General features: G+C 71.3%; 40 protein-coding genes and 2 pseudogenes (1 of these 42 running past the window's edge). 21 read left to right on the top strand and 21 right to left on the bottom strand.

What is annotated here, in order from left to right; translation table 11 throughout:
• From rph to ABZ564_RS07405, 10 genes are all read right to left on the bottom strand, one after another.
• Positions 1-1,418, bottom strand: the 5' portion of a protein-coding gene (gene rph / locus ABZ564_RS07450; RefSeq protein WP_360850999.1) for a rifamycin-inactivating phosphotransferase. It extends 1,189 nt beyond the left edge of the window; only the first 1,418 of its 2,607 coding nucleotides appear in the window; it begins with the start codon at positions 1,416-1,418; its stop codon lies beyond the left edge, outside the window.
• A 192-nt stretch (positions 1,419-1,610) separates the two neighbouring features.
• Positions 1,611-2,627: an adenylate cyclase regulatory domain-containing protein gene (locus tag ABZ564_RS07445; RefSeq protein WP_360850996.1), complete on the bottom strand. Its 1,017-nt coding sequence runs from the start codon at positions 2,625-2,627 to the stop codon at positions 1,611-1,613.
• Positions 2,624-3,073, bottom strand: a complete 450-nt coding sequence (locus ABZ564_RS07440) for a universal stress protein (RefSeq protein ID WP_360850993.1) — start codon at positions 3,071-3,073, stop codon at positions 2,624-2,626. The genes ABZ564_RS07445 and ABZ564_RS07440 overlap by 4 nt, the downstream gene beginning before the upstream one ends.
• A 134-nt stretch (positions 3,074-3,207) precedes the next feature.
• Positions 3,208-6,798: a S8 family serine peptidase gene (locus ABZ564_RS07435; protein ID WP_360850990.1), complete on the bottom strand. Its 3,591-nt coding sequence runs from the start codon at positions 6,796-6,798 to the stop codon at positions 3,208-3,210.
• A gap of 19 nt (positions 6,799-6,817) precedes the next feature.
• Positions 6,818-10,408 (bottom strand): S8 family serine peptidase, encoded by a 3,591-nt coding sequence (locus ABZ564_RS07430; protein WP_360850987.1) that lies wholly within the window; start codon positions 10,406-10,408, stop codon positions 6,818-6,820.
• Positions 10,409-10,496: 88 nt separating this feature from the next.
• Complete coding sequence (locus ABZ564_RS07425; protein WP_360850984.1) at positions 10,497-14,066, bottom strand: S8 family serine peptidase; 3,570 nt, start codon at positions 14,064-14,066, stop codon at positions 10,497-10,499.
• Positions 14,067-14,289: 223 nt separating this feature from the next.
• Positions 14,290-18,027, bottom strand: a complete 3,738-nt coding sequence (locus tag ABZ564_RS07420; RefSeq protein ID WP_360850981.1) for a S8 family peptidase — start codon at positions 18,025-18,027, stop codon at positions 14,290-14,292.
• A 148-nt stretch (positions 18,028-18,175) separates the two neighbouring features.
• Positions 18,176-19,024, bottom strand: a complete 849-nt coding sequence (locus tag ABZ564_RS07415) for a helix-turn-helix transcriptional regulator (RefSeq protein ID WP_360850977.1) — start codon at positions 19,022-19,024, stop codon at positions 18,176-18,178.
• Between the two features lie 237 nt (positions 19,025-19,261).
• On the bottom strand, positions 19,262-22,546 hold the full coding sequence (locus tag ABZ564_RS07410; RefSeq protein ID WP_360850974.1) for a S8 family serine peptidase: 3,285 nt from the start codon (positions 22,544-22,546) through the stop codon (positions 19,262-19,264).
• Positions 22,547-22,666: 120 nt separating this feature from the next.
• Positions 22,667-22,951 carry a hypothetical protein gene (locus tag ABZ564_RS07405; RefSeq protein ID WP_360850971.1) on the bottom strand — a complete coding sequence of 95 codons (285 nt, stop codon included), beginning with the start codon at positions 22,949-22,951 and terminating at the stop codon, positions 22,667-22,669.
• A 150-nt stretch (positions 22,952-23,101) separates the two neighbouring features.
• Here ABZ564_RS07405 and ABZ564_RS07400 point away from each other — a divergent pair, with 150 nt between their 5' ends.
• Positions 23,102-23,641 (top strand): GNAT family N-acetyltransferase, encoded by a 540-nt coding sequence (locus tag ABZ564_RS07400; protein ID WP_360850968.1) that lies wholly within the window; start codon positions 23,102-23,104, stop codon positions 23,639-23,641.
• 38 nt (positions 23,642-23,679) lie between these two features.
• Here the strand turns inward: ABZ564_RS07400 and ABZ564_RS07395 are convergent, their stop codons facing one another.
• Positions 23,680-24,387: a phenylalanine--tRNA ligase beta subunit-related protein gene (locus ABZ564_RS07395; RefSeq protein ID WP_360850963.1), complete on the bottom strand. Its 708-nt coding sequence runs from the start codon at positions 24,385-24,387 to the stop codon at positions 23,680-23,682.
• A 114-nt stretch (positions 24,388-24,501) separates the two neighbouring features.
• Here ABZ564_RS07395 and ABZ564_RS07390 point away from each other — a divergent pair, with 114 nt between their 5' ends.
• The 3 genes and pseudogenes from ABZ564_RS07390 to ABZ564_RS07380 all read left to right on the top strand — a co-directional run bounded on the left by ABZ564_RS07390 (position 24,502) and on the right by ABZ564_RS07380 (position 25,789).
• Positions 24,502-25,074, top strand: a complete 573-nt coding sequence (locus tag ABZ564_RS07390; protein ID WP_360850960.1) for an XRE family transcriptional regulator — start codon at positions 24,502-24,504, stop codon at positions 25,072-25,074.
• A 102-nt stretch (positions 25,075-25,176) separates the two neighbouring features.
• Positions 25,177-25,428 (top strand): annotated as a pseudogene (locus tag ABZ564_RS07385) (GDP-mannose pyrophosphatase); the annotation flags it as partial.
• Positions 25,429-25,564: 136 nt separating this feature from the next.
• Positions 25,565-25,789: a hypothetical protein gene (locus tag ABZ564_RS07380; RefSeq protein ID WP_360850957.1), complete on the top strand. Its 225-nt coding sequence runs from the start codon at positions 25,565-25,567 to the stop codon at positions 25,787-25,789.
• 121 nt (positions 25,790-25,910) lie between these two features.
• On the opposite strand, the gene ABZ564_RS07375 is transcribed toward ABZ564_RS07380, so the two are convergent.
• A complete protein-coding gene (locus ABZ564_RS07375) occupies positions 25,911-26,519 on the bottom strand; it encodes a TetR/AcrR family transcriptional regulator (RefSeq protein WP_360850954.1) in 609 nt (202 codons plus the stop codon).
• A 154-nt stretch (positions 26,520-26,673) separates the two neighbouring features.
• Between ABZ564_RS07375 and ABZ564_RS07370 the strand changes: the two genes are divergently transcribed.
• The 4 genes from ABZ564_RS07370 to ABZ564_RS07355 all read left to right on the top strand — a co-directional run bounded on the left by ABZ564_RS07370 (position 26,674) and on the right by ABZ564_RS07355 (position 31,014).
• The gene (locus tag ABZ564_RS07370) at positions 26,674-27,492 is read left to right on the top strand and encodes an alpha/beta hydrolase (RefSeq protein WP_360850951.1); all 819 of its coding nucleotides are present in this window, start codon (positions 26,674-26,676) and stop codon (positions 27,490-27,492) included.
• A 47-nt stretch (positions 27,493-27,539) separates the two neighbouring features.
• Positions 27,540-27,749 carry a DUF4287 domain-containing protein gene (locus tag ABZ564_RS07365; RefSeq protein WP_360850948.1) on the top strand — a complete coding sequence of 70 codons (210 nt, stop codon included), beginning with the start codon at positions 27,540-27,542 and terminating at the stop codon, positions 27,747-27,749.
• 394 nt (positions 27,750-28,143) lie between these two features.
• Entirely contained in the window at positions 28,144-30,807 is a 2,664-nt protein-coding gene (gene lanL, locus ABZ564_RS07360) for a class IV lanthionine synthetase LanL (RefSeq protein ID WP_360850945.1), read from the top strand.
• A gap of 45 nt (positions 30,808-30,852) precedes the next feature.
• Positions 30,853-31,014: a VenA family class IV lanthipeptide gene (locus tag ABZ564_RS07355; protein ID WP_360850942.1), complete on the top strand. Its 162-nt coding sequence runs from the start codon at positions 30,853-30,855 to the stop codon at positions 31,012-31,014.
• A 113-nt stretch (positions 31,015-31,127) separates the two neighbouring features.
• On the opposite strand, the gene ABZ564_RS07350 is transcribed toward ABZ564_RS07355, so the two are convergent.
• The 4 genes from ABZ564_RS07350 to ABZ564_RS07335 form a co-directional block, all read right to left on the bottom strand.
• Positions 31,128-34,430 carry a TIGR02680 family protein gene (locus tag ABZ564_RS07350; protein WP_360850939.1) on the bottom strand — a complete coding sequence of 1,101 codons (3,303 nt, stop codon included), beginning with the start codon at positions 34,428-34,430 and terminating at the stop codon, positions 31,128-31,130.
• A gap of 2 nt (positions 34,431-34,432) precedes the next feature.
• Positions 34,433-35,746, bottom strand: coding sequence for a TIGR02678 family protein (locus tag ABZ564_RS07345; protein WP_360850935.1), 1,314 nt, complete (start codon positions 35,744-35,746; stop codon positions 34,433-34,435).
• Positions 35,743-37,299, bottom strand: a complete 1,557-nt coding sequence (locus tag ABZ564_RS07340) for a TIGR02677 family protein (protein ID WP_360850931.1) — start codon at positions 37,297-37,299, stop codon at positions 35,743-35,745. Before ABZ564_RS07340 ends, ABZ564_RS07345 begins: the two co-directional genes overlap by 4 nt.
• Before the next feature lie 239 nt (positions 37,300-37,538).
• Complete coding sequence (locus ABZ564_RS07335; protein WP_360850928.1) at positions 37,539-38,027, bottom strand: N-acetyltransferase; 489 nt, start codon at positions 38,025-38,027, stop codon at positions 37,539-37,541.
• 231 nt (positions 38,028-38,258) lie between these two features.
• Between ABZ564_RS07335 and ABZ564_RS07330 the strand changes: the two genes are divergently transcribed.
• Entirely contained in the window at positions 38,259-39,191 is a 933-nt protein-coding gene (locus ABZ564_RS07330; RefSeq protein WP_360850925.1) for a zinc-binding dehydrogenase, read from the top strand.
• Positions 39,192-39,425: 234 nt separating this feature from the next.
• Here ABZ564_RS07330 and ABZ564_RS07325 read toward each other — a convergent pair whose 3' ends face one another.
• Entirely contained in the window at positions 39,426-40,217 is a 792-nt protein-coding gene (locus ABZ564_RS07325) for an amidohydrolase family protein (protein WP_360850922.1), read from the bottom strand.
• Positions 40,218-40,287: 70 nt separating this feature from the next.
• Here ABZ564_RS07325 and ABZ564_RS07320 point away from each other — a divergent pair, with 70 nt between their 5' ends.
• Positions 40,288-41,055, top strand: coding sequence for a GntR family transcriptional regulator (locus tag ABZ564_RS07320; protein ID WP_360850919.1), 768 nt, complete (start codon positions 40,288-40,290; stop codon positions 41,053-41,055).
• Between the two features lie 117 nt (positions 41,056-41,172).
• Positions 41,173-42,516 carry an SLC13 family permease gene (locus ABZ564_RS07315; RefSeq protein WP_360850916.1) on the top strand — a complete coding sequence of 448 codons (1,344 nt, stop codon included), beginning with the start codon at positions 41,173-41,175 and terminating at the stop codon, positions 42,514-42,516.
• Between the two features lie 57 nt (positions 42,517-42,573).
• Here ABZ564_RS07315 and ABZ564_RS07310 read toward each other — a convergent pair whose 3' ends face one another.
• From ABZ564_RS07310 to eda, 4 genes are all read right to left on the bottom strand, one after another.
• Positions 42,574-43,059 carry an SRPBCC family protein gene (locus ABZ564_RS07310; RefSeq protein ID WP_360850913.1) on the bottom strand — a complete coding sequence of 162 codons (486 nt, stop codon included), beginning with the start codon at positions 43,057-43,059 and terminating at the stop codon, positions 42,574-42,576.
• Between the two features lie 891 nt (positions 43,060-43,950).
• Complete coding sequence (locus ABZ564_RS07305) at positions 43,951-44,538, bottom strand: ATP-binding protein (RefSeq protein WP_360850910.1); 588 nt, start codon at positions 44,536-44,538, stop codon at positions 43,951-43,953.
• Between the two features lie 45 nt (positions 44,539-44,583).
• Positions 44,584-45,909 carry an MFS transporter gene (locus ABZ564_RS07300; protein WP_360850907.1) on the bottom strand — a complete coding sequence of 442 codons (1,326 nt, stop codon included), beginning with the start codon at positions 45,907-45,909 and terminating at the stop codon, positions 44,584-44,586.
• An 88-nt stretch (positions 45,910-45,997) separates the two neighbouring features.
• On the bottom strand, positions 45,998-46,645 hold the full coding sequence (eda, locus tag ABZ564_RS07295) for a bifunctional 4-hydroxy-2-oxoglutarate aldolase/2-dehydro-3-deoxy-phosphogluconate aldolase (protein ID WP_360850904.1): 648 nt from the start codon (positions 46,643-46,645) through the stop codon (positions 45,998-46,000).
• Between the two features lie 177 nt (positions 46,646-46,822).
• Between eda and ABZ564_RS07290 the strand changes: the two genes are divergently transcribed.
• The 10 genes and pseudogenes from ABZ564_RS07290 to ABZ564_RS07245 all read left to right on the top strand — a co-directional run.
• Complete coding sequence (locus ABZ564_RS07290) at positions 46,823-47,617, top strand: DeoR/GlpR family DNA-binding transcription regulator (RefSeq protein ID WP_360850901.1); 795 nt, start codon at positions 46,823-46,825, stop codon at positions 47,615-47,617.
• A 327-nt stretch (positions 47,618-47,944) separates the two neighbouring features.
• Positions 47,945-49,081, top strand: a complete 1,137-nt coding sequence (locus ABZ564_RS07285) for a hypothetical protein (protein WP_360850898.1) — start codon at positions 47,945-47,947, stop codon at positions 49,079-49,081.
• A 640-nt stretch (positions 49,082-49,721) separates the two neighbouring features.
• Complete coding sequence (locus tag ABZ564_RS07280; protein WP_360850895.1) at positions 49,722-50,210, top strand: Rrf2 family transcriptional regulator; 489 nt, start codon at positions 49,722-49,724, stop codon at positions 50,208-50,210.
• 53 nt (positions 50,211-50,263) lie between these two features.
• A complete protein-coding gene (locus ABZ564_RS07275; RefSeq protein WP_360850891.1) occupies positions 50,264-51,487 on the top strand; it encodes an FAD-dependent oxidoreductase in 1,224 nt (407 codons plus the stop codon).
• A gap of 903 nt (positions 51,488-52,390) precedes the next feature.
• Positions 52,391-52,729, top strand: a complete 339-nt coding sequence (locus tag ABZ564_RS07270; protein WP_360850887.1) for a helix-turn-helix domain-containing protein — start codon at positions 52,391-52,393, stop codon at positions 52,727-52,729.
• A gap of 298 nt (positions 52,730-53,027) precedes the next feature.
• Positions 53,028-53,435: a transposase gene (locus ABZ564_RS07265; RefSeq protein ID WP_360851302.1), complete on the top strand. Its 408-nt coding sequence runs from the start codon at positions 53,028-53,030 to the stop codon at positions 53,433-53,435.
• 641 nt (positions 53,436-54,076) lie between these two features.
• A complete protein-coding gene (locus ABZ564_RS07260) occupies positions 54,077-56,029 on the top strand; it encodes a hypothetical protein (RefSeq protein WP_360850884.1) in 1,953 nt (650 codons plus the stop codon).
• A gap of 85 nt (positions 56,030-56,114) precedes the next feature.
• Entirely contained in the window at positions 56,115-56,759 is a 645-nt protein-coding gene (locus ABZ564_RS07255) for a DUF6461 domain-containing protein (protein ID WP_360850880.1), read from the top strand.
• Between the two features lie 313 nt (positions 56,760-57,072).
• Entirely contained in the window at positions 57,073-57,345 is a 273-nt protein-coding gene (locus tag ABZ564_RS07250) for a hypothetical protein (RefSeq protein WP_360850877.1), read from the top strand.
• Between the two features lie 180 nt (positions 57,346-57,525).
• Positions 57,526-57,671, top strand: a pseudogene (locus ABZ564_RS07245) (IS630 family transposase); the annotation flags it as partial.

Raw genomic sequence — 57,671 nt, 5'->3', positions numbered from 1 at the left:
TCGTCGAAGGCGGCTGCCAGGAAGTCGAACAGCGCCGGCCCGGACCGCGTCCGGATATCGCGCTCCAGCGCGGCGACGGATGCCTCGCTGCGCGCGATCAGCCCGCGGACGACGGCCGGATCGGTCTTGACCGGGGCGGGTCCACCGGTGACCGGCGGCGCGGCGGGCGCCGGGTCCGGCTCGGGGAGCGAGGGCACGAAGCCGGGACGGTCGAGGACGGTCTCCAGGGCGTCCCTGACCAGCGGGTCGCCCTTGCCCATCAGGTCCAGGAGGCCGGCCCGGACCGAGGGCGAGGCCAGGCGCCGGGTGACGTCGACGAACAGCCTCCCGCCGGCCTCCAGCATCGGAGCCATGGCCGTGAGCCGCCACATCGACAGCCCCAGGGCCTTCATCGCGTCGGTCATCATCTGCTGATGCCCGACGGAGACGTAGACGTGGTTCTCGTCGTCCTTTGCCTCGGGGACGGGGAACAGCGTCGTGATCGGCCTGCTCTGGACGATCCGGAACCCGTCGTCGACGAGGCACCACTCGATGTCCTGCGGGCGGCCGAAGCGCTCCTCGATCCGCCGCCCGATCCGCACGAGCCGCAGGACCTGCTCGTCCGTCAGCGCGGGCCGCTCCTGCCGCCGCGCGTCGACCGGCACTGTCCGCGTGCCACCGCCTTCCAGCGCCTCGATCGCTCGCTGCTTGGCGGCGATCGCCCTGCCGACGACCTCGCCGTCGCGCACCGTGAAGACATCCGGGTTCACCAGACCGGACACCAGGGCCTCGCCGAGCCCGAAACCGGCGTCCACCGTGGCGTTCTTCCGGTCGCCCGTCACGGGATCGGCCGTGAAGAGGATGCCCGACGCCTGCGGGAAGACCATCCGCTGCACGACCACGGCCATGTGGACCGCACGGTCGTCGATGCCGCCGCGCCGGCGGTACGTCACGGCCCGCTCGGTGAACAACGAGGCCCAGCACCGGCTGATGTGGCGGAGAACCGCGTCCGGACCCACGACGTTCAGATACGAGTCCTGCTGGCCGGCGAAGGAGGCCGTCGGCAGATCCTCCGCCGTCGCGCTGGACCGCACGGCGTACGCCGCCTCCCCGCCGTGCCGCGCCAGCGCCCCGGCGACCGCCGCCACCAGCTCGTCCGGCAGGGGCAGGCCCTCGATGATCCGGCGGATCCCGGCGCTCAGGGCGCGAACCGCCTCCCGGTCGTCAGGATCCACCCGCGCCAGCCGGCCGAGGCTCTCCTCGACCGCCGGCGCCGCGGTCACGACGCGCCGGAAGGCGTCCGTCGTGACGCAGAAGCCGTCCGGCACCCGGACGCCCCCGATCCGTGACAGCGCGCCCAGGTGCGCGCCCTTGCCCCCGACGACCGCGAGCTGCGACTCGTCGGCCTCGTCCAGATCCCACACGTACCGCTCACGCACGCAGCGTCCTCATTTCCGCAGGTCGGGGTGGTCAGGCCGATGATTGTGCGGCACCCCCCGGCCCTTGCCGCAAGCCCCCCGGTGGGCTATAGGTTGGGTACGGCGGGGAGAGAGTTCTCCCCGCTTCTGCTTTTGTACGCCGCGCCGGGCGGGCCGTACGCGAGCGGCACGCGTACCCGGTCACCCCGTCGGCTACGAAACCGGCCCGGCCCTCCGCAGGAGCACCGGCCGCAGTCGGCTGTATCCGCGTACCGACACCGGACGCAGCGGCCTCAGCGCGTACGCCGCCGTCCCCGCCAGCTCGCCGGCGAGCGCGGTGTTCACCAGCACGGACGCGGGGCGGGCCACCGCCGTGAGCCGGGCCGCGAGGTTGACCGCCGCGCCGTAGACGTCACCGAAGCGGCCGATGACAGGGCCGTGGGCCAGCCCGGTGCGCACCTGCGGCAGTCTCGGGTCCGCAGTGGCACGGTCCGTCAGCTCCAGACCGATCTCGGCGGCCCCGGCCGCGGACTCGCAGACGAAGAGCACCTCGTCCCCGATGGTCTTCACCACCTGCCCCCGGCCCTCGGCCACCACATCGCCGGTCATGGTCTCGAACCGGTCGAGCACGCACACCAGTTCGGCGCCGTCCAGGCCCCGGGTCATCCGGGTGTAGCCCACCATGTCGGTGAACCCGACCGCCCTGTCCCGGACATGCGTACCGTCGCCGGCCGCACCCGGCGCCGCACCGTCCTCCCGGCCCTCGGCCCGCGCCTGTCCGGCGTACGCCACCAGGTGCCGGCGCCAGACGTGGCGCTGGACACGTTCGATCTCCGGCAGCAGCGCCGCCATGTGGTCCAGCAGGGCGTCCCGGCCGGGCGAAGGGCCCTCGTCGCGGCCCGTCCAGTCCCGCAGGGTGTGCACCTGCCAGTCCGCGAGCCGGGAGAGGTGGTGGCCGAGGGCGCGGGCCATCATCGTCTCCCCGTGCTCGGTGACGAGCCCGGCCGCGATGAGGCGTTCCCCCGCGCGCAGGGCCTCCACGTCGGCCTCGGTGAACACCCTGGCGTCGTCGTCGACCGCCGGGAACCCGAGTGCGCGCCACACCCGTACGGCGCGCTCGAACTCCACCCCGGCCCGCTCGGCGACCTCGCGCCTCGTCCAGATCCGGTCCCCGCCCAGCAGCGCCTCCTCGACGGACCCGGGCCCCGCGCCGTCCGGCCCGGCGCTCACGTGGTGTGCACGATCAGCACGTCGAGGCCGGCCTTCCTGGCGACGTCGGCGGGCACGGAGCCGAGGAGACGTCCCGCCAGCGAACGCAGCCCGCGGTTCCCGACCACCAGGAGGTCGGCCGAGCACTTCCGGGCGGTCCGTACGAGTACGGGAACCGGCTCACCCTCCACGGCGACCGAACGCACCTCGGCCGCCCCCTGCAGACGGGCCCGGTCCTTGGCGGTCCGCAAGGTCTCCTCGGCCGGCGCCGAGCCCACCACCTGGTACGCCTCCGGGCCCAACTGATCCTTCGCGAGCGCGAGTTCGGGGCCCCGCAGGGGTGCGTAAGCGCAGGTGATCACGAGCTCGGCCCCGCACACCGCGGCGAGCCGCGCGGCGGCCTCGACCGCCGCGAACGACGATTCCGACCCGTCCGTGCCGACCAGCAGAGTCCGATAGGCGGTCAAGGCAAACTCCTTACTCCGAAGTAAGCTTACTAGAGGGTAAGGTAAGGGTCCGCGCGAACCCGGGCAAGAGCGGGGCGGGCCCGCCCCGGAGTGATTTCCGGAGCGGGCCCGCCCGTGTGCGAGAACCCGGCGACTCAGCTCGTGAGGTCGGGGCGCTGGGTCACCCTGATCGAGTTGACCAACGTCTTGCCGGTGACCGCCTTGAACCCGAGGTTCAACTGGCCGTCCGTCACCTTGACCGTGAACTTCTTGAACAGAGCGGTGCGGGCGGCGCCCGACTCCAGGCGCACGTCCACGTTCGGCACCTTCTCCACCCCTTCGCCGAGCACGTCGAACACGCGCGCGCCCGGCTTCGTCCCGGCCACCTCGGCGAAGCCCAGCTCCACCTGGTAGACCCCGGAGGGGACGTTGTCGAACCGGTACTCGGTGATACCTTCGCGGCCCGAACGCAGCAGCTGCTGCGCCTGGGAGCTGCCGGCACCCGCGATGTCCTTACCGGTGTAGATCAGCGCGCTGTTGTCGCCCGTGAAGCCGAACTCGCCCGTGGCGTACGAGCGGTCGGAGCCCCACGTGTCGCCGAGCGCGTCCACCGAGGCGACGTCCGCACCGGTGTCGACCCCCTGCTGATAGGCCGGGACCACCAGCTTCAGCGGGAGCGAGAGCGTCGGGGCGCGGGCGCTCTGCGAGGTGAGCACCAGCGTGCCGTTGTACACGGTCCCCGGCTTCGCCGCCGACGTGTCGAACGTCAGCGTCACCCCCCGCTGCGCGCCGGCCGCGAGGGTGCCGGAGGCGGAGGAGATCTTCAGCCAGGAGGCCCCGGACTTCTCCGCGACGGTGTACTGGGCGGACGAGCCGTCGTTGGTGAGCGTCAGCGTGCGCTCGCGCTGCTGACCGACGGGGACGGTGAGCTGCCAGCCCTCCTTGTTGTCCGCCCGCACCGCACCGGTGGTCAGCGCCGACTCGGTGCGCAGCGCGGACAGGCTCCCCAGTTCGGCGGTACGGCTCGCGGTCGCGTAGTTCGGTGCCGTGACCGTGACCTTGTGATCAGCGGTGGACCCCACCGGAACCTGCGTCAGGTAGGCGCCGTCGGCCCGGGTGGTGGCGGTCCCGACGGTGGCGCCGTCACGGGTGACCGTGACGGCGGCGCCGACGACCGGCTTGCCGTCGTTCGCGTCGGTCACCGTGCCGGAGACCACCGCGTGGCCCTCCGGCCGGAACCGGATCGCCATGCCGTCGCGTACCGACAGCTCGTTGTACGAGTACTGCAGCGCGTCGGTGCCGTCGTGGTTCTCGGCGCCGATGGTCGCGTCGGTGGCCTGCTCGAGTCCCTTCTCGCTGGGCTCGATGCCCTTGTAGTGGAAGGTGTACGTGCCGTCCTCACTCAGCACGGCGGCGAAGCCGATGCGCTTCGAGGTGTCCCGGGCGATCATCATGTCCCGCCACTCGACGACGTACTCCCGGTGCGGGGCGGTGCCGCGGACCGCCGTGTAGATGCCCGAGGAGGCGTCCATGGCGAGATAGTCCCAGAACGGCGAGAGCGCACCGTTGGCAGGCGCCTTGGTCGGCAACGGGCCGTTGTCGAACATCGAGAGGTAGCCGAAGATCAGCTGACCGTCACGGGTGATCCAGCCCTTGTCGTAGGTGTGCCCGTACAGGGCCACCGGGAAGGGCGGGGTGACGGCCGAATAGGACTTCTCCGACGGCCCGATGGCGAGCTTGCTCTCACCGGTCGGGAACTCCTCGGCCACCTGCCGGCAGGTGGTACCGAAGGCGTCGCCGCGCGAGGCGAGCGCGATGTCCTTGGTGGTCGAGCCCGTGGACACGTCGGCGACGATGCCGATGGCGGCCGCACAGTGGTTGAGCGGTGTCAGCCGGATCCGGTAATTGCCCACGGGCAGCGTCAGCTTGTAGGTGCCGTCGGCCGCGGTCCTGGCCCGCACCGGGGTGCCCTGCACCTTGAACGCGACATCCGCCTCGGTGCCGGAGTCGCTGCGCACGGTGCCGGTCAGGGTGCCGGTGGGGGCGTCGGCGAGCGCCGCGTCGTGCACGCCGGACACACCGTCCGCGACGGTGAACGGGGCCGACTCGGTGACGTAGCCGAACTTGGTCACGGTCACCGTGTAGTCGCCCGACACCAGCCGAGGGAAGGCGTAGGTGCCGTCCTTCTTCGTGGTCAGCATCGCCCGGGTTGGACCGGTCAGCGAGACCTCGGCGTCGGCGACCGGGTCACCGGCGGCCGTCACCGTGCCGGTGAGGGCACCGACGTGATCGCGCGGCGCCGCCTCGACGGCCTTGTACGCGTCGAGCCGGCCCTCGCCGTAGACGTTGTTGAAGGCCGCGGTGCCGCCGCAGGTGGTGTCGTCGACATCGATCGCGGACTTGTTCAGCACCGCCTCGGTCGCGGTGACGTCACCGCGCAGTGCCGGGGCGGCCGACCAGAGGAGGGCGACCGTGGCGGCGGTGTGCGGCGAGGCCATCGACGTACCCGACTTGGCGGCGTAGCCCCCGCCGGGCGCGGCCGAGCGGATGTTCACACCGGGGGCGGAGATGTTCGGCTTCATCGTGCCGTCGACGCCGGGGCCGCGGGACGAGAAGGACGCGATCTTGTTGTTGCTGTCGAAGGCGCCCGAGGCGTACGAGTTGGGGTAGGCGCCGGGTGTACCAGCCGTGTCGCAGGCCGGTCCGTTGTTGCCGTTCGACATGGCCGGGAAGATGCCTGCGTCCCGCCAGGACTGGACCATCGCCTGGTACCAGGTGTCCAGACTGAAGGCGCCCCAGGAGTTGTTGATGACGTCGGGTGCGAGGTCGGGCCGCGGGTTCTCCCCGTCGGCGTCGGTCGGCGCGAGCATCCACTGCCCGGCGGCGAGCAGCGCATCCCGGGGGCAGTCCTGGGTGGTGCACGCCTTCGCGGCGATCCAGCGGGCGCCGGGCGCCACACCGATCGCGTTGCTCGTACCGTCCTCGCCGACCATGGTGCCCACCGTGTGGGTGCCGTGGCCCTGGTCGTCGCACGGCGCGACCTTGCCGCAGGTGCGGGTCGCGTCGAACCAGTCGTACGAGTGGTCGTACGTGCCGTCGGCCTTCAGACCCCGGTACGCCGCGGCGAGAGCCGGGTGCTGGTAGTCGACGCCGGTGTCGATGCTGGCGATGACCACACCGTCGCCGCGCACCCCGTACTCGTTCCAGACCTTGGGGGCGTTGATGCGGTCGATGTTCCACTCGATGCCGTTGGTCCCGGCCTCGTCGGTGCCCACCGTCGTCGGCGGAAGCGGCACCGGGTCGTCGGCCTGGATCGACGCCACGTCGGAGCGGGCCGCGATCTTCGCGGCCAGGTCCTCGCTGCCGGTCACCTTGACGGTGTTGCTGATCCAGTACGACTCGTACGAGGCGCCGGCCTGCTTCAGCAGCGACTGGAGGCCCCGCTGGGAGCTCTTGGCGTGCGCGGTCTTCGCCTTCAGGACCGCGCGGCCCCGGCCCGCCTTGGTGGCCGCCTTGCCCGCGGCCGAGGTGTCGGCCTGCGAGTCGAGCTGCACCCAGAACGAGACCTTGTCGCGCTGCGCGAAGTCCTTGATCAGGGCACCGTCCGCCTTGCTCAGCAAGGCGGCCGGCGCGTGCGGCTCCGGGTCGGCGGCGACGGCCGGGAGCGCGCCCAGGAAGGGTGCTCCCAGCGCTGTGGCCAGTGCGGTGGCGAGCAGCCCCCGCCACCGGGATCTGTGTCGGTTCACGTCTGAACTCCTCATGTGGTCAGCTGCTCAGGTCGGGTCGCTGGGTGACGCGGACGGCGTTGACCAGGGTCTTCTCCGCGCCGGTGGCGACCAGCCGGAGATTCAGCTGACCGTCGGTGACCCTGACCGTGAAGGACTTGGCCAGGGCCCGGTAACTGCCGCCGGTCGTGCCGGCGATGTCGAGGTCGGGCAGCTGCACGGTGCCTTCCGCCAGTACGTCGGTGAGGCGCTTTCCGGCGGCCACCTTGCCCAGCTCCGCGAAGTCGAGCTCGATCTGGTAGACGCCGTTCGGGACGTTGTCGAAGCGGTACTCGACGGCGCCTTCACGAGCGGTGCGGTAGAGCTTGTCGTCGGTGGTGTCCTCGATGGCGTTGGTGGTGCTCATCTTCGTGGACTGGCCGATGAACCCGTACGAGCCCGCCGTGTACTTGAGGTCCGGCGACCAGACCTCCCCGGCGGTGTCGGTGTACACCTTGGCCGCGCCGCTGTCGATCGCCGTCCGGTAGCCGGGCACGGAAACGGTCAGCGGGATCTTGATCTCGGGGGAGCGGCCGCTGTCGGACGCGATGACGAGGGTGCCCTTGAGGACGGTGCCGGGCGCCACGCCGTGCGTGTCGAAGGTCAGGACGACTTCCTGTTCACCGCCCGTGGTGAGCCGGCCCTCGGCGGGAGCGGCTCCGAACCAGTCGGCGCCACCCGCCTCGGTGACCGTGTACGCGGTGTCCGCACCGGAGTTGGCGAGGGTCAGGGTGCGCTGCCGGCTCTCGTCGGCGGGGACGACGACGGTCGTCGCGGTGGCCGGGGTGACGGAGACCTTGCCGGTGGCCAGGGCCGTCGAGAGCTGCTCCGCGGAGCCGGTCGCCAGCGAGATGGTGCGCCGGTACGCCGTGTAGTGCGGGGCGTCGACCGTGACCTCGTAGTCGGCCTTGTCCTTGGCCGCCGGCGCCTGCACCAGGTAGGTGCCGTTCGGCAGGGTCGTCCCGGTGGCGACGGTCTTGCCGTCACGGGCGACGGTGACGGTGGCGCCGGCGAGCGCCTTGCCGTCGTTGGTGTCGGTGACCGCTCCGGACAGGGCGGCGCTGCGGGTGGGCAGGAACTCCACGGCCAGGCCGTCCCGCACGGACTCCTCGTTGTACGAGTACATCAGGGCGTCGGTGCCGTCCGCGGACTCGGCGCCGATCGTGGCCCCCGCACCGTGGCTGTAGCCGGTGCCGGTGATGCCCGCGTAGTGGAACGAGTACGTGCCGTCCTCGCTGATCACCGCGGAGAAGTCGAGCCGCTGGGTGCGGTCGGCGCTGGGCACCATGTTCCGCCACTCGACGACCACTTCGCGGTGCGGGGCGGTGCCCCGGGTCGACCAGAACATGTCGCCGTCGGCGTTGGCCAGCTGGAGGTTGTCCCAGAACGGGAAGAGCGAGCCGTTGGGAAGGCCCGAGAAGGGCAGGGTCCGGTTGGCGTTGACGCCGACGGACTGCTCGAAGCTGAGGTAGCCCTCGATGTTCGCGCTGGCCTTCGTGTACGTCTTGCCGTACAGCGCCACCGGGAACGGGAAGTTGATCGCGGCCGAACCGTCGTAGTCGCTGCTGGTGCTCAGCCGGGTCGTACCGGTCGGGAACGCGGTGTCCTGGGTGGTGCGGCAGACGGTGCCGAACCGGTCGCTGCGGTTGGGCAGCACGATGTCCTTGTGTATCCCCTCCGGGGACACCTGCATGCTGAACGTCCCGGCCGTCGCGCACTGGGCGACGGGGGTGATCGTCAGCTGGTAGGCACCGGCGGGCAGTTCCAGCCGGTAGCTGCCGTCGGTCCCCGTCTTCGTGGTGGTGCTCGCGGGGGCGCCCGCCACCTCGATCTTCGCGCCGGACTCGGGGCCGGACAGCGTGCTCACGGTCCCGGAGAGCGTGCCCGTGGGTGCGAGGGCGAGGTTCAGGTCACGGGTGGCGGTGGTGCCCTCGGTGACCGTGGCGGTGGACTCGGCGGAGACGTAGCCGTACTTGGTGACCTTGACCTCGTAGTCGCCGACCATGAGCTTGGGCAGGCTGTACGTGCCGTCGGCGCGGGTCTCGGCCAGGGCGTTCATCGGCCCGTCGAGTTCCACCGTGGCGCCGGAGAGAGGTGCGTCGGCGGAGGTGACGGTGCCGGTGAGACCACCGAGCGGCCCGCGCGGCACGGATGCGACGGCCTCGTAGGCGTCGAGCCGTCCTTCGCCGTAGACGTTGTTGTTCTCCGGGGTGCCGCCGCACGTGGTGTCGTCCGCGTCGTGGGCGGTGCGGTCGAGGAGACGCTCGGTGGCCGCGACGTCGCCGCGGATCGCCGGGGACGCCGCCCACATCAGCGCCACGGTGGCGGTGGTGTGCGGTGAGGCCATCGACGTACCCGACATGACGGCGAAGCCGCCACCGGGCGCGGCCGAGCGGATGTCGACACCGGGCGCGGAGATGTCCGGCTTGACCGCCCCCTCCTCACCGGCGCCCCGGGAGGAGAAGTACGCGATGTCGCCCTGGTTGTCGTAGGCGCCGGTGGCATAGGCGTTGTTGTACGCACCGGGGGAGCCGGCGGTGACGCAGTCGGGGCCCGCGTTGCCGTTGGAGAAGGCGGGGAAGATCCCGGCGTCGCGCCACGCCTGGACCATGTCCTTGTACCAGGTGTCGATGATGTCGCCACCCCACGAGTTGTTGACGACATCGGGGGCGAGGTCCGGGCGCGGGTCGCTGCCGAAGCGGTCGGTGGGCGCGAGGATCCACTGGCCGGCGGCCATCAGGGCGTCCTGGGAACAGCCGACCGGGGTGCACGCCTTCGCGGCGATCCACTTGGCGCCGGGCGCCACACCGATCGTGTTGCCGTCCCGGTCGTTGCCGACCATGGTGCCCATGGTGTGGGTGCCGTGCCCGTAGTCGTCGCACGGGGCGTCACCCGGGCAACTCGCGGTGGCGTCGAACCAGTTGTAGTCGTGCGCGTAGGTTCCGTCGGTCTTCAGACCGCGGTAGTTGCCCATGAGGGTGGAGTGCTGGTAGTCCACGCCGGTGTCGATGTTGGCGATGACCATGCCGTCACCGCGCACACCCAGCTCGTCCCAGACCTTCGGCGCGTTGATGCTGTCCAGGTTCCACTCGACGCCGTTGACCCGGGGCTGCTGCTCGGCGGGGAACTCGTCGGGCAGCTGGAAGAGCCGGTCGGGCTCGATGGCGGCGACCTCGGGACGGGCCGCGATCTTCTGCGCCAGGGCCTTGTCGCCGGTGACCTTGACGGTGTTGCTGATCCAGTACGACGTGGAGTGCGCACCCGCCTTCTTCACCAGCGCCTCGACGCCGGCCTGGGTGCTCGCCGCGTGCTTCTTCTTGGCGGCGATCAGGGCCTTGTCCCGGCCCGTCCTCGTCTTCTGCTTCTTCGCGCCCGAGGTGTCCGCCTGGGAGTCCAGCCGTACCCAGAAAGTCGCGGTGTCCTTCTTGTCGAGCTGCCGCACGACGTCGGCGTCGGCCTTGCTCCGCAGGTCGCTCGCCGGGGGCGGCGGGGGAGCCGCTGCGGAGGGCCCCGCCGCGAGGAGCGGCGCCCCCAGGGCCATGGTGAGCGCGGCGGCCAGCAGGCCGTGCCGTCGCGCGAGTGTCTGTCTCACGTACGAGCTCTCTTTCCGAAGGGTGTTGAGCAGAGGTGGGTGCGGACCGGACCGGTGGCCGGCCCGCACCATGTCGGAGGGTTCGGGGTCAGCCCAGGTCGGGCCGGTGGGTGACGCGCAGGGCGTTGACGATCGGCTGGTCGGCCGGACTCGCGAACCGCAGGTTGAGCTGTCCGTCGTCGACGCGCACCGTGAACGTCCTGTTCATGGCGTGGTAGGTGCCGCCCGCCTCCAGGGCCACATCGACGTCGGGCAGTTCCTGGACGCCTTCGGCGAGCACGTCGAACACCCGCTTGCCGGGCTGGGTGCTGCTCAGTTCGGCGAAGCCGAGCTCCACCTGGTACACGCCGTCCGGCAGGCCGTCGAAGCGGTACTCGTAGGCGCCCTTGGCGGCGCTGGAGAACAGCTTCTGCTCGTCGGTCCCGACGATGGTCCGGCGGGTCGTGAGGGTGCCGTTGCGGCCGAGGTAGCCGTACGAGCCCTCCGCGTACGCCCGGTCCGGGGCCCACAGGTCGCCGGCCGAGTCGGTCACCGCGGCGGCGGACCCGGCGTCGATCGCGGTGCGGTACGCGGGCACGGCCACGATCACGGGGATGTCGAGGACCGGAGCGCGGCCGCTCTCGGACGCCACCCGCAGGGTGCCGCGCAGGACGGAGCCCGGTGCGGCGGCCGACGCGTCGAAGGTGATCTCCACCTCCTGCGTGGCGCCGGTGGCCAGCCGGCCTGTCGCCGGGGCGGCTGTCAGCCAGCCGGCGCCGTCCTTCTCCCCGACGGTGTAGTCGGTGGCCGCGCCGTCGTTGGCGAGGGTGAGGGTACGGGTGCGGCTCTCACCCGCCGGGACGACCAGCCGCCACCCGTCGTCGGGCGACGCCGTCACCCGGCCGGTGCGCAGGGCGCTGTCGGCGCGCGAGACGTCACCGCCGCCGAGGGCCGCCGAACGCGTCGTGGTCTCGTAGTGGGGTGCGCCGACCCGTACCTCGTACGCACCCTGGTCCTCGGCCGGGACCTGCACCAGGTACTGGCCGTCGGGCCCCGAGGTGCCGGTGCCGACCGTCTCCCCGTCACGGCTCACGGTCACCCGGGCGCCGGAGAGGGCCTTGCCGTCGTTGGCGTCGGTGACGGTGCCGGCGAGGGACGCGGTCTTCGCGGGCCGGAACGCGATGCTTATGCCGTCGCGCAGGGCGATCTCGTTGCAGGAGTACTGGAAGGCGTCGGTGCCGTCGTGGTTCTCGGCGCCGACCGTGGCGCTGGAGCCCCGTTCGGCGGCGCCGGCCTCGATGTCCTTGTAGTGGAAGGTGTAGCCGCCGTCCTCACCCATCACGGCGGCGAAGCTCACACGCTGCGGCTTGTTGTCGCTGAGCAGCATGTTGCGCCACTCCACGACGAACTCGCGGTGCGGGGCGGTGCCCCGGAAGGCGGTGTAGACGCCGGACGACGCGTCCATCAGGAAGTTGTCCCAGAACGGGTAGAGCGCGCCGTTCGGAGCACCGGTGAACGGCAGCTCCTCGTTGATGTTGGTCGTGCTGCTGGGTCCGAACGCGAGGGCCCCCTCGACGGTGACGTTCGCGGAGGTGTACGTGTGGCCGTACAGGGCCACCGGGAACGGCAGGTCCACGAGGGTGCTTCCGGATGCCCCCGTCAGCGGCAGCCTGGTCCCGCCGGTCGGGTACGGGGCGCCGGCGGCGACCTGGCAGGTGGTGCCGTAGCCGTCCGTGCGCACCGGCAGGTCGAGATCCGTGACGGCGGGGTCCGCGGCGACCGTGAGCGGGAAGGCCACCGCCTTGGCGCACTTGTCACCGGGGGTGACGGCCAGCTGGTAGCCCCCGAGGGGGAGTTCCAGCGAGTAGCGGCCGTCGGCGCCCGTGGTCACGGAGACGGGTGTGCCGGAGACCTCCAGCACGGCGCCCGCCTCGGGGCCGCCCTTGACGCGCACGGTGCCGCTCACCGTCCCGGTGGGGGCCGGCTTCAGATCGGCGTTCCGGGTCACGGTCCCGTTCGCGACGACGGTGACCGCGGCCTTGTCGGTGAGGTAGCCGTACTGCGAGACGGACACCGTGTAGTCACCGGCCATCGCCTTGTTCAGCGCGTACGTGCCGTCCTCGGCGGTGCGCACGCTCGCCTGCATGGGCCCGTCCAGCCGCACGGTCGCCCCGGAGAGGGGCTTGCCGTCGGCGGTGACGGTGCCGGTCAGCGCGCCGAGCGGGCCGCGCGGCGTGGCCATCACGGCGGCGTAGGCGTCGAGCTTGCCCTCGCCCCAGACGTTGTTGTTGGCCGCGGTGCCGCCGCAGCTGGGGTCGAAGGTGTCGGCCGCGGTGGTGTCGAGCAGGCGCTCGGTCTCCACGACGTCGCCCCGGATCTCGGGCGAGGCCGACCACATCAGGGCGACGGTGGCGGCGGTGTGCGGCGCGGCCATCGACGTGCCGTTGAGGGACTGGTAGCCGCCGCCCGGCCAGGCGGAGCGGATGTCGACGCCGGGTGCGGCGAGGTCGGGCTTGATGCCGCTGCCCTCGCCCGCGCCCCGCGACGAGAAGTCGGCGATGTCGCCGTTGCTGTCGAAGGCGCCGGTGGAGTAGGCGTTGTCGTAGCCGCCCGGCGCACCGGTCGTCACACAGTTCGGACCGGTGTTGCCGTTGGAGAAGGAGGCGAAGATGCCCGCGTCCCGCCACGCCTGGACCGTGGCCTTGTACCAGAGGTCGAGGGTGCTGGAGCCCCAGGAGTTGTTGACGATGTCCGGTGCCAGGTCCGGTCGCGGGTTGGCGCCGGTCAGGTCGGTCGGAGCGAGGATCCACTGGCCGGCGGCCAGCAGCGCGTCACGCGGGCACCCGTTGTTCTCGCATGCCTTCGCCGCCATCCAGGTCACCCCCGGTGCGACCCCGACGGCGTTGCCGGTGCCGTCGTCGCCGGCCATGGTGCCCATGGTGTGGGTGCCGTGCCCGTCGTTGTCGCACGGGCTGTCACCGGTGCAGTCGTCGGAAGGGTCGAACCAGTTGTAGTTGTGGTCGGCCGTGCCGTCCGCCCGGTGGCCACGGTAGTTTCCGGCCAGGGCGGGGTGGCGGTAGTCGACCCCGGAGTCGATGTTGGCGACGACGACACCCTCGCCGTGCTTGCCGAGACCGTCCCAGACCTTGGGGGCGCCGATGCGGTCGACGTTCCACTCGACGCCCTCGACCGTGTTCACCCGGCCGCCGGCCGTGGAGTGCGGCAGGACGAGCGGTTCGTCCTCCTCGATCGCGGCGACCTCGGACCGGGCGGCGATCTTCCGGGCGAGGTCCCGGTCGCCGGTCACCTTGAGCGTGTTGGCGATCCAGTACGACGTGTAGGGCGCGCCCGCCTTCTTGAGCAGCGAGACGAGACCCGCCTGGCTCCGGCCGGCCTCCGACTTCTTGGCCGCGATGACGGCGCGGCCCCGGTCGGCCTTCCTCGCCTTCCCGCGGGCGGCGGAGGTGTCCGCCTGCTCGCCGAGCTGCACCCAGAAGGTGACCCGGTCCTTGGCGTCGAGCTGCTCGCGCACCGCGCTGTCCGTCTTCTGCGCGTACAGGCTCGGCTCCGGCGGGGCGGCGGCCGAGGCGGGCAGCACTCCTATCAATGGCAGGCTCATGACACCGGAGAGCAGGGCTGCGACGACGGTGCGCCGTCGTGGGGGGACTTGCCTCAACACGCACTCTCCTTCACAAGAAGCCCGCCCAGGGGCCGTGGGACGTTCACGAAGCGGTGACCACACAGCAGTATGGGAGCGGTACACCCCGTCACCAGGGGCGGAGCCCTGGCGAGTTGGTGACATGGCGCCCACTCGCCAACCGACCGTCCGGACGGTTGGCGCGACGCCCCGGAACGCCGAGTGCCCCCGGACGCGGGTCGCGTCCGGGGGCACTCGGCATACCTCACTTGATGGCGTACGCCCGGGTGATGGTCTGCTGTACGGAGTTGCCGTCGGCGTCCTTCGCGCCGATCCGCAGCGACACGAATCCGGCCCCCTCCGGGTGGCGGGCGGAAACGGTGAACCGCCCGTCTGCGCCGGCGGACACCGATGCCTTGCTCCAGGACGCGCCGTCGTCGTACGACACGTCGGCGGTCAGCGTCCGTGCCCGCACCGGGCCCACCGTGCCGGGCTCCTCGGTGCGTACCGAGAAGCTGAACTTCCGTCCTGCGGGCGCCCGGTTGAGCAGGTCGAGCGGCAGGTCGTAGTAGAGCTGGAGCAGCGGGAGCGGTGCGGTCCCGGACTCCGGACGGGCCGAGGTGAAGCGCCACTCGGAGTGGGTGCGCGTGGACATCTTCCAGTAGTCCGCGTCCCGTGCGCTGTCCATGGTCAGGGTGTACTCGGTCGGCTCGGCGTACGGCGCCGGGAACGACCCGACGGCCGTGATGCGCTTCGCCAGCACCTGGCCGTGCGCGGAGAGCTGCGTGGAGAAGGTGTCGGTGGCGTACGAGTACACCCCGTCGTGGCTCGCCTCGGAATCGGTCCAAGGGGTGATGGCCAGGTTCATCGTGGCGGGACCCCGCACCGGGATGTACTCGGGATCGTTCTCCGGAACGGCGGGGCGTGCCACCTGCTTGAGCCAGTCCTCCTTGACGACCTGGCCGGGCGTGTAGTCGGTCATCGGCCCGCTGTAGTGGCTGCCCCACTCCTTGTCCAGGTAGACGAGGTGACGCCACGTCACCCCGTTCGCCGAGACCCACTCGGTACGGTGGATCGGAGCCGGCAACGGGCGTGGCGTGCTCCAGGAAGTGGCGGACGCCGCGCCCGGCCGGTAGCCCCAGCGCAGGTCCTGCGCGTAGGGGTGCTCCGTCTGGGAGTGGTAGTCGGCCTCGACGCGGGCGGTGGTGGTGCTGTCGACCTTCAGCGTGGTGTCCTCGGGCACCTGGCCGTCCCACGGGAACAGCAGGTCGTACGCGTACCGGCTGTTGGCCTCCGCCGTGATCAGCAGGTACTGGTGTCCGGAAGCGGCCTGCCGGGCGAGCTGCTGCCCGGGGCCGGCGTCGAGGGTCAGTGCGGGGATCGGCAGGGCCGTGGTGCCGGCGGAGGCGAGGAAGCGGCCGGGCGCGGTGGTGTAGAGGAGCGCGGCCTTCGCTCCCGCCTTCGCCGCCGCCGCGACCTGGTCGGTGAGGGCGGTCCCCGCCTCGGCGCGGATCAGCGCGATCCGGCCGGACAGATCCACTCCGTCGAGGTCGGCCGGCGAGGCGGTGCCGACCGGGACGGTCCTGCGCAGCGAGACACCGTCGAGCTTCGGCGAGCCGACGACGTACTCCGGACTGCTCACCCGGCCGCTGCCGACAGCGTCGATCCGGATCTCCGGGGTGTACATCACCCACTGCGTGAACAGGGTGAAGCGGTCACGCGTGGTCTTCTCGGTCGGCAGCGCGTAGATGCGGTCCACGTACTGGTCGAGCTGCGCGATCTGGGTCACCGAACGCGATCCGCTGGAGCGTTCGTACCCCATCAACAGCCCGCGGTGCTCGGCCGTGGTCGGGGTCTTGACCTTGACCTCCTTCGCGGCCGTGCCGTCCAGGGTGACGGTGCGGTCGCTGTCGAGGACCAGCTGCGGATCGCCCGCCACGGTGAAGTCGACGACCTGCTTGCCCGCCTCGTCGAAGCCGGCGAGGAAGCCCATCAGGCTGTACGTGCCCGGCTTCACGCGGAACCTCGCGTTGCCCAGGGCGTTGAAGGGGATGGTGGCTAGCGCGCCGGTGTCCAGGTTGTAGAGGCTCGCGTGGCTGTTGCGGTAGGCGGGCTGCCCCGCATGGTTGACGGCATGCACGGTGAGGGCGATCACCTGGTCCTCCTTGACCAGGCCGAACTCCGTGTGCACGCTGCCCGAACCGTCGCGCGCCGAGGCGGTGAGCGTCCCGCTGATACGTCCGCTCGGACCGGTGCCCGGGTCGGCGGTCAGACGCACCTCGGCGGTGCCGTGCGCGGGCACGGTCACCGAGTCGGCGGACGCCGTCACCATGCCGTCGGGCAGGGACGTACCGAGCCCGTTGTCCCCGCGCACGGTCAGGTCGAGCGTCCGCGGGGTGTCCCCGTCGTTGCGGTACTCCACGGTACGGCCGACCGGCTCGTTCTCCACGCCGTACTTGAAGAAGCCGAAGCCGACGGACCCGGTCGCGAAGAGCGTCCGGGCGGTCGTCCGGCCGATGTCCACCCGCCCGGCGCCCTGCTCGTAACCCGTGGCTCCCGCGACGGACTCGGAGGTGGACATCAGCGCGTCCTTCAGACGGCGCGGCGACCAGTCGGGGTGCTGCTGGGCGAGGATGGCCGCAGCCCCCGAGACGTGCGGGGTCGCCATGGAGGTGCCGCTGAGTGCCGTGTAGTGCGCGTCGACGACCTGACCCCGGGAGGTTCCGGTCGCACGGGCGGCGACGATGCCGACGCCGGGCGCGGCGATGTCGGGCTTGAGGGTGCCGTTGGCGAGGGGGCCTCGGCTGGAGAACGATGCCGTGGCATCGTTGTGGTCCACGGCGGCGACGGCGAGTGCCGAGGGCGCGGCGGCCGGGTTGGCGACGGTGTTCGGCGTGGGTCCGTCGTTGCCCGCCGCGATGACGAACAGGGCCCCGGTCTCCTCGGTCAGCTTCTCGACGGCGAGGCTGGACGGGTCGTCCCCGTTGCCGGGGCCGCTGCCCAGGCTCATGCTGATCACCTTGGCACCGCTGTGCGCGGCCCACTCCATCGCGCCGATGACAGCGGACGTGCTGCCCTCGCCGTTCTTGTTGAGCACCTTGCCGATGACCAGCTGAGCACCGGGCGCCACACCCTTGTACTTCCCGCCGGACGCGGCACCGCTGCCCACGACGGTGTCGGCGACATGGGTGCCGTGGCCGTTGTTGTCGGCCACCGACCCGGCGTCGCCCTCGGTCGTGAAGTTCTTCGACTCGACGACCTTGCCGCTCAGATCCGGGTGGGTCGCGTCGATGCCGCTGTCGAGCACGGCGACCTTCACCCCGCTGCCGTCGTAGCCGGCCTTCCAGGCGACCGGCGCACCGATCTGCGGGACGCTGCGGTCGAGCGAAGCGGTGACCTTGGCATCGAGCCAGATCCGGGTCATGCCCCCGTCGAGCGCGGCCTTGCGGTTCTCGGCCCCGGGACGCACGGCCTCGTCCCAGAACGCGCGGGCCTGCTTCTTGTGCGTACGCAACGCGGCGGCGCCCAGGCTGCTCAGCGTGCGGGTACGGGCGGCGCCGTCGGGCACCGCGGCCCGTGCCGCGCGGGCTCCGGAGCCGTAGGAGACGATCAGCGGCAGGTCGGCGGTGCGCGCGTCGTCGTACCCCTGCTCCACCAGGGCGCTGACGTTGAACAGCCGCACGTCGATCTTTCCGGCGTCGACCAGGTCGCGGGCCTGCTCCGGGATGACGAACAGGCCTTCGGACGACTCGGTGATGTACGCGTTGTGGCGGAGGGTGCCGTCCTCGGGGACGAGCATCGCCGAGCGGCGGCCGTCCGGCCACTGCGTCAGCCGCACCACATCACCGGTCACGAGGGTGACCTGATGTTCCTTCGCCTCCTGCGTACCGGGGCTGTCGGAAGGTAACGGGGCCGCGACGCCGGGCACCTGGCCGAGGCCGCTGAGGCCGAGGGCGAGTGCGGCGGCCGCCGCGAGGAGGGAATACCGTCTGGATCCGGGCACGCGGGAAACTCCTTGTCGACCGGGGAAGTGCAGGGAGATCCCACGGATCGTGGCGGAGCCCCGCACACGGCGACAAGGCGTTTCCGCTGGCGAGTGTGCGACAGCGCGCGGAATGACGCCGCCCCGCCAGCCCGGACGCGCCGGCCGGTCAGATCCAGTTGTTGCGCATCGCGTACCAGCCCAGCTGGAGCCGGGACGTCACGGACGCCAGGTCCATCAGTGCCCGCAGCCTGCGCTGCACCGTGCGCGGTGAGGTGCCCAGCTGCTTCGCGGTCGCCGCGTCCGTCAGACCGGAGAGCATCAGCTGCAGGATCTGCCGGTCGACCGGGGTCAGTTCGGCGACCTCGCGCAGATACGGACGCGAGTGCCGCCACGCCGTGGCGAACAGTTCGGCGACGAGCGCCGTGAGCGGCTGACGTATCAGCACCGCCCGCTCCGGGCTGAGCTGGACCATCGCGACCTCGCCGTCGGCGACGGCCAGTTTCAGCAGCGGACTGTCGACCACCCGCACCTGCTCACCGCGCCGCACCCGTTCTTCCAGGGCCGCCACCGCGGCCGGTTCGGCGAGAAAGTCGCGGTCGACGAGCAGCTGGTAGACGACCCCGGGCGGCGCGCTGGGCCGCGCCTCCTCGTCGGCGGGAGCGCCCGCTCCGGAGGCGAGGGTCTTCGGGACCGGGGTGACCCGGTTGAGACCCGTCAAGAACGCCTGGAACGTGTGGCGTGCGCCGGTCTCCAGTTCCAGAACGCGCCGTGCCTGGGCGGCCGCGCCGTCCACGGTCTCCACGCGCACCGGACCCTCGTCCGGCGGCTGCGCGCGGACGAGGGCGGCCATGGCCGCCTCGGCGCGGCGCAGATCGTCCTCCAACCGGTGGAAAACGGCACGCACCTGCTCGTGCGAGGCCTCGGCGGAGGCAGGACACGCGGACCCACGGACACTCCGGGACGCGCCCTGCTTCGCGGCCCCGATGGTCCTCTTCGGTCGTCCAAGATCGGGCATGGGTGTCAGTCTTGTCGACGCCACCCCGCCTGTCGCGACCCGTGGAACCGCCGCACGGCCGCATGGCAGGGCCCTTTCGCCGCTTCATTACTGGCCCGGGAGGCACCGGCCGGACATCGGAGGGGGCGGTGGCGAAGATACGTCATGTCGTAACCTCGCCACCCCGTCCAGGTGTCCGACGGGCCGGTCCCCGAAAGGGCGGACCGGCCCGTCGGACCGTCAGGAACCTTTACTGCGCTACGAGTTGACTCCAAAGGCGCGGGTCACCGTCTGCTTCACCGTGCTGCCGTCACTGGCTGTGACCGTGGCGCGCAGCGTCGCGTACGACGCGTGCAGCGGGGCGATCAGGGTCGCGTGCGCGGGGGTGCCGTGCAGCCCCTCGGTGACCTTCACCGCCTTCCAGGTGACACCGTCGTCCCAGCTGACCTCCAGCGCGGCGGGGCCGACCTCGGCCTTCGCGGCGCCGGGCGCCCGCTGCACCTGCACGTCCACCCGTGTCAGGGCGAGGCTCCGGGCGTTCCCGGAGTCGTCGAGACCGTGCGGGGTGAAGCGGACGGCCATGAGCGGCAGAATCGTGCCGGCACCGTCATCGGTGTCCGAGTCGAAGGACCACTGCGACTGGACCCGGGTGGACAGCGTGGCGTAGGCCTGCTCACGCGTGACATCCGCGTTCAGCGTGTACCGGCCGGGGTCGGCCGGAACCTTGAGGGACTTCCCGCTGCCCGTGGCACTCCACGACCCCAGTTCCTGGCCGTCCTTGGCCAGGGTGAGAGTGCCGGCCGCACCCCAGTCGGAACCGCCCCGGGTACCGTCGCCGTCGACGAACCAGGGCGTCCCGGCCCAGACCACGGAGTTGTTGAGCCGGTACGCGGGCGCCGCCGGGAAGGAGGGCCCGACCACCGCGGCCGCGAAGTCCAGCCGCTCCACAGGGCGCGTGCCGAACGTCTCGGTCGAGGTCGCGATGGACTGACGGCCGGCGATCGTGGCCCGGTCGAGCCACTCCCCGGGCGTCCGGTAGTCATGCACGACGGAGGGGAAGCGGACCGACTGGTCGATGAAGAGGGGCATCAGCACGTCGTCGTCCGGAGTGGCCCCCGTGGTGCCCGCGGCCGGTGTGCCCTGGGCGTTGAGGTGCAGGCGCACGTCCGTCAGGTCGCGGCGCTGGACCGAGAACGCGGGCTGGGCCGGGACACCGTCCTTCCAGGTGCGTGCCACGTGGTAGAAGAACGGGCTGGGGGTCTGAGTGGACGCACCCTCGGCCGCGAACACCGCGAACGTACGGTACTTGGCGTCCGCGTCGGCGAACGGCGTCGCGTACAGGGTCTCCCCGGCGCGCGGGCCGTTGGTGACCACGCTCAGGGTGTACGTCCCCGTGCCGGCGGGCAGGGCGAGTGCGGCCTGCACGGCTGTCGCACGCGCGGCCCGGTCGTTGACGTCGGCACGGACCGGAACGGCGGTGCGGGCGTCCAGGTCGACGGCGGTGTCCGCGAGCGGGGTCACCGACGTGGCGGCCATGGTGGTGGTGCGGCTGTCACCCGTGCCGCTCGTGATCGTCATGCCGATCCAGTACTGCGCCTCGGGCACGCTCACCGAACCGGTGCCCGACGTGATACGGACCGGGTAGCGGTCGCCGGTCCAGCGGTTGACCATCATCGCGGTCCCGGTCGCCGGAGTGCCGTCGCGCTGCTCGGCGTGGAGCGTCACCTTGTGGCTGGGCAGGGGGCTGTTGATCCCGAGGATCGTCCGGGTGACGGGCTTGCCGTCCTCCGAGGCGGTGAGGGTCGCGGACCACGGGCCGTGCGGCAGCAGGGCGGCGCGGGTGGTGACCGTGGCGGTCGCGGTGCCGTGCGCGGGCACGGTCACCTTGTCCCGGTCCACGGAGAACTGCGCGGCGTTGCCGGGCTGGGCGGTGGGCGACATCGGCTTCTCGATGGCCAGGTCGAGCGTCGTGTCGCTGTCACCGGAGTTGGTGAAGGTGACGGTGTGCTCGGTATCCTTGCCGGCCCCCTCGGACCAGCCGGCGGTGGTCGTCAGGTTCGCCGGGGAGGCGAGGACCGTCTGCCGCTCGGCGCGGGCCACGTCCACCCGGCCGGTGCCCTGCTGGTACGCGGAACGCTTCGCGTTCGGCACCGCGGTGTTCATGAGCGCGGTCTTGATCTGCTCACCGCTCCAGTCGGGGTGCGCCTGGGCGACCAGCGCGGCGGAGCCCGCCACGTGCGGGGTCGCCATCGACGTACCGCTCTTGGCGGTGTGGCCGCCGCCCATCTTCGCCGCCACGATGGCGACGCCGGGCGCGGTGATGTCGGGCTTCACCGCGTTGTCGCTCGGGCGCGGGCCCCGGCTCGAGAACGGGGCGAGCTCCTCCTCGGAGTCGACGGCGCCCACGGCCAGCGCGGCGTTCGCGATGGCGGGCGCGCCGACGGTGCCGGTGCCGTACTCGCCCTCGTTGCCCGCGGCGACGACGAAGAGCGTGCCGGTGCTCGCCGACAGGTCGTTGATGACCGCGATCGCGGGGTCGGTCTCGTCCGCCGCGCCGCCGAGGCTCAGGTTGACGACCTTGGCGTGCACGGTGTTGACGGCCCAGTCGATCCCCGCCAGCAGCGCGGAGGTCGGGCAGGACCCGGTGCTGTCGCAGACCTTGCCCACGGCGAGCGAGGCGTCCGGGGCGACACCGCGGTACGTGCTGTCGACGCCGGCGATCGTGGAGGCCACGTGCGTACCGTGACCCAGGTCGTCCTCCGCGCTGTCGCCGCCGAGGAAGTTGGCCGAGGCGGTCACCCGGCCGGCCAGGTCCGGATGATCGCTGTCGTAGCCGCTGTCGAGCACGGCGACCGTGACGCCCTTGCCGGTGTACCCGTCGGCCCATGCCTGCGGGGCGTTGATCTGCGGCACGCTCTTGTCCAGGGCGACGTGCATCCGCCCGTCCAGCCAGAGCTTGGTCGCGCCGCCCGCCAGCGAACGCCCGTTGCCCTTGGTCAGCCGCTTCCAGGTGGTGGCCGCGTCCGCCCGGTCCTCCGGGTCGAGCGCGGTCAGACCGAGCCGGGCGATGGCCCGTCCGGGCCGTGCCGCGCCGCCCACGGCGTCCCGCGCCCTGCTCGCGGCGGTCTTGCCCTTGCCGTGCTGGACGATCACGCCCAGCGCGCCCCGGGCGGTGGTCCCCTTGACGCCGTACCCCGCGTCCAGCAGGGCGCCGACCTCGAAGAGGCGGGGGTCGACGCGTCCGGCGGCGAGCAGCGGCCCGGCGTCCTCCGGTACGACGCTGAGGTCCCCGTCGCCCAGGGAGCTGGTGGTGAACGAGACGCCCTCACGGCCGGCGGCCGGGGTGACCGTCGCCGAACGGAGATCGTGGCCGGCGCGTTCGACGGTCACCGAGTCGCCGGTGGGCAACGGGACGGTGAGCGTGGTGACGGCGGCGGTATGGGCCGCGGTGACCGGGGCGGCCGGCCCCGCCGCCTGTGCGGCGCTGACGGGTATGAGCGCCGCCACCAGGCCGGCGGCAGCCGCGATGGATCTGACCTGCACGGAGAGAACCCCCAAGGATCACAGAAGTGAGAACGCCCTGATCCTGGCAGCGCATTCACTTCCAACGGTCTCCTTGAGGTGGCGACTTGACGACGCGTCGCAGACCCGCCACGCTCGCGGTCACCCGTGGAGCGGGCGCGCTCCCGGGCTGTCGCCCGTGAAGCGCTGTCCGGCGGCTATCCCGTCGCCCACCACCGACCACACCGTCTTTTCGTCCGGGGCGAGGGCGTACACCTTGCCGGAGCCGGAGCCGGAGCCGGAGCCGGAGCCGGGGGCGGGGGCGGGGGCGGGGGCGAGCGCGAGCGCGAGGTGGGCGCCCCACTCTGTCCCCCGCGAGGGGCGGGAAAGCGGCGCCGAGCAGGGACCCGGGCCGCTTCTCGCCGAAGACGTCGGCGAGTCGGGCACGGGTGGCGTCGAAGAGCACGGGACGACTCCGGACGCGGTGGGGCACACGGACGAAGGGCGACGACGGCAGCAGGGCGTACGACCGAAGGCGACTTTGGCTTCGTCCCGGTCCGGCCGTGCCCGAGCCGCGGTGGGATAGGGTCCCCGACCATGACCGAAGCCGATTTCCTTCCGTGGCCACCCGCCCCGATAAGTACCGGGCGGCTCGTGCTGCGGGAGTCGGAGAGCCGGGACCGCGCGGCCTTCGTCGAGCTGCTCTCCTCACCGGAGGTGCACACCTACCTGGGCGGCCCCCGTCCACGGGACGAGTGCGAGCGAGGCCTGCCCGATACGCCGGGGAAGGGCCCCGGCCACTTCGTGATCGAGCGCGACGGAGCGATGATCGGCACCGTCGAGCTCAAGCGGCGCGATCTGGAGCGCCCGGACACGGTCCGCCCGGACGCCGGGAAAGCCGAGCTGGGCTACCTGTTCCTGCCGGAGGCGTGGGGGCACGGGTACGCCGCCGAGGCCTGCGCGGCGGTGCTGGACTGGTTCACCGCCGCATGCCCCGGCGAGCCCGTGGTCCTCTTCACCCAGACCGCCAACGCCCGCTCGATGCGCCTCGCGACGAAGCTGGGCTTCACCGAGATCCACCGCTTCGAGGCGTGGGACGCCGCGCAGTGGATGGGCGTACGGCCTCCGGCCACGTAACCCGCTTTTCTTCCGCCGCCGCACCGATCGTGCCCCGCTCAGACGGTCACCGTCGGCTCCTCCGCGCTCATGTAGTGGACGGCGCTCTCGGCGCAGTGGGCGTCGAGCAGGTTCCGCAGCTCCTTTGCCGCGGTCCGGAGGAGATCGCCGTCGCGGGCCGCCTGCACGGTTTCGAGGACGAAGGCGACCCGGGCGGAGTGCTCGGTGACGCGGGTGCGATGGGCGTCGCGGTGGTTCCAGTGCCGGGTGAGCACGTCCGTGCCGTCCGTGTAGACGATCTCACCGGGCTTGGGGTGTTCGACGGTGTCGGGCTCCCCGAGCGGCGTGAACGTCTCGTCCCCGTCGGCGTAGCGGATGTCGACGTCACCGGTGACATGGTCGAGATCGAACGCGCCGGCGGGCAGCCCGTGATGGACGGAGACGGCGTTGTAGGTGTCGACGGCCGGGTTGATCCGGGGCAGGGCGCCCTTCTTGGCGAGGCGGCGGCCGAGTGCGTCGACGCTGGGCCGGATGCGGCGCGGGTTGGTCCCGAAGGAACGGTAGGCGGTGTGCCATGCCTCGATGCGCGGGTCGCTCTCGTCGGCGGGCTGCCAGGTGCCGTCGGCGAGCCGCTGCTCCAGGGCCTCGACTGCGGCCGTGGTGGCGGGCCAGGGTTCGAGGCCGCGCAGGCCGGTGGCGGTGACGACGGCGACGAGGCTCTCCGGGAAGGCGTCGGCGACGGCGGGGCTGATGCGGAAGGTGGTCATACGTACCCTTACTATCAATGGAACGACTTCACCGTACAACGCACCGACCGGGTGGTGTCAATCGACCGACCGTACGGTGCAGCACGCCGACCCCCTGGCTGGAGGGACGACACGATGGCCGAGACCGAGGCGGCACTGCGGACACTCGCGCACAACGTCCGCGCGGCCCGCACCCGCGCCGGACTGTCCCTGGACGAACTGGGCCGCCGCGCCAAGGTCAGCAAGGGCGCCCTGGTCGCCCTGGAGAAGGCCCAGGGCAACCCGAACTTCGCCACTCTCGTCCGCCTCGCCGACACTCTCGGCATCTCCGTGTCCGCCCTGATGGAAGGGCGTTCGGAGGAGCGGGTCCGGGTGATCGGCGCCGACGCCGTCATGCCCCTGTGGAAGGGCGAGCGGGGCGGCGAGGCGCGGCTCATGCTGACCACCGGCGGCCCAGCGGCCACCGAGGTCTGGCGCTGGAAACTGGAACCCGGCGAGGAGTACTCCAGCCACCCGCACCAGCCCGGCGTCGTGGAAACGGTCAGCGTCACCTCCGGACGGATGACGCTCGTCGTCGACGGCACCGAACACCCGGTGACCATCGGCCAGACCGCCACGTTCGACGGCGCCGTGAGCCATGCCTACCGCGGTACGGGAACCGAGACCTGCCATCTGATCATGACGGTTCACCTGCCGCCCGGCCCTTAGGGGCCCCGGCCCGAATCCGCTCAGCCCGCCGCCCACCTCGGTCCGCCCGGCCGGTGGGCGCGGAACGCCGGATCGGTGTAGGCGCCCTCCGCGTGGCCCGGCGAGGTGTACATGAGCCCTGGCTCCGTCACCGAGCGCCTGCACTTCTTCGCGGGCCCCTGCACCCCGGCCGATCTGACGGGGGACGGGGGCGGACTGGAGGAGGAGGGCGAGGACATCGAGGTTCTGGAAGTGCCCTTCGATGTGGCCCTCGCCATGACCGGGGACGGCCGCATCGCCGACGGCAAGACCATCCTGCTCCTGCAACGGGCGGCCCTGGAGGGCCCGTTCGCCCTGGAGACGGTCGCCCGCTGAAACCAGCCGTCGCCCTCCGGGCGCGCCCACCGGGTGGCACCGCTGTGCCGGGCGCGCACCACCGCCGTACGTACCGGTTGGGCGACCATCGCCGGCGCCGGGGTGTCCTGGCCCGAACGCTCCCTACACTCGCCGCATGAGCAACCTCACGTGCACCCACTGCGGAACCGCCGGCCTGGAGGAGGGTTTCATCGAGGACGCCGGCGACCACTCGCGCGGGTACGCGCGCTGGATCGAGGGTGCGCTGGAGCGGGGGATCTTCGGCGGTGCCAAGCGCATGGGCCGGCCGCGCCGGCAGATCGAGGCGTTCCGCTGTCCCCGATGCGGGCACCTCGAACTGTTCGCCACCGGCCAGGTGTAGCCGGCCCGGCCGGCCGTTTTCGATACGCCGACGATATCCACCTCCTCGCGGTATGGGCCGCATGCGCGTGCTGAGCGTCCAGGACGAACCGTTCATGGCGGAAGCCGTCCGGGACCGGGGCTCACGCGTAGGCGGCCAGAAAGGTGCGGATGCCGCCGTGCGCGTAACGGTCGAGATCGGCGTCGGTGTGCTGGGCACTGCCATGGAACATGGCCTGGTTCACCGGAATCCACAGCAGCAGCCCGGCGAAGTGGTGGGCGGCCAGTACCGGGTCGGTGGCCTTGAGGAGTCCCTGATCGGTGAGGCGCCGGAAGGTGTCCGCCAGCGTGGTCAGAACCCGCTCGAACCCCTGCTCGTACCAGGCCGCGCCCAGCTCCGGGAAGGTGTCGGCGTTGGCGATGATCAGGCGCCGCAACTGGATCACCTGGGGCTGGGTGAGGGCCGTGAGGAACTGGCGGGCGAGCCGGGTCAGGTGCGCGTCGAGGGTTTCCGCGTCGGCGGGGATGTCGGCCACCAGGTCGACCATGGCGTCGATGCGGTCCGTGGTGGCGAGCACGATCTCGGCGAACAGCTTCTCCTTGTCCGCGAAGTGCTTGTAGACGGTCTGCTTGGAGACCGCGGCCAGCTTCGCGATGTCGTCCATGCTCGTCCCCGCGTACCCCTTGTTCAGGAACACGGTGGTCGCCGCCTCCAGGATCGCCTGGTGCTTGCGCGCTGACCGGCTGTCCATCCCAGCCACCTCTCTTCGTCCACGTCTGTCCGCCACCGAGAACAGTACTGGACTGATCAGTACTCATGTGGGTACTGTACCGTCCAGTTCCCGTTCGCGGCACTCCGCTGCGGTCCGGGACCCGTCTCAGTGGCACATCCATGGGGGTTGACGCATGAGCAGGACAGTGGGCAAGGCCGTCTCGGCGGACGGAACGGCCATCGCCTTCGAGAGTCAGGGGGCGGGCCCCGCCGTGGTGCTCGTCGGTGGCGCCTTCATGACCGGCGCCGCCTCCGCCGAGCTCGCCGGTCTGCTGGCCGGGGACTTCACGGTGATCACGTACGACCGCCGCGGCCGGGGCGACAGCGGGGACAGCCCCGCGTACGAGGTGCGGCGCGAGATCGAGGACATCGACGCGCTCATCGAGGGCCCGGGCGGCGGGTCCTCGATGCTCTTCGGGATGTCCTCGGGCGCCGTGCTCGCCCTGGAGGCCACGGCGCGGGGCAGTGCCGTCTCGCGCCTCGCGCTGTACGAGCCGCCGTTCATCACCGATGACAGCCGGCCGCCGCTGCCCACCGATTACGTGGAGCGCCTGACGGAGCTGGTGGGCCGCGGGGCGTACGGGGACGCCGCCGCCTACTTCATGACGGCGGCGATCGGCATGCCCGGCGAGGCCGTCGCGGGCATGCGGCAGGCCCCGTTCTGGGCGGGCATGGAAGCCGTCGCCCGCACCCTCCCGTACGACGGCCGGATCATGGGGGACACGATGTCCGGCCGCCCCCTGCCGGTCGAGCGCTGGGCGTCCGTGACCGTACCCGTCCTCGTCGGCAGTGGCGACGCGGGCGCCCCGCACATGCTGACCGGCGCAAGGGAACTCGCCGCGACGGGTGACAACTTCACCCTGCGGATCTTCGCGGGCGAGGAGCACACCATCGAACCGAAGGTCCTGGCACCGGCCCTTGCCGACTTCTTCAGCGGTGAGCGCACGCCGTGACCGGCCCGGACCGCATTCACCCACCTCCCCTGGAAAGAGGCATCGGCATGACCGCACAGGCGAAGGGACCCGCCAGCTACTTCCCCTCCATCGAGAAGAAGTACGGCCGCCCCATCGGCGAATGGAAGGAAATGCTCCGCGCGTCCGGCCTGACCAAGCACATGGAGCTCGTCAACTGGCTCAAGGCAGAACACGGTTTGGGCCATGGTCACGCCAACGCGCTGGTCGCGCACACACTGGCCGAACCGGGCGGGTGAGCCCGCCTCCGGCCGGGGGAGCCCGTCACGCCGCCCGGTTCGGCGCTGTTCCCCTCTGCCGGAGCGGACGGGCGGGCGCGGCAGCGGCGAAGGGCCCGCCTCTGCCGCACCCGCCCGCAGAGCAGCCGCGGGCCGGGCGGGTGCCGGCTGCGGGCGATGCGGTGCCCATGAGCCACGTCCTCCTGTGCCGCAACCCCGGCGCCGGCGGCCGGCCCCGCCGCGTCATGACGTTCTCCGGACGCGCGCCTCCCCTCGCGCCGGGCGGCGCCGGACCAGGGAAAAGCGACACCCGCACGCTCGCTGGAGCAGGTGATTCCGGCTTGGGCGCGTTCCACGCTCACGTGTCATGGGCAATTTCCGATCAGCGGTCCTCGCCGTCGAGAGGGACACCCACATGACGAGCCACGCAACCGAAGTCGACCTCGAAAGCCTTCTCCGCCGAGCCCTGGAAGCCACCCGCACGGCCGCGCGCTGGACGACCGGAACCGACGAGACGTGGTGCCGCGTCGCCCCGCGGTCGGGGACCCGGCGCGACCAGGGCTGGAAGCTGCACCTGTCGGCGACGGCCGCCTCCGCCCCGACGGTCCTCGTGAGAGCCCTGGACGTACTGCTGCCGGACACATCGGCGTTCAAGTTCGCGCGCTCGATCGACCGGGTGAGCACCCTCAACTCCCGCGCCACGCCTCGGGGAAGCTCCGGGAAGTTCCTCACCGTCTACCCGCGCTCGGACGCCGACGCCGTCCGGCTCGCCCGGGAGCTGCACGCCGCGACGGCCGGACTGGCGGGCCCGCGCATCCTCTCCGACCAGCCCTACGCACCCCACAGCCTGGTGCACTACCGCTACGGCGCCTTCACCGGCCGGCGGCGGCTGTCGGAGCAGGGCCTGCTGATCTGGTACATCGAGGACCCCGACGGCAACCCCGTGGAGGACGAGCGCACCGGCCGCTACTCCCCGCCCTCCTGGGCCGTCTGCCCGTTCCCCGCCACGGTGCCGCTCCCGCCGCCCGAGGCGGACGCGGCACGCGGCCCGGTACTGCTCGGCGGCCGCTTCGCGGTACGGGAGGCGATCCGGCACACCAACAAGGGCGGTGTCTACCGAGGCACCGACACGGACACCGGCGCCCCCGTGGTCATCAAGGAGACCCGGCCCCACGTGGAGGCCGACGCCTCCGGCCGCGATGTCCGCGACTGGCTGCGCGCCGAGGCCCGGATGCTGGACAAGCTGAAGGGAACGGAGCTCGCCCCGGAAGCCCTGGCCCTGTTCGAACACGGTCAGCACCTCTTCCTGGCCCAGAGCGAAGTCCCCGGCGTCAGCCTGCGTACCTGGGTCGCCGAGCGCTTCCGCGACCTGGGCGGCGAGCACTACCGCCGCGAGGCCCTGGCCCTGGTCGCACGCCTCGTCGACCTCGTCACGGCGGCCCACGCCCACGGTTGCGTCCTGCGCGACCTCACACCCGGCAACGTCATGGTCCGCCCGGACGGCGAACTGCGCCTCATCGACCTGGAACTCGCCGCCGACGACACGGGCCCCTGTATGCCGACCCGCGTGGGCACACCCGGGTTCAGCGCCCCCGAACGCCTGACGGACGCGCCCGTGTCCGTGACGGCCGACTACTACAGCCTCGGCGCCACCACGTGCTTCGTCCTGACCGGGAAGGTGCCCAACCTCCTGCCCGAGGACCCCGCCACCAGGACCGGCGAGGAACGGCTCGCCGCCTGGCTGAACGCCTGCACCGGACCCGCGAAGCCCCCGGACGGCGTGGCGGACATGATCGTCGGACTGATGAAGGACGATCCCGCCGCACGCTGGGACACCCACCGGGCGCGCGAAGCCCTCCGCGGACCGGACAGGACCGGCCCCACACGTGAGGCCCGGGCCGTGCCGGCACGGGGCGACGCCCTGCACGAGGCCGTCACCGGCCTGGTCAACCACCTCGTCGACTCGATGACCCCGGCGGACGACCGGCGCCTGTGGCCCGTGTCCACCGCGGCCGGCGAGGCCGACCCCTGCACCGTGCAGCAGGGGGCGGCCGGCCCCCTGGCCGTACTGACACGCTACTTCGAACTGACCGCGGACCCCCGCCTGCCCGAGCTGCTCTCGACAGCGGGCCACTGGATCGCGGACCGCACCCACCCACGCCCCACACGCCCCGGCCTGCACTTCGGGGACCGGGGCACCGCCTGGGCGCTGTACGAAGCCGGCCGGGCCGTCGACGACCGGGCGCTCGTCGACCACGCGCTCGCACTGGCACTGGCACCGCAGGAGCCCACGCTCCACCACGACATCACCCACGGCACCGCCGGCAGCGGCATGGCCGCCCTCCACCTGTGGCACCGCACCGGTGACCCGCGCTTCGCCGAACTGGCCGTCGACGCCGCCGACCGGCTGGCGTCCGCCGCACAGCGCGGCCCGTCGGCGGTGAGCTGGGCGGTCCCCGCCGAAGCACTCTCCGGCGAGGCCGGCAAACGGTACCTGGGCTTCGCCCACGGCTCCGCCGGCATCGGCTGCTTCCTCCTCTCCAGCGCGGTCGCCTCCGGCCGCCGGGACCACCTGCGGCTCGCGGTGGAGGTCGGCGAACACCTGCGGCGCAGCTCCGTACGGATCGGCGAGGCGTGCCAGTGGCCCGCCCAGGCCGACGACGAACCCACCGCCCCCTACTGGTGCCACGGCGCGGCCGGCATCGGCACCTTCCTCGTACGGCTCTGGCAGGTCACCGGCGACGACGGATTCGGCGACCTCGCCCGCCGCAGCGCCCTGGCCGTCACGGAACGCGCCGCACGCGCCCCGCTCTCCCAATGCCACGGACTGGCCGGCAACGGCGACTTCCTGCTCGACCTGAGCGCCGCGACGGGAGACGACGCCTACCGCGCGATGGCGGCCGAGATGGGCCGCCTCGCCCTCACCGAGGGAGCCCGCCGCCACGGGCACCTGGTCTTCCCCAACGAGTACGGAGACGTCTCGACCAGCTGGAGCGACGGGTCGGCCGGGATCCTGGCCTTCCTCCTGCGGCTCCGCCACACAGACCCCCGGCACTGGCTGGCCCAGCCGCCGGGCTGAGCGGCAGAAAACCCTGCCGCCCCCCACAAGAAGAAGGAGAGAACCATGGAAACCCAGACCCAGGACCTCGAACTCCTCGCCCACCTCCACGCCCTGCCCGAGACCGACCCCGTCGGCGCCGACGGGGCGGCGTTCTCCGCCACCTGCGAGTGCGTCGGCCTGCTGACGGTCCTCAACACGGTCTGCATCGGCATCAGCTGCGCCTAGGACCGGAACACCGTCCGGCCGGGGGGGGGGGGGGGGGGGGCCCCCCCCCCCCCCCCCCCCCCCAACACCCCCCCTTACTATTTTTCTTTTTTTGTGTTTGTTTTTCCGCGGTGTCACCTCCCCAACCCCCCCCCCCGGGCGGCCCCCCCCCCGCGGGCCCCCCGGGCCTCGTGGACGGCTTCGGAGAGGCGGGTCGCGGCGTCGCCGAGGTTCCGCAGGGCGTGCGGGAGTCCCGGCCACTGGGCCGCGGTGGCGCGGGCGGTCTCCAGCGTGGCCTTGACGCCGTCCACGAAGCCGGGTTCCGGTGCGATTCCGGCGTCCTCGGCCAGGCCGGCGAGGCACAGGTGCCGGAACCTGTGCGCCGCGCCGTCCCGGGCCGCGACGGCCTTCTCCCGTCGCTCGGCGTCCTGGCTGCTGGTGGCTCTCCGTTCTCCGATACGGCCTTCCAGGTCCACGAGGAGACGGTTCGCCCGCCGGGCGTCGTCCCGGCAGCGGTCTCGTTCGGCGCGGGCCTCCGCGACGCGGGCGAGGATCTGCCGGTAGTCCTCTCCGACGGTCGCCTCCACCGCTTTCAGGCGCGCCGTCATGCCGACGGCCTTCGCCTCGGCGAGGGCCGCCTCGGCGGCGCTCGCGTCCGCGGTGCGCCGGGAGCGGTCCGCCCTCTCGGCCGTCTGCCGAGCCCGCTCGGCGGCGGCAGCCGCCGCGAGGCGGGCGTCGACCCAGCTGTCGGCGAGGTCGCGGAACCTCTCGATGTCGTCGGAGAGGGCCCGCAACCGGTCGCGGTCGGTGGGCAGGCCGTGTTCCGCCGCCCGGCGGCTCAGCCTGCGCAGCGCGTCCGCCACGCCGGTCTCGCACCGGGCGAGGTGCGTGGTGGCGTCGCGCACCACCTCGTCCCGGGCGGCCACCACCTCCTCGGCCCGGTCCCAGTCCCGTCGGCGCGCGTCGAGTTCCCGGTGGTCGGGCCGGGCGGCCCGGTCGGCCTCCAGCCGGGCTGCCCGGGCGTCGAGCTCGCGCAGCCGGCCGTCGAGGGCGGCGAGGGCGGCGTCCGTCTCCTCGATCCTGCCGGTCAGTTCGGCGATCCCGCGTTGCCGGGCCCGCTGCCGGGCGACAGCACCGATGAAGGCGGGTTCCGGCTTGCTCCAGGTCCCGGTGGCCGGCGCGAGGCGCCAGGCTCCTTCGGCGGAGACGGCAGCGGAGTGGCCGCTGGGCAGGGTGGTGCCGTACGCGATGCCGGCGAGGATCCGGGTCACGGTCCCGGCCGGAACGGGGATGTCTTCCTCCGGGCGCAGCACGTCGAGCAGGCTGGGCCCCGGGGCGGCCGCGGCCAGGGCGGCCTCGACCCGGGTGTCGTGGCCCGGCAGCGTGATGCCGTCCGAGGGACTGACCCACGCGTCCAGGAGACCCGAAGCCTCCAGCGCGGCTTCCACCGCGGCCTGGACGGCGACCGGAACGCCTTCGTGGAAGCCCACCAGCCGCCACAGCGGTGCTCCCGCCGCCGTGGTGCGGACGGTCGTACGGGTGAGCGGAGCCGGCGGTGGAAGGTCGGTCTCGCCGCTCAGCCGTCGCACCTCCTCGTCGAGCCTGTTCCGCTCCTCCCCCAGGCCCCGGCGCGTGGCTCGTGCACCGACTCGCGCCGTGGCGATCTCCTGCTCCAGCGGTCGCGCGGCGGCATCGGCCAACGCGCGCACCTCTGCTTCGACCGCCGCACCGGCTGCCAGTGCGCCGAGGTCGGCGATGCTCAGCTCCGCGCAGTCCGCGGCCCAGGCCAGCAACCGTTCCGCCTGGCCGGCGACGGCGTCGTCCCAGGCTCCGGCGGCCTCGTCCCTGTGGACGATCGCCTTTCCCAGCCTGGTGCGTGCCTCGTCCAGCAGGCCCTCGGCCGTGGCTCGGTCGCGTACCGCGCGGTCGTGTTCCTCGAGCGCCTCTGTGAGGTGGGTGACCTGCTCGCGTCGGGCGGTGACCGCGCCCCGGAGCAGTCGGCGGGCCCGGCGGGCCGCGTCCTCTCCCGGCGTGCGGGCCCCGGTGGGGGAATCCCCGGGTCGTCGGCCACCCGTCCCGTTCCCCGGTCCGTCGCCGAGAGGCGCCGCCGGCAGCACGTCGAGAACGGCCCCCGCCTCGTGGTGAACGGACTCCATGCCCGAGGCGCGGGCCGACCGGCGTGCCTCGTCCGCGGCTTCACGCGCGTGTTCGTCGAAGGTGCGGGCGTGCGCCGTGCTCCCCTCGGCGAGCACCCGGTCCTCCTCCGCTCCGGTCCCGGCGGACTGGGCGGCGGTCCGCCGCTCCTCGGCGGCTGCGACCAGGTCTGCGGTGTCGCGGCGGAGCCGGTCGAGCTCCTCCCCCTTCTGGTAGGCGTCGCTCTCACGCAGGCCCTCGACGGTTTCGTCCAGGGCGTGTGCCCGCAGTTCCCGTTCGTCGCGCAGGATCCGGGTCGAGTCGCGTTCCGCGAGCGCCTCGTCGAGTTCCTCGGCGCTCCGGCGGGCGGCCCGGGTGAGGTCGTCCATGTCGGTCGTCGCGGAGATCAGTCCGGCCGCGCCGGCGCGCAGGACCCGGCGCGCGTAGGCGCGCTGCCGGGATGCGACGGTTTCGGCCGCTGCCACTTCGGCGTCGAGCCGGTCGAGGTGGTCGCGTTGCCGGTCCAGGCGTTCGAAGCCCTCGGCCAGCTCGGTGATCTCTCCCTCGCCGAGCGGGGGCAGGGCGCGGGAGAGCAGGGTGGACAGCAGGGAAGGGTCGAGCCGTTCGGAGAGCTTGGGCTGGCGCAGTTGGAGGAGCGCGGAGAGCAGCGATTCGTACCGCTGTTCCGTCATGCCCGGGAAGAGCGTGCGCCGGACAGTGGTGCGGTAGTCGGTGGCTGACGGGTGCGCCTCGCCCCGGTCGCCGAGGGCTTCGGCGAGGGCGGACCTGGTCAGGGGCTGCCCCGCCTCGTTGACGAGGGGCACGCCGTCGGGGTGGGCGACCCGGGAGCCGGTGGTGAAGTACTCGGCGTGTGCCGTACTGGTGTGGACGCTCGCGTGGAGGCGGGCACCGCAGCCGAACCACTGTTCGCCGCCGTCGTCGCCGGTGCGGCGGAACTCCATCCACACGTACCCCACCCGTGTCTTGCCGGAAGATCCCGCACCCATCATGTTCCAGTGCATGGTCCGTTCCGAACCGCCGAACGTGGAGAGGCGGTTGGGGCGGAGGCTGGCGTCGAGGAGGAAGGGGAGCAGCAGCTCCAGGGCCTTGGACTTGCCGGAGCCGTTCTGGCCGCGCAGCAGCAGACGCCCCTGGTGGAAGGTGAAGGTCTCGTCGTAGTAGCGCCAGACGTTGAGGATGCCCGCGCGGTGGGGCTGCCAGCGGCTGCGGGCGGCGTCCGGTTCCCGGACGGGCGGCAGCCCGGCGCTCTCCTCCGGCCGTCGGTGGAGGGGGAGCTCTGTCACGTTCAATGCGTCTCTCCTTCCGCGGCGGGGCCGCGGGAAGCGGTGGTGCCTTCCGGGCCGCTCTTCGGGCCCGGGCTCGTGGTGTCCGTCAAGCGGTAGCGGTACGCGGCCGGTCGCGCGACGACGCGGCCCCGGGCCCTGCCTGCCAAGCCGGCACCGAGCAGGACGCCAAGGGCGTCGTCGGCCAGCCGTGCCGGGCCGTCCTCGGACTGGTAGGCCTTGGCCCAGCTCGGGAAGCGGCGCAGCTGCTCGGCTCCGGCCTCGGCCAGCTGCTCGGGCAGCATCCCGGCGGGGGCCGCGCAGAGCGGTTCGAGGAGGAGCAGCGCGGCGACACGGGCGGTGGAGGTGTCGTCGGGGAAGCGGACGTCGGTGGCGATGCCGTCCGGATCGACGAGGAGAAAGCCCTCGGCCCGCTCCTCCAGGAGGAAGCCGGCCTGTTCGGCCGAGCGGCGCATGATCTGACGTCCGGTCAGGGAGGTGGCGTACGCGAGCTCGTCGTCGGTGAGGTCGGCCCGGTAGAGCACGGGGTCGTCGAAGAGGCGGCGCAGCACCGAGTGCCGCAGCCGCAGGTTGCGCTGGGCGTCCGTGGTGGCGCCCTCGCCGTGCGTGTCGTCGGCCGTCTCCTCGTCGGCCGCGCCGCCGTAGCGTCGCTCCCTGACGAGACCGGTGAGGAGGTCCTCGAACCGCGCGGGCACCTCGTCCGCGGGCACAGCGAGCCGGGAGGCGCCGACGGGCGCGGCCGGCAGTCGCATCAGCAGCGTGCTGTCCACGCGGTAGAGCACCTTCGCCTCCGCGGAGTCGACGAACGCCTCGGTCGCCCCGTCCACGGCGCGCAGCACGTCGTACGCCTCCAGCAGCTTCAGGACGTCGACGAACGCCATCCGCTCCGGCCGGTGCACCGGGTCGAACCCCGGCAGGGCGCGGTCGGCCGCCGTTGCCTGGACCACGCGGTCGGCGAGCATGCCGATGGTCGTCATCGGCATCGACAGCAGCTCGGCCGCGGTCACGCAGAGCAGGACGTAACGCCGGCGGTCGAAGGGGGCGCGGCCGGACCGTGCCCTTCGCGCCGGGCGGGAACCGTCGGGGTACGCCCGGATCTTGGCGAGCCGGGCGTACCCGCGGCGGGGCTCCACGAGCAGGCTCCAGCCGCACGTGTAGTCGAACCAACGGGTCAGCGGGTCACGCCGGCGGCGTACCAGTTCGAAACCGGTCGGGTCGGCGGCCTCGGTGAGCAGCGGACGGGCCAGCAGGAGACGAATGGCGCGGGCGACCTCCTCCCGCTCCGCGGAGGCCAGTTGGTTGGCGAGCTTGCTCATCCGGCCGCCTCCTGTCCCGTGGCGGCGCGGACCGCGGGGAAAGCGGCGGCTCCGCCCGCGGTCGTGATGTGGACGACGTAGTCCGGTCCCGCCAGCGCCCCCCTCGTGGTGTGCACCACGGCGGTACGCGCGTCGGGAGGCGGCGCCAGCGCGACCTCCACCCTGCCGTCCCCGGTGGTGGCCCGCCGCAGGCCGCTCGCGTCCGCCGCGGCTGCCAGGGCCCGGCCGAGCAGGTCCAGCAGATGGTCGAAGACCGCCGGGTCCAGGGTGCCGAAGGAGGAGAGCCGCACGGGGCCGCCCGTCTCCAGCGCCTGCCAGGCCCGCGCGAGTTCCGCCCGCTCCGCCCGTGCCCGTTCGGCGCGCTCGGCCCTCACGGCCGCGACGTCCCTCACTCTGCCGGTACGGGTGAAGCGCTCCGTCCGCCCACTGGTCCGCAGCAGCGCCGACACCTCCACCGGGGGCGCCTCGGACCAGGAACGGGCCGAAGGGATCAACTCCGGGTCCGGGTGGGCGAGATGGGCGTGGCGTGCCGATCCGAGCCCGAAGGCCGTCGACCACAGCCGGTGCAGGTCGTCCTCCTCGGGAGCCGCGGCGAACCAGCGCGCCAGCTCACGGAAGTCGTGCACGGCGCTGGAGGAACGGCGCCGGGACTCGTTGATCCGCTCCAGGACCTGCAGCAGGGAGACGATGGCGCGCCGGGCGATGTCGTGCAACTGCTCGATCCGGGGGCGCGTCCCGTCGTCGGGCAGAAACCAGGCCCGCAGACCCGACCAGCGCGCCCGCCGGCTCTCCAGCCAGCCGGCCGCCGGGTCCTCCCCCGGCACCGGTGGCAGTTCCGCGCCCCGAAGGGCCCGCTCACGCAGCACCGCGATGCCCCGCTCCTCCACCCGGGCCACAGCGGCGGCGACCGTCCCGCCCCGGCGATCGAGGTTGACCAGGAACTCCTGGAGATAGGCGACGGTGGCGGCCTTGACCTCACGGAACACGTCCAGGTCCACGCCCTCGGAACGCAGGAGGCGCTGCAACTGGCCGTTGAAGGCCTTGGTGTTCTCCACGAGGGCCTCCAGATGGCCCTCCAGCTCCCGAAGCGTGCTGAAGATCCGGCGGTCGAACGCGGCGGGTTCACCGGACAGCACGGTCAGCTCGTCGAGCCGGTCGGTGATCGCCTCCAGCACCGCGGTCTGCAGCGCTCCCGTCGAGGCCAGCACCTCCAGGGCGTGCCGCAGCCCGGCCAGCGCGGCCTCACCCCGGCGGGTCAGCGAATAGTGCAGGTTGCGCCGCTCGTACTCCTCGGCCGTGCGGTAGTTCTCGGCGTGGTTGTGAACCACGTCGAGAAGCTCCCACCCCACGAGCCGTTTCAGCACCTCGTGCAACTCCTCGTCCCCGAGGTCCGCGATCCAGCCCACCGCCCGCAGCCGCTCGCGTACGCCGTCGAGCCCGAGCGCGGTCTCCAGGTGTTCGCCGGCCAGCCCGAAGGCCTCGAGCACGGCCGCGTTCAGGTCGGCCTTCTCCCCGGTGGTGAACCGGAACATCTCCGGCGGAACCCTGCGCATCCTCGTACATCCCCTCCTCCGCCACCCCTGCGGCATTCCGCCCCTTACGGTACGGGGCGGCCGGGGAGGAGCGCTCCCTCCAGGCGGGAGTGACGCCGACGGTGCCCGGACCGTAGGCGCCGGCTCGTTCACGACGAGAGGACCGGCCGTCTCAGAGGACCACGTGGCCCGTCCCGGGGCCGGCGACCACGTGGCGCGGCGCGACGCTTTCGTATCGGATTCCCCTGCCGGGACCGAGGCTACGAGAGTTCCTTACGCATCCACGTGCACATCGTTTCGTAGCGGCGCAGCGATCCGTCCGGGGCTTGCTCGTCCCACGAGTCGGGCCGACGGTCGTATGCGGCATAGCCCAGTCGTTCGTACAGCGCCCGAGCCCGGGGGTTGTTCTCCTCCACGCCGAGTTCGGCCTGCCGCAGACCGCGGTTCATGATCCGAAGCTCTGCGGATTCGACGAGGAAGGTACCGATCCCGCACGACTGCAATGCCGGGTGGACAGCCAGCTGCCACAGAGTGCCCACACCCTCCTTGACCCGGTAGTCGACCCCACCCTTCGCCACGGGAATGTCCGTTGCGGAGCAGACCGCGAGATAGTCGACCTCGCCGAGCCGGGCACGCTCCAGCTGCCTCGCGACGCCGGCCAGGTGGAGTTCGGACCCCGCCCACCCGCACGACGCGAGGTCCGCATGCACGAAATCGCGTGCTGACAGCTTCACCACAACGTCGGTCATCCTCACCGCCTCCGACCGGCCAGCATTCATTCCCGCCGCGCGAGACGCAACGCCATTTCGCGTCCGGGCTCCTGACAGGCCGCGCCCCGGGCCCGCCGGCATGCGTCTCCGCGGCTACCGGAGGACGCATCACGCATCCCTGTCAGGCCATCGGAGAGGCCACAACCCCGCGCCGATTCTCCACCACATGCCCGTACTCACGGTGGCACTTCGATGCGAGGAGACAGACCTATGCGCGCACTCGTCGTAGACCACAGCGCGGCAGCGCACCTCTCGCTGGCCGAGACACCCGATCCGGCACCTGCGCCGGACGAATCACTGGTGCGGGCAGAAGCGGTTTCGCTGAACTACGGCGAGGTCAGGGGTGCCGCCGGCCCGCAGACGCCGGAGGGCTCCGTGATCGACTGGGACGCGGCGGGTGTGGTGGTCAAGGCGGCAGCCGACGGATCGGGGACGGCCGAGGGGACCCGCGTCGTCACCCTGGGCGAGGCGGGCTGGGCGGAACTGCGCGCGGTCCCGGCGAACCTGCTCGGCGTCGTGCCGGAGGACACCGGCCTCGGTGCCGTCAGCACCGTCCCGGTCGCCGGGCTGAGCGCCCTGCACGTGGTGCGCCGCTCGGGCCCGTTCCTCGGCCGCCGGGTGATGATCACCGGCGCCTCTGGAGGGGTTGGCCGCTACGCAGTCCGGCTCGCCGCCCGCGCGGGAGCGGAATTAGTGGCGATCAGCCGGAATTCCGCCCAGGCGGATGGTCTGCGCTCGCTGGCCGCGCACGAGGTCCACACCGATCCGGCCGCCGTGGAGCAGCCCGTATCCGCGGTACTGGACAACGTCGGCGGGCAGCAACTGGTGGACGCCTTCGCCGCTCTGCAGGCCCACGGCGTACTGGTGAACGTGGGCCGGTCGTCCGAGGCCGGCGCTGTCTTCCCGCCCGGTGCGTTGCGGGGCGACGAAGGGCGGCACGACAGGTCGATCCGCACGTTCTTCCTCTTCGCCGGCCCTGCCACCGACTTCTCCGCGGACCTGGCCTGGCCGGCCGCCGAGGTCGCCGCGGGCCGCCTCGACCCGGGAATCCGTTGGCGTGGGCCGTGGACCCGATACCAGGAGGCGGCGCAGGCTCTGCTCGGCCGCCGCTTGCGCGGCAAGGCGGTATGGGACATTGGCTGACCCGCCGGCCGTCGGGGGCGACTGAGAGACCGGGGCGGGGGCGGCCCTCCTGTCGGGAATGGACTGGTCGGGCCCTGGCATCCTGTTCGGCCTCCTCGGCGTGATCACCGGATAGCCGATCCGCCGGTTCGCTCCGATGAGGCCGCCACCAAGGACGGTCAGCGGCAGCGCTGTGCCCGCCACGGTGAGGGCGAGGATCGCCGCACGTCAGCGCCCTCTCGGGCAGTGACTCCCTCAGTTCCAGTCCAGCAGTCGCGCCGGATTGCCGCTCAGGACATGCTCGACGTCCTCGGGGTCGGGCAGCAGGTCGTGCAGGGTCGCGAGGAGCTTGTCGTAGGAGCGGCCCGCCTCGTGCTGGGTCCACGGCCAGTCACTGCCCCACAACAGCCGGCCCGTTCCGGCCTGTTCGCGGATTGCGGTGGCGGTGGCCTCTGCCGCGCCCTCGGGGCTGCGGTAGAAGCCGGACAGCTTCGTCCAGATGTGGGGCTGGGCGGCGAGGTCGAGGATTGCCGCCCTGTCGGCCGCGAGCGGCGAGGCGGGCAGGCCGACGTGGTCGAGTACGACGGCCGACGGCCAGGAGGTGAGGGCTCCGGTCAGCCGCGTCCATTGCTGCTCGCGGGCCTGCACTTCCAGGTGCCAGCCGTACTCCGCCATGCATTCCCCCAGCAGCCGCCAGTCGGCCGCGTGCAGCGGCGGGACCCCGGTTCCGACGAGGTTCAGCCGGATGCCACGCGCCCCCGCGCGATGCCACCGCGGCACCCGCGCGGCGGCCGCGCGGGGGTCGGCGGCGTCGACCACCAAGACCGCGCGGAACCGGTCGGGGCGGGCACGCACCGCATCCAGCACGTAGCCGTTGTCGGTGCCCAGGAAGCTGGGCTGGACCAGGAGGGCCCGTGCGATGCCGTGCGCGTCCAGCACGGAGAGGTAGGTGTCCACCGTGGCGTCGTGGCGCGGGGTGTAGCGACGACCGGGCGCCATGGGCAGGCCGCGGTGGAAGACGTGGGCGTGGGCATCGACTCGGTTCACCGCGACATCGTAACGAGAAAGAACTCTAAAGCTCTAGACATTTAGAGCAATGCTCTGCACGATGTGAGCCATGACATCGACGCCACCGCCGCCGTCGCCTCAGTCGGGCCGAGCCGCGCTCGAAGCGACGGACGACCGGCTCCCCCTCCACGTACGCCTGCGCGAGCTGCTGCTCGACCGCATCCGTACGGGCGAGTGGACACCGGCCACGCCGCTACCCGGTGAGATCGCGCTCGCCGACGACTACGGCGTCTCCAAGGGAACGCTGCGCCGGGTGCTCGGCGAACTCGTGGACCAGGGGCTGCTCGAGCGCCGCAGGGGCGACGGCACATACGTGCGGCGGGCCCGGCTCGACCACTCCCTGCACCGGTTCTTCCGCCACGGCAGCGCCGACGACACCCTGCCGGGCAGCCGGATCCTGCGGTGGGAGACCGCTCCGGCAGACGCCGAGGTCGCCGGACGTTTGGAACTCGGCCCGGGCGACGAGGTACTGACGCTGCGCAGGCTGCGAACCCGTGACGAATCACCCGTACTCGTCGAGGACATCTGGCTGCCGCTCCCGCGCTTCGCACCCCTCGCCGAGGCGGGCCCCGACGCGCTCGGCCCCCTGCTGTACCCGGCGTACGAGAAGCTGGCCGGCCAGGTCGTCGGCGGCGCGTCGGAGGACCTGACCATCCGGGCCTGCGACCAGGCGGACGCCACACTGCTGGGATGCGGCGCGGGCGAGCCGGTCGTGGTCATCGACCGGCTCGCCCGCGCCCACGACGGCAGCCCGCTGGAACTCCGGGTGAGCCGGGGCCGGGCCGACACCTTCCGCTACCGGATCGAACTCACCTGACACGGGCTGGAGTTCGGGGACGCCCCACCTCCCACGCCACCACACCGGCGGGCCTCCGCCCGCCCACCCGTACCCCGGCATGCCCGCATGCCCGCACGCCACCGCAGGAAGTGATCCATGTCCGCCGATCTGCTCGCGACGCTCGTTCTGGTCGCGATATTCGCCATCGGGGTCTGGCGCCCCGTCAACATGGGCGCCGTCGCCCTTGTCGCCGCCTTCCTGCTCGGCACCCTCTACTTCGGCCTCGACAGCGACACCATCATCAGCGGATTCCCCGGCTCGCTCTTCGTCACCCTGGTCGGCGTCACCCTGCTGTTCGCGCTGGCCCGCGCCAACGGCACCGTCGACTGGATCGTCGGCGCCGCCGTCGCCTCGGTACGCGGGCGGGTCGTCCTCGTCCCCTGGGTGCTGTTCGCCCTCGCCGCCCTGATCACCGGCATCGGCGCCATCACCGCCGCCACGAACGCCATCCTCATCCCCATCGGTCTGGCCTTCGCCCAGCGCTACCGCATCCACCCCATGCTGGTCGGCCTGTCCATCCTCAACGGCGCCAACGCGGGCGGTTTCTCCCCCATCGCCGTGTATTATACGATCGTCGACGGCGCCCTGGACAAGGGCGGCATCCACGTCGGAGCGGGTGGTATCTTCCTCGCCACCTTCCTGTTCAGCCTGGCCCTCAACCTCGTCGCCTTCACCCTGTTCGGCGGATGGAAACTGCTCGGCCGCCGGGAAACCGCCACGCCTCCGGGCGGCGCCGCGGCCACGGACGACAAGTCCGGTGCCCCGGGCCCATCCACCACGGCTACCGGCACCGCCGTCATCACCGCGCCCGCCCCGGCAGCCACCCCCGCTACCGGACGCGCTCACCTCACGCCCCAGGTCGCCCTCACCCTCGTACTGCTGGCCGGGCTCATCGTCGCCGCCGTCGGCTTCGGCCTCGACGTCGGCTTCCTCGCCCTGACCGCCGCGGTCCTCCTGTGCGTGGTCTTCCCCGGCCACGCGAAGGAGGCCGCGAACGGCATCGCCTGGAATGTCGTCCTGCTCATCGGCGGGATCGTCACCTACGTCGCGCTGCTGGAGAAGGCCGGTGTCATCGCCAGCCTCGGCGACGGTGTGGCCGGCATCGGCCAGCCCCTCCTCGCCGGCTTCCTCCTCCTCCTCGTCGGCGCCCTCGTCTCCGCCTTCGCCTCCACCAACGCCATGTTCGGCGTCCTGATACCCCTCGCCCTCCCCCTGGTGACAGCAGGACACTTCGGCGCCTTCGGCATCACCGCCGCCCTGTGCGTGGCCGCGTCCGCCGTGGACTCCAGCCCCTTCTCCACCGGCGGCGCCCTCGTCGTCGCCAACGCGGCGGAGGAACAGCGCGACAAGACGTTCCGCTCGCTCACCGTCTGGGGCATGTCGATGATCGGCGTCGCACCGGTCGCCGCGGCCGTCGCCTTCCTGCTGCCCTCGATGTAGCCGCCAGGAGGAGCAGGGCCGCGGGTGGCCGACCGCCACCGCGTCGACCCCCCGCCGTCACATCGGCTGCCACCCCCTGTCGGACGACGAACGCCGGCCGCAGATCAGTCCTTCGCTTCGCGGACATCCTTCCCTGCTCGGCGAAGGCCTTGAAGTCCTCCATGTGCTGCAGCGACTGCTTGCGGAAGACACCGGGCATGAGACGCCCACAAGACGCATGGGCAAACTGCTGAACCGGTACTCGTTCCCGCTCTTCCAGAGCGTCGTCCCCGGGGAGACCTCGGTCAGCCGGTCGCGCACGGCGCTCCACATGCCGCCGCCGACGATCTCGCGCTCGAAATGAACGACGCTCGTCTTCGGGTTCCCGCGCAGGTCCGCGGATTCCCGGGGTGTGATGGTCTCGGTGTGTTCCATCTTCCCCTTACCCGTCTGCGCCACCACCCGCGACGTGGGGCCGACCTGCCCGTGCTCGCCACTGATCGGTTCGTGCAGTAGCAGGCCCCGGAGCCGCTTCGGCATGTGTGCCGGGTCGGCGAGCAGCACCCACACGATCCCGCAGGCCATCGCGGGCAGCACCCGTGCCCGCCGACGCACCTCGCCGGGGCCGGCACCGCCTGGCGCGCTGCCGGCCGGGCGCTGTCGTAGCGGGGCCGCCCGCCCGCGCCGGAGCCTTCCCTCCCCGCCCGGCCGTGGACCGGGGCGGATCACCGGCCTCAGCCCTCGCGATGAGCAGAAGGCCTCCCAACCGGCTCCGCCACCAGCACAGGTGCGCGTACGTCACCGGTCACGCGCAGCGTGACGGCACGCGGCCGCGTGCCCCGGGGGAACCCGCGTGCCTGCGAAACGCCGTGCCACCCCACCGGCCGACGGCACCCGCCCGGCGTCTTCGGAGAGGACCCGGTCATGGCCCCTCCCAGGACCACGGCACTGCGGCGCGCACTCGGCATGAGGCCGCTGCACCACCTGCGCTCCGCCGGTCCCTGCGTGATCCGCGTCGGCGGCGGAGCCGTCATGGCCGTGCCCGGCGCGGACAAGCCGGAGGACGGCCCCGCGGGGCTCGGTGCGTTCCTCGCGAGTCCGGGCGTGCCGACATCCGCGGCCGTCGGTCGGGCCGGGAGGCTCGGCGGGCTGCTCCTGATCGTGGACCTGAAGTCCCGGCTCGTGTCGTTGCTGATGACGGTCCACCTGTGTGCCGCGCCGGCCCTGGCCAACGCGGACACCGGCTTCATGACTCCGCAGGAGGGTCCGGCGAGCGGTTCGGGCGCCGAGTTCCCGCTGGTTCTCATCGCCGGGTTCCTGGCGGTCGCGCTGTCCGGTCCCGGTCCTGTCTCGCTCGACCGCGTCCTCGGCATCGAGGAAACGCCGCAGGAGCGGCAGGGCCCGCGGGCCGCGGTTCCCGGCGAGCCCGGCGTGGCGGGGCGCCCCGCGGCGCCGTTACCGGCAGGGCGCCGCACCCACCGCCCGTGCCACCGCCTCGGCCGTGACGCCCTCCGCGCCGTTGTCGAAGTCCAGGCGGTGGGCGCCCGTCCAGCGGCACTCGGCCCGGGAGGCCTTGTCCCAGAAGGCGTCCCAGTCGGTGAGCTTGGACGCGTCGCGCGCGTAGCCACGGGCTGCCACGCGGGCGCGGGCGGTCTCCTTGTCCGCCCGGACCCGGACCACCACGCATTCCGTCCCCTCGGGCCAGCGGTGCCGGTCGGCCGCCGCTGCGAGGTAGTCGGGGGTGTCGAAGTAACGCCCGAAGGGGGCGTCCAGGACGACCGGGCGGCCGGTGCGGAGGTTGTCCCCGGCGAGGTCCAGGAGGGTCGCGTACTCCAGGTCCATCACCACCGACTGGTAGTACGGGTTGTGGTCCCGCTCGGACGGGTCCGTGCCGGCCCGGGCGAGGAGGGCCTCGGTCAGGCGTGTGCAGACGGTGTCCTTGTCCAGGTAGGCGGCTCCGGTGTGCCCGGCGAGGAGCCGGGCGACGCTGGATTTGCCGGACCCGGCGGGGCCGATCACGACGTAGACGCGGGGGGTGTTCACGGGCTGGCTCCCAAGGGTCCGGGGGATGGCACGCTCGTCCGGATGTCAGGCGGCGACGGGCACACGGTGGTCCTTGACGACCAGCAGGTATGACAGGCCGCCGACGATCAGCAGCGCACCGCCGACGAGGAACACCAGGTTGTAGTTGTTCCCGGTGGCGTCGAGGATCGCGCCGGAGACGACGGGCGCGGCCGCGGCGCCGAGGAATCCGCCGAAGTTCTGGATCGCGCCGAGCGAGGCCACCTGGTGCCGCTCCGCGATGTCACCGGCCAGCGTCCACAGGCAGCCCATCGGGGCCTGCGCGGCGAAGTAGCCGACGCAGAGCAGAACCATCGCGAGGCCGGTGTTGTGCACGTAGGCGACGGGAAGGACCGCGAGGGCGGCGAGCGCGGCGCCGCCGACGATGGGCACCTTGCGCGCGGTGACCGCCGAGCGGCCCTTGCGGACCAGGCGGTTGGACAGCCAGCCGCCGGCGAGGACGCCCACGATGCCGCACAGGTACGGGAGCGAGGACAGCCAGCCGGTGTCGGCGAGGCTGAAGCCGCGGGAGGTCTGCAGGTAGCTGGGCAGCCAGGTCAGGTAGACCCACACCGTGTAGAAGATGCCGAAGGCGCCGAGCACCATGAACCAGGTGTTCTTCTCCTTGAACATCTGCCCCCAGCCCGCCCGCGGCTGGTCCGCCTGCTTCGCGGCGGCCGCCGCCTCCGCGGCCTCGGCGCCCTTGATCAGGGCCTCCTCGCGGAGGGTGGGGTCGCGGTAGACCCGCAGCCACACGGCGACGACGACCAGGCCGAGGGCGCCGATGGCGAGGAACATGCCGCGCCAGCCGAAGGTCAGCATCAGGCCGGTGAGCAGCGGCGGGGCGAGGGCGTTGGCGATCTGCGAGCCGGTGTTGACGATGGAGATCGGCAGCGCGCGCTCTTCCTTGTTGAACCAGCGCTCGTTGACCTTGAGGCCGGCGGTGAAGAACGGCGACTCGGCGATGCCGAGCGCCACCCGCGCCGCGTACAGCGTGCCGAAGGAGGTGGCGGCCGCGCCGACCATGGACACCAGGGACCACAGCCCGGCCGCCCACGCGTACATCTTCTTCGGGCCGAAGCGGTCGACGAGGTATCCGGCGGGCAGATTGGCGATCGCGTACGGCCAGGAGAAGGCCGCGAGCAGCAGCCCCATCTCGGTCGAGCTCAGGCCGAACTCGTCCGCGATGGTGGTGTTCGCGATGCTGAGCGTCGCCCGGTCCAGATAGTTGACGACGCCGCCGATCACCAGCAGGGCGACGAGCACCCAGCGGATCCGGATCGACGTGCGCAGAGCGGTCTCGTCCTGGTCCAGCTCGAGGGAGGCTGGGGGCGTGAGGGTCTGCTCGGCCATGGAAGAGCTCCTTTGCTCCATGAACGGCTAAGACGGTACGTGAACTGCCTGCGCGGCAGCGATTCCGTCCGGCAGGGACAAGCGCGGGTCAGGCGCGGGCTTCGGCGATGGCGGCCAGCATGGCGGCGGCCGCCCGCGTGACGTGACGGTAGTCACCGTCGGCGCGCGCGGCCTTGGTGACGGAGGAGCCGACGCCCACGGCCGTGACACCGGCGTCGAACCACTCCTTGACGTTGTCGGCGGTGACTCCGCCCGCGGGCATGATCGGCGCCTGCGGCAGCGGGGCCTTGATGGTGCGTACGTAGCCGGGGCCGCCGAACTCGGCGGGGAACAGCTTCACGATGTCGGCGCCGGCCTGCATCGAGTCGACGATCTCGGTGGGGGTGAAGGCGCCGCTGACGCTGACCGCCTGGTAGCGGTTGGCGGTCGCCAGCATGTCGGCGTTGAGGTTCGGGCTGACCAGGAGGTTGGCCCCGGCGGAGATGCAGCGGTGGGCGGACTGGGCGTCGAGGACCGTGCCGGCACCGACGACGATGCCGTCGGCGCGGTAGCGGTCGGCGAGGTCGGCGATGACGTCCAGGGCGCCCGGCACGGAGAGGGTGATCTCCAGCGCGCGGATACCGCCCTCGATGGCCGCCTCGGAGACGGCCAGGGCCTCCTCGGCGGTGTCGAGGCGGACGATGAGCAGGGCCCCGGGCCGGATGATGGCGTCCAGGGCGTTAAACTTTGTTCCCATAGCGCAACACCGTAGAACGTCTTTTCACAAACTGTCACGTGAGTGAGAGCGGGGTCACAGAGTGGGATCGCGAGTGGGGGTCGCCGCGGGCGCGGCCACGAGGGGAACGGCCGTGGGCGCCGCACCGGGAGCGGCCTCGGCGGGAACAGCCCCGGGCGTCGCGTCGGGAGTCACGCGGTGAGCGGCGACAAGGCACCTCTGATCCCCGAGCAGCGCCAGCAGGAGCTGCTGCGCCTGCTGCAGGGCAGCGGCGGCGTCCTGAGCATCCGCGAACTGACGGCCGGCCTGAACGTCTCCCACATGACGGTCCGCCGCGACATCGCCGCCCTGGAACAGAGCGGCCAGGTCGTCTCGGTACAGGGCGGCGTCCGCCTGGCCGACTGGGCGGGCGGCGCACCCCCGCGCGAGCGGTCGTCCCGTGCCGCGCTCGAGATGCCCCGCAAGCAGTCGGTCGCCCGGACCGCGCTGAGCCTCGTCGAGGACGGCTCGGTGCTCTACCTGGACGCGGGCACCACCTGCCAGGAAGTCGTCCCGCTCCTCGCCGCCCGCACGGACCTGACCGTGGTCACCAACGACTTCCACGCGGCGCTCGGCCTGATGGCCCTGCCGTCCGTGCACGCGATTCACACCGGCGGGGAGACGGACGCCGACAGCGGTTCGAGCAGCGGCCCGATCGCCGCCCGCACGGTCGGCACGCTCAACATCGACCTGGCCTTCCTCAGCACCGGCGCCTGGGACCTGCTCCACGGCGTGAGCAGCCACAGCTCCGACAAGGTGCTGCTGAAGCAGGCCGTCATGCGGTCCGCCGCCTCGGTGGCCCTGCTCGCCGACAGCACGAAGTGGGGCGGCGTCGAACGCTTCACCGTGGCCCGCCTCGACGAACTCGACACCGTCGTGACCGACGCCGACCTGCCCACGGAGGTCGTCGAGAGCATCGAGGGACAAGGGCCGAAGGTGTTGCGGGCCGAGTGACCGGTCCGGCGCGTCCGCCGATCCACCACGCGCCCGCCCGGCCCCGGCCGCTGTGAATCCGTGTGAACGCCGCCCGATGCCCACGCCGAGAGGCCGGCCGGGCCTCGGGCAGTGCGGCACGCGGTGGCACGGCGCGGCACGCGGCGACACGGTGCGGCACGCGGTGACACGGTGCGGCACGCGGTGACACGGCACACGCACGGGCCGGGCCATCCCCACGCCATGCGCTGCCACATTCTGTAGAATCCGGTGCGGTAGATGCGTTCGGGACGACCCGTACGTGAGAGGCAAGCGCCGGGACGGCCCGCAGATGGGGAGACCTGACCCATGTCGGTCGTCTCTGGTATCCGAACCGTGCTGACCCCCCGGCCCCTGGCGCAGCTCCTACTGGGCTGGATCGCCTATGGCGCGCTGCTCGTCGCACACCCCGTCCTGGAGGGTCCGCTCCCGACACCCACGCTGTTCGCCCTGCTCGCCGGGATCGTCCTGGTGATCGTGGCGTGCGCCTTCGGGGTGGTCACGCAGGCCGAGCGCCTGTCCCACCGGCTGGGAGACCCGTACGGAACGCTGGTTCTGACACTGTCGATCGTGGTGATCGAGGTCATCCTGATCGCGGCCGTGATGCTCGGACCGGGGGAACACGCGACGATCGCCCGTGATTCGGTGATGGCCGTGTCCATGATCATCCTCAACCTCGTGATCGGCGTCGCGCTGCTCGTCGCGGGCACCCGCCACCGCGGCCTGGAGCCCAACCGCGCCGGCGTCTCCTCCTACCTGTCCCTGCTGGTCGTCCTGCTCGCGACGGCGTTCGCACTGCCCGGCCTGATCGGTTCCGACGGCTCCTACACGGCGGGCCAGGCCGTGCCGATCCTCCTCGCCACCCTGGTGCTGTACGCCTTCTTCCTCTACCGACAGACGGGTGCCCAGCGCGAGGACTTCCAGGAGGTCACCGGCGACCGCACCGCGGCGGGTCAGGACCGGCCCGGCGTCCTCGACGTCCTGCGGACGCACCGCACCGAGGTGCTGTCCCGCGCCGTGGTGCTGGTCCTGACCGTCATCCCGATCGTGCTGCTCTCCCACGACATGGCCACCCTCCTCGACGAGGGGCTGGACCGCCTCGGCGCTCCGGTGGCGCTGTCGGGCATCCTCATCGCGATGATCGTGTTCCTGCCCGAGACGATCACCACGATCCGTGCCGCCCACAAGGGGGAGATCCAGCGCGTGAGCAACCTGTGCCACGGCGCTCTGGTCTCCACCGTCGGCCTGACCATCCCAGCCGTCCTCACCATCGGGCTGCTCACCGGCCAGACCGTCCTCCTCGCCGAGACACCCGCGAACCTCGTCCTGCTCGGCGTCACCCTGCTCCTGACGGTCACCTCCTTCTTCGGCAAGAAGGTCACCGCCGTGCACGGCACGGCCCACTTGATGACGTTCCTGCTCTACGCCCTCGTCGTCTTCTCCTGAGGCCGGGGGCGCTGACCGGGGACGGGGTGAGCGCCCTCCCGGGCAACGGCGTGCACGATGGAGGCTGGGCCTGCGGCTGGGGCTGGGGCTGGGGCTGCGGTCACGATGACGACGCCGTAAGCGGGGCACGACGGGACGGGCCCCCCGGTACGGGCCGCTCCCTGGTACGGGCCGCGGTCAGCGGGCGCGCCGCCCGATGAACGCGGCCAGGCCGAGCGGCAGCAATCGGCACGGTCCATCCCTGGGAACGCGGCTTGCGTCATGGCCGACCCAGTACGAGGTGCCCCGGTCGTGCCGCCCTCGCAGCAGCGCCCGGAGCCGGCCGCCTGCACGCGGGAGGCGCTCCACGCCAGCGCGGCCCGACACGCGGGCGACGGTGCCGGCGCAGAGGAGAACCGATGAGAATCATGATCGCAGCGGCCGACTCGCGCGGCGACGTCGCGCTCTCCAGGGGGCCGGGAGCCTAACCGGCCCGGGCCGGCCACGACGTCGCCCTGGACCGACCCCTGGCCTGCGGGGATGACGTAGACCGCTCCGGTCCGTACGTCCACGTACAACCAGGCCGCTGAAGGTGCCCCGGTTCGCAGCACGCCGCCCCATCGAGTTGCCATCCTCCAATCTGGATAGTTAGTGTCCAGTTATGCGGATGAGCCGGGGCGTCGAGTGGGCGGTACACACGTTGCTGAACCTTGCCTGGCTGGGCAGCGGTGAACCGGTGCCGGTGGCCACCCTGGCAGCCGGACACGACCTGCCGCGCGCCTACCTCAACAAGCAGTTGCAACAGCTGGTCAAGGCGGGGCTCCTGGAGTCGCTTCCGGGCACCCGCGGCGGGTTCCTCCTGGCCCGCCCGGCGGAGTCGATCACCTTGCTGGAGGTGGTCGACGCCATCGAGGGCGAATCCACACTCTTTCGCTGCGCCGAGATCCGCCAGTGCGGCACCGTCGGGGCCCGCTCCGTCGGCGGCTTCACCACGGACTGCGCGGTGAAGACCTCGATGGGGCGTGCAGAGCTCGCCTGGCGCAACGCCCTGGCCGAGCAGACCCTCGCCGACGTACAGGCGGAGGCCGACGCTCACGCCCCGGACATGGGACGCACGGTCCGCACGGCCTTCGGGCTCGACCGACAGTAGACACTTTCGGGCGCGGCGAGTTCCGCGCCCGTTTCCCTGGAAGGTGAATCTGGATGAAAAATATCCTGGTTATTGGTGGCGGCTTCGCGGGTGTGTGGAGCGCCGTGGGCGCGGTCCGCACCGCCCGTGAGCAGGGCGTCGATCCCGCGGAGCTGAAGGTGACCCTGGTCGGCAACACCGACGACCTGGTGATCCGCCCTCGCCTGTACGAAGCCGACCCGCAGGCCATGCGCGTGCCGCTGGATCGCGTGCTGGGCCCGGTGGGAATCGAGCGCATAGCCGCCACGGTCACCGGCATCGACACCGAGGAGCGCCGGGTCACCGCCATCGGCCGCCACACGCAGTCGTTCGACCTCTCCTACGACCGTCTGGTGCTGGCCGCCGGCAGCCAGGTCGTCCGCCCGTCCCTGCCCGGGGCGCGGTGGCTCTTCGACATCGACACCATGACCTCCGCCGCCAAGCTCGACCATCACCTGCGGCGCCTGCCCGAGACGCCCTCGCTCGAGGGCCGGTTCACGGCCGTGGTGGTGGGCGCGGGCTTCACCGGTCTGGAGATCGCCACTGAACTCGTCGGCCGCCTGCGGGAACTGGCTCCCGCGGAGCACCGTGACGAGGTGAAGGTGGTCCTCGTGGAGCGCGCCGACGAGCTGGGCCCCGAGCTCGGCCCGGGCCCGCGTCCGCACATCACGCAGGCTCTGCGGGACCTGGGGGTCGAATACCGGCTCGGGACCACGGTGGAAGCCGTCGAGGAACGCTCGGTGACCCTCTCCACGGGTGAGGTACTGCCCACAGCCACCACCATCTGGACCGCCGGCATGACCGCGAGCCCTCTCACGGCCCTCGTCCCCGGCGAACGCGACCGCCTCGGCCGGCTCGTCGTCGACTCCCACCTGCGGGTCAAGGGAGCCCCCGAGGTCTTCGCGGCCGGCGACACCGCGGCCGCCGAGGCCGAGGCCGGACACAGCGTCACGCAGAGCTGCCAACACGCGGTGCCACTGGGCAAGTTCGCGGGACGCAACGTCGCGGCAGACCTGCTGGGCCTGGACCTCGTCCCCTTCGCGCCCGACCCCTACGTCACCTGCCTCGACCTCGGCCCCGCGGGAGCCGTGGTCACCTCCGGCTGGAACCGCGAGGTCCAGACGACAGGACAGGAGGCGAAGCGCCTGAAGGGACAGATCAACAGCGAGTGGATCTATCCCCCGGTCGATGACGCCGACCTCATCCTCCGGGCGGCGGACCACCGCAAGACCTGGCCGACCTCGGAGACCACCGCGTAGGGCGAGCTCAGCCGGCCCTCGCGCTGCGCCGCGATCCGAGCGGGCGCAACGCGAGGGCCGGGCCGTCACCCGCAGGCCCTGGTCCACGGGAGGGCCGGACTCCAGTTCCGCGACATGCGGGTCTGTCAAAAGAGCGGCTCTGTCTCACATTCGGTGGTGCCGGTGGGTCATGAAGGCGACGAGCAGTGCATCGGCCACGAAACCGCAGATCGGCGCCTCATAGCCGGTCTCCCAAGAATCCGGCCGCTCACTTGGTCTCCCGTAGTGAGAGTTCGCCGCGGCAAGCCCGGTGACCCGGCATGATGCCGTCCGCCTCGAAACATCGAGGTCAGGACGCCGGCCGCACTCTCCGCGAGGTGGACATGCTCAACGTGCACAATCCGTCACCACCGAATGTGAGACAGAGCCACGTTTTCGTTTTGCAGTCCCTCGGGCGGGACACGGGGTCTGGGGCCCCACAAGACCTCCCCGCCGTCGGCCCCGCCGATGATGTACGTGCCAACGGACGCTGCGGCTGCGAGGACGTTCTCCGCTGACGCTCAGGGGACGACGTCGCCGGCTTCACGCGCGACAGCCGCCGCACTCCGAGCAGGCATTTACCGCATCCGCCGTAGGAACGTTCGATCACATGTGGGGGTCGTACCGTGCAAGATTCTCTCCGTTCGAGCGCGCATGGTACGGAGAATCGGCGGCACGACCCAGCTGAACGATCTTGGTCAGCCCAGGAAGCTCAGACGAACCTGCCGGTTGGAATTGGAGATGTTGGTGTCCACCAAACTCCGTTAAGGCAACCCCGACGATACCTCGTCATGTCCCCCGCGGACCGACCGTCGGACCGATCTTGGTGAAGCGAAACAGGCATATTAGCCCAAAATGCTTTAATTTCGGGCTCTTTCATGGTGTGTGAGTGATCTGGTGAGGTATGCGCGGACTTGGTCGCCAGACACGCAGGAGGCTGTGCGGTTGCTGGCGGTGTCGGCGCTGGTGGAGGACCGGGCCCGGGTAGAGGTTGCCGCTCTGTTCAGGGTGTCGGTCAGGGCCGTGAACAACTGGTGGACGAGGCGGCAGGACGGCGGGCGGGACGCGCTGCCGTTCCGGCCGCGGGGCCGGCGCGCGGGTGAGCATCAGGTTCTGTCCGAGACCGAGCAGGCCCCGTGCGGCGGCAGACCGTTCTCGACCACACGCCGTCCGGTCGAGGGCTTTCAGGCCAGCTGTGGACGCGGGGGCAGACAGGCCGGCTGATCCTCAAGCTGCACGGAGTCCGCTTCACCAATCCCAGGGTCGGCAAGTACCTCAAGCGCTGAGGACTGACCTTCCAGCGGCCCAACAAACGGGCCGTCGAACAGGATCCGGAAGCAGTCCGGACGTGGCACGAGGCCACCTGGCCGGCGATCCACGCCCGGGCGAAGGCTGATGAGGGCGAGATCCTGTTCGCCGACCAGGTCGGGATCCGCTCGGACCAGGTCACCGGCCGCACCTGGGGCATGAAGGGGAGACACCGGTGGTTCGCCGCACCGGGAGCCGGTTCTCCGTGAACGCGATGTCCGAGTTCAGCACCAAGGGCCGGATGCACTTCATGGTCTTCACCGAGTCGTTCGACGTGACGGTCATGTGCCGCTTCCTCGCCCGCGTCGTCGGTCACTTCGACCGGAACCACCTGATCGTCGACCGGCACTCGGCCCACCACTCGAAGACCGTCCGGGCCTGGCTCGCCGACCACCAGGACGAGATCGAACTGCGCTTCCTGCCCTCGTACTCACCCGATCTCAATCCGGACAAGCTCGTCAACGCCGACCTCAAACGCAGGCTGCCCCACACCCACCGGGCCAGGAACCGGACCGGACTCGCCTCCGAGACCCGCAGGCTCTTCCACCACCGACAACGCCAACCCCACATCATCACCAGCTACTTCAAAGCCCCGCACGTCCGCTACACCCTCGACGAGTGAACCCCATGAGTTTCTGATCAATAGCGCCCGAGTCGGTCCTCCCGCAGAAGTCGCGATCGACTGCGGCTGCCGGAGACGACGCCAGGAAGGGGGTAGCCAAACAGGCTGTCGCGAACGGGGCCAGTTTCCGAAGTGTGTTCACCTCGGAGAAGGTACCGAGAAGTGACGTGCGCGAGGAGTCCAAATCCGGCTGGGCTGCACCAGAATCTCCTCTTTCCTCCTGTCGTTCAGGATGGTCGGGAGCAGTGCTCGGCCAGCGCAGGTAGACAAAGGATTGGGTCCTGATACGCGCCCCACGGGAAACGTCCGCCCATTGAGGGTTGGAGACACAACTCGTGCGACATACAGCGACATTGCACCAGGAAATAATTCTGCCTTCACAGCATCCCCACAGCTTCGTGATCGCATCCGCTACAACCGTGTCTGGTGTCACATCCATCAACTCCCCTTAAGGGAGTGTGCCCCGGTTTAACACCCTTGCTGGATGGTCGAATCGGTCCGTAGGAAGGTCCGGAACGACGCAGTTGACCGATCAAACCCTGCCTCAAATTTGTGGCCAGGGCCAGAAAGGACACGTCTTGTCCGGTAGGTCCATACGAACTGGAATTTCCAGAAGGAAACTCTTCCTTGCGCGGCTTGCAATGGGCGCCGCAGCCATCCTGCTCATGGGGTCCGGCAACATAGCCGTAGCCGACACCGGCGATAGCAACCCTAATTGGGACTATGCGCCCTCGTCACGCCCCGCGGCAGGCCCGGAGTCGGTCACCAGGGCTGCGGCAGCCAATGCCAACAGGCCCGTATCCGGAAAGAACCAGAAGGCCGGTCCGGGAACCAAGGACTCGGCCGGTGTGTGGCAAGTCAATCGCACCACACCCACACTGAGCAACACTGTCACCGACGCCGACGGCGACACTGCGGACCTGACCTTCGAGGTCTACACGACGAACGCCGACGGCACACCGAACGCTCAGGTCAAACTCACCGACCCTGACACCGGCCAACCCGCCTCATTCGGCGTGCTCGTGTCCAACTTTGTGACGTCGGGCGGAACGGCGTCGGTGACCCTCGCGTACGGCGACCTCGAGACGAACACCACCTATGCCTTCCGCACCAGTGCCTTCGACGGCACCCTCTACGAAACTGACTGGTCATCATGGTCGAAGTTCCATACGCGGGGCAGGGCGGTGAGCATCGCTCTCCCTGAGCCGAACAAGGACGCCCCGACACTCAACGAGGACGACTACCAAGAGCCTCAGACGATTCCACAGCCGTCTATGGCCTCAGTTGACCCGACCGTGCCACCGATCGGACGGAGTGCCAACTCCGATTGGAGCTGCGGCACACTGGACAAGGAGAAGGGGATTCAGCCGTGTTCACGGCTGGTTCCGGATGGAAGCAAGGAGACCCGGGACGCGCTCACCACGGGCGCCGCGGCCGACCTGCCCCATCTGGTCGACTGGTGCAACACCTACGCCGATTCGCACATCAAGCGGTATGAGGCATGCATCTCCACCTTCACGTACGAGTACGTCGGCATTGTTGTCGATGAGAGCGGACAGCCCACAGGCGAGACTCTGAACGCCTCATGGGTGCTGGGCCAGGAAGTGAAGTTGTCGGGGACCTCTGCGACCTTCACGCAGCAACTCATCCTCGTCCCAGTGGAGATCGACCCGAAATTCGTCTCGGTGACACTGGACGTGCGGTTCGATTGCATCATGGCTGACGTGTGTTCGAACGGTTCACAATCCTGGGATGGCGCGCTGGAGTGGTCGGCTGCCGATCCGTTCTCGCACACGGCGATCGGGAAGATCGACCACACCTGGAGCGCCGCGAACAGCGCAGACACGCTGGACCTGTCGACGAAGATTAGCGCCTACTCGCCCGTGGCGAACGCGTCTGCCACTCGGTGGCAAGCTGATGGCGCGCAGATCCGCTGCGACAAGATTTCGTCCTCCACTCCGGGATGCGCCTTCTACAAGTACATTCCGACGTGGGTGATGAACTTTGACAAGACGCCGCCGGCAGTGGCACACGCATGGTTGATCCAGTCCAAGCTTCCCACCCACCCGGGGAGCAAGAAAGCCAATAAGCCCCTGTTCTTCCTCCCGTCCGCGGACAAGAACGCACCTGGCCGCGACCCGGACGCCAACCGGAAGGTGATCTGCCCCGACGGATGGGCGGCAACCTACGGCAACCCGGACGCCACCACCGTTCCGGAGATTCAGTCGACCGACAAGGCATCATGTGACGAGTTCGCTTACGCCTCCACCTACAACTCCGGCGGCATGCCCGGTGGCACGAACGAAGTCGATACCGGCAACGACTGCGTGCAGACCTATGCCACCCGAGTCGCGCAGGGCCAATGGCACCTGTACGACGACGTCCGCCAGGCCGCGCCCTCATGGACGGAGAAGTGCGGCCGCTCAGCCATGTCGGGATGGATCAACTCCACCTCGATGGGCGGAGCTTTCAGCGGAGGCTTCTCGGGCAAGTACCGGCTGTTGGACAAGGACCCGTACTGGGTGGACTTCCCCCAGTTCGCGCACTGCGATGCATCCAAGACGACCGTGACCTGCACCGTACCCAAGGCGTGACAGGCTACTGACCGCTGGTGGGGCACGGCACCGCTTCACGCCGTGCCCCACCAGCCCCGCCTTGCAAGAGAAAGAGGTAACAACCATGCCCGACGACGGCCTCGCATGGATTGCAGCAGCCTGGCGCGGAGCGAACGTGAGCGCCACCGAGCTGTACATCACCTGCGCCCGGGGCCTGAGCCCAGAGGCGCTCGCCGAACGTATGGCTGACCACGAACTCGTCCAGGCCGCCCCCGCCATGACCGTCGCGGAAGCGTCAGCCATGGTCGACCTCGCGCACATCTACTGCGTTGGCCGTCTTGGCCGAAGCGGCGACTGGTCGTTCATCGTGGAGAGCGGGGGGAGCGAAGGATGGGCCCTGGATCCGGCCGTGTCTCGTGGCACCGAGGTCCTTATCTTCGACCCGCGACCAGATGACCCGCCCTCCATCTTCCGGTACCTGGCCGACGGGGACGTTCAGCTGCACTTCGAGTTGGGTGCCGGCTATGACCCTGCCGGAGCACAGCCCGACCTCCTGCGTCCGGCGCTGGAGGTGGCCGGGGTCATCCCTCCGGAGGACTCCATGGACGACCTACTCGGTGCCGACGAGGAGTTGCCAACCAGCGAGGAGAAGCGCCGAGTGCTGAAGGTCATTGGAGATCACTTCGGACTCTCGCTACCGCGGCACGAGATTGAGAGCGGGCGACTTCCCGGCGTCGTCACTCGCACCTCGCCACCAGCCTCTTGGTGATCACGAGTACCTGGAGAGGTCCGGTCACGCCCCCGAGGAATCCAGGGCCCCGGCAAAGTTGTTTTGTAGACCTGTGACGTGGGCCTTTCAAGGCGAGCCCGGGGCCGAAAGATGGTCCCCGCAGGCCGCAATCGATGGGCGGGCTGCAACCATCGGGTCGGGCGCCGTGTCCTTTTCGGTATGCCAGCGAATCGCCAGCGTGGGCATCTCATGCATGATCAGGAGCTGCGGTTGTGGAAGGCCAGCCGAGCTCTGACCCTGGCCTTCGTCGCGGTGATCATGGTCGCCAACGGGCCTCTTCTACGGCTTGGTGGTGCTGCTCGACTTCGACTCGATCGACACCGGCGCCGAACTCGACGCGAAGACCCTGTTCGATTTGGTGAAGCTGTCGTTCGGCGTGGTCGCCGGAGCCAGTGCGCTCGGTGCCCCGGTCGTCGCCTACCGCCGCCAGCGAGTCGACGAAGCCGGCGCCCACCGCTTCGTGAGATGGATTCACAGCCGTCTGCCCCCAATTCAGGTTCGCCAGCTGCTCCTTGAAGCCCGACCGGCATCGCGACAGACACCCGGACTTGCGCCGATCCTTTGATACGGCCAGCTGGCAGAGCCTACCGCCGGAGAGACTACAGACGGAGACTTCACGCACGCCCGGTCTGCAGCGCTCATGGCCCCAGGCTCCCAGCGAGATACTTGCGGCACCGTGCCCCAGAGTTGTCTAAGTCGCTAATGTCCTGAGTCGGTAGTCCGCTTGCGGTTATAGGGTGGGGTTATGCCTGGTCCGAAGCCGCTGCCGTTGGAGTTGTCCGATCACGAACGCCGTGTGCTGCGGGGTTGGTTGCGCAAGCAGACCGCGTCGCAGGCGCTGGTGCTGCGGTCGAGGATCGTGCTGGCGTGCGCTGAAGGGCGGTCGAACGC

This window comes from Streptomyces sp. NPDC019224, assembly GCF_040632605.1.
Lineage (GTDB): Bacteria > Actinomycetota > Actinomycetes > Streptomycetales > Streptomycetaceae > Streptomyces.
Note: the sequence above shows the minus strand (reverse complement) of the source record. Positions and strands in the feature narration are given on the sequence as shown.

Excerpts from the sequence above, each read along its gene's own strand:
- ABZ564_RS07415 (WP_360850977.1), bottom strand. The coding sequence starts at position 19,024 with ATGCCCGATCTTGGACGACCGAAGAGGACCATCGGGGCCGCGAAGCAG.
- ABZ564_RS07400 (WP_360850968.1), top strand. The coding sequence starts at position 23,102 with ATGACCGAAGCCGATTTCCTTCCGTGGCCACCCGCCCCGATAAGTACC.
- ABZ564_RS07395 (WP_360850963.1), bottom strand. The coding sequence starts at position 24,387 with ATGACCACCTTCCGCATCAGCCCCGCCGTCGCCGACGCCTTCCCGGAG.
- ABZ564_RS07390 (WP_360850960.1), top strand. The coding sequence starts at position 24,502 with ATGGCCGAGACCGAGGCGGCACTGCGGACACTCGCGCACAACGTCCGC.
- ABZ564_RS07380 (WP_360850957.1), top strand. The coding sequence starts at position 25,565 with ATGAGCAACCTCACGTGCACCCACTGCGGAACCGCCGGCCTGGAGGAG.
- ABZ564_RS07375 (WP_360850954.1), bottom strand. The coding sequence starts at position 26,519 with ATGGACAGCCGGTCAGCGCGCAAGCACCAGGCGATCCTGGAGGCGGCG.
- ABZ564_RS07370 (WP_360850951.1), top strand. The coding sequence starts at position 26,674 with ATGAGCAGGACAGTGGGCAAGGCCGTCTCGGCGGACGGAACGGCCATC.
- ABZ564_RS07365 (WP_360850948.1), top strand. The coding sequence starts at position 27,540 with ATGACCGCACAGGCGAAGGGACCCGCCAGCTACTTCCCCTCCATCGAG.
- lanL (WP_360850945.1), top strand. The coding sequence starts at position 28,144 with ATGACGAGCCACGCAACCGAAGTCGACCTCGAAAGCCTTCTCCGCCGA.
- ABZ564_RS07355 (WP_360850942.1), top strand. The coding sequence starts at position 30,853 with ATGGAAACCCAGACCCAGGACCTCGAACTCCTCGCCCACCTCCACGCC.
- ABZ564_RS07345 (WP_360850935.1), bottom strand. The coding sequence starts at position 35,746 with ATGAGCAAGCTCGCCAACCAACTGGCCTCCGCGGAGCGGGAGGAGGTC.
- ABZ564_RS07340 (WP_360850931.1), bottom strand. The coding sequence starts at position 37,299 with ATGCGCAGGGTTCCGCCGGAGATGTTCCGGTTCACCACCGGGGAGAAG.
- ABZ564_RS07335 (WP_360850928.1), bottom strand. The coding sequence starts at position 38,027 with ATGACCGACGTTGTGGTGAAGCTGTCAGCACGCGATTTCGTGCATGCG.
- ABZ564_RS07330 (WP_360850925.1), top strand. The coding sequence starts at position 38,259 with ATGCGCGCACTCGTCGTAGACCACAGCGCGGCAGCGCACCTCTCGCTG.
- ABZ564_RS07320 (WP_360850919.1), top strand. The coding sequence starts at position 40,288 with ATGACATCGACGCCACCGCCGCCGTCGCCTCAGTCGGGCCGAGCCGCG.
- ABZ564_RS07315 (WP_360850916.1), top strand. The coding sequence starts at position 41,173 with ATGTCCGCCGATCTGCTCGCGACGCTCGTTCTGGTCGCGATATTCGCC.
- ABZ564_RS07300 (WP_360850907.1), bottom strand. The coding sequence starts at position 45,909 with ATGGCCGAGCAGACCCTCACGCCCCCAGCCTCCCTCGAGCTGGACCAG.
- eda (WP_360850904.1), bottom strand. The coding sequence starts at position 46,645 with ATGGGAACAAAGTTTAACGCCCTGGACGCCATCATCCGGCCCGGGGCC.
- ABZ564_RS07285 (WP_360850898.1), top strand. The coding sequence starts at position 47,945 with ATGTCGGTCGTCTCTGGTATCCGAACCGTGCTGACCCCCCGGCCCCTG.
- ABZ564_RS07280 (WP_360850895.1), top strand. The coding sequence starts at position 49,722 with ATGCGGATGAGCCGGGGCGTCGAGTGGGCGGTACACACGTTGCTGAAC.
- ABZ564_RS07275 (WP_360850891.1), top strand. The coding sequence starts at position 50,264 with ATGAAAAATATCCTGGTTATTGGTGGCGGCTTCGCGGGTGTGTGGAGC.
- ABZ564_RS07265 (WP_360851302.1), top strand. The coding sequence starts at position 53,028 with ATGTCCGAGTTCAGCACCAAGGGCCGGATGCACTTCATGGTCTTCACC.
- ABZ564_RS07260 (WP_360850884.1), top strand. The coding sequence starts at position 54,077 with ATGGGCGCCGCAGCCATCCTGCTCATGGGGTCCGGCAACATAGCCGTA.
- ABZ564_RS07255 (WP_360850880.1), top strand. The coding sequence starts at position 56,115 with ATGCCCGACGACGGCCTCGCATGGATTGCAGCAGCCTGGCGCGGAGCG.